Origin of the sequence: Microlunatus soli, assembly GCF_900105385.1 — a bacterium.
In the GTDB taxonomy this organism is placed as follows: domain Bacteria; phylum Actinomycetota; class Actinomycetes; order Propionibacteriales; family Propionibacteriaceae; genus Microlunatus; species Microlunatus soli.
This window is the reverse complement of the sequence record NZ_LT629772.1, coordinates 5,275,020-5,332,690: the sequence shown is the minus strand read 5'-3', so window position 1 is coordinate 5,332,690 and position 57,671 is coordinate 5,275,020. Positions and strand designations below refer to the sequence as shown.

General features: G+C 66.7%; 44 protein-coding genes, 1 pseudogene and 1 riboswitch (2 of these 46 cut by a window edge). Of the genes and pseudogenes, 27 read left to right on the top strand and 18 right to left on the bottom strand.

The annotated features are described in order from the left end of the window. Positions 1-818, bottom strand: the 5' portion of a protein-coding gene (locus tag BLU38_RS24420; RefSeq protein ID WP_197679846.1) for an ABC transporter substrate-binding protein. The gene continues 757 nt to the left of window position 1, outside the view; only the first 818 of its 1,575 coding nucleotides appear in the window; its start codon is at positions 816-818; the stop codon falls past the left edge of the window. A 108-nt stretch (positions 819-926) separates the two neighbouring features. After that, positions 927-1,080, bottom strand: a riboswitch (cobalamin riboswitch). A 36-nt stretch (positions 1,081-1,116) separates the two neighbouring features. Between BLU38_RS24420 and BLU38_RS24415 the strand changes: the two genes are divergently transcribed. The 3 genes from BLU38_RS24415 (at position 1,117) to BLU38_RS24405 (ending at position 4,812) form a co-directional block, all read left to right on the top strand. Then, positions 1,117-1,854: a DUF2470 domain-containing protein gene (locus BLU38_RS24415; protein WP_157683687.1), complete on the top strand. Its 738-nt coding sequence runs from the start codon at positions 1,117-1,119 to the stop codon at positions 1,852-1,854. Between the two features lie 308 nt (positions 1,855-2,162). Continuing rightward, on the top strand, positions 2,163-3,023 hold the full coding sequence (locus tag BLU38_RS24410; RefSeq protein WP_157683686.1) for an ABC transporter substrate-binding protein: 861 nt from the start codon (positions 2,163-2,165) through the stop codon (positions 3,021-3,023). A 4-nt stretch (positions 3,024-3,027) separates the two neighbouring features. Continuing rightward, entirely contained in the window at positions 3,028-4,812 is a 1,785-nt protein-coding gene (locus BLU38_RS24405) for a siderophore-interacting protein (RefSeq protein WP_091528362.1), read from the top strand. Positions 4,813-4,903: 91 nt separating this feature from the next. On the opposite strand, the gene BLU38_RS24400 is transcribed toward BLU38_RS24405, so the two are convergent. From BLU38_RS24400 to BLU38_RS24360, 9 genes are all read right to left on the bottom strand, one after another. Then, positions 4,904-5,626 carry an amidohydrolase family protein gene (locus BLU38_RS24400; protein WP_157683685.1) on the bottom strand — a complete coding sequence of 241 codons (723 nt, stop codon included), beginning with the start codon at positions 5,624-5,626 and terminating at the stop codon, positions 4,904-4,906. Between the two features lie 54 nt (positions 5,627-5,680). After that, on the bottom strand, positions 5,681-6,691 hold the full coding sequence (locus BLU38_RS24395) for an ABC transporter permease (RefSeq protein WP_091528357.1): 1,011 nt from the start codon (positions 6,689-6,691) through the stop codon (positions 5,681-5,683). Then, positions 6,691-9,282, bottom strand: coding sequence for an ATP-binding cassette domain-containing protein (locus BLU38_RS24390; RefSeq protein ID WP_091528354.1), 2,592 nt, complete (start codon positions 9,280-9,282; stop codon positions 6,691-6,693). The genes BLU38_RS24395 and BLU38_RS24390 overlap by 1 nt, the downstream gene beginning before the upstream one ends. Continuing rightward, on the bottom strand, positions 9,282-10,406 hold the full coding sequence (locus BLU38_RS24385; protein WP_157683684.1) for a sugar ABC transporter substrate-binding protein: 1,125 nt from the start codon (positions 10,404-10,406) through the stop codon (positions 9,282-9,284). The genes BLU38_RS24390 and BLU38_RS24385 overlap by 1 nt, the downstream gene beginning before the upstream one ends. A 33-nt stretch (positions 10,407-10,439) precedes the next feature. Further along, positions 10,440-11,420: a sugar-binding transcriptional regulator gene (locus BLU38_RS24380; RefSeq protein ID WP_091528349.1), complete on the bottom strand. Its 981-nt coding sequence runs from the start codon at positions 11,418-11,420 to the stop codon at positions 10,440-10,442. Positions 11,421-11,551: 131 nt separating this feature from the next. Beyond that, complete coding sequence (locus tag BLU38_RS24375) at positions 11,552-12,445, bottom strand: carbohydrate ABC transporter permease (protein WP_197679845.1); 894 nt, start codon at positions 12,443-12,445, stop codon at positions 11,552-11,554. Beyond that, positions 12,442-13,389: a carbohydrate ABC transporter permease gene (locus BLU38_RS24370; RefSeq protein WP_091528346.1), complete on the bottom strand. Its 948-nt coding sequence runs from the start codon at positions 13,387-13,389 to the stop codon at positions 12,442-12,444. Before BLU38_RS24370 ends, BLU38_RS24375 begins: the two co-directional genes overlap by 4 nt. Beyond that, positions 13,386-14,771: an ABC transporter substrate-binding protein gene (locus BLU38_RS24365; protein WP_157683683.1), complete on the bottom strand. Its 1,386-nt coding sequence runs from the start codon at positions 14,769-14,771 to the stop codon at positions 13,386-13,388. The genes BLU38_RS24370 and BLU38_RS24365 overlap by 4 nt, the downstream gene beginning before the upstream one ends. Before the next feature lie 104 nt (positions 14,772-14,875). Then, a complete protein-coding gene (locus BLU38_RS24360) occupies positions 14,876-16,435 on the bottom strand; it encodes an alpha-L-arabinofuranosidase C-terminal domain-containing protein (RefSeq protein ID WP_091528342.1) in 1,560 nt (519 codons plus the stop codon). A gap of 209 nt (positions 16,436-16,644) precedes the next feature. Here BLU38_RS24360 and BLU38_RS24355 point away from each other — a divergent pair, with 209 nt between their 5' ends. The 5 genes from BLU38_RS24355 to BLU38_RS24335 all read left to right on the top strand — a co-directional run bounded on the left by BLU38_RS24355 (position 16,645) and on the right by BLU38_RS24335 (position 20,830). After that, the gene (locus tag BLU38_RS24355) at positions 16,645-17,739 is read left to right on the top strand and encodes a LacI family DNA-binding transcriptional regulator (protein ID WP_091528339.1); all 1,095 of its coding nucleotides are present in this window, start codon (positions 16,645-16,647) and stop codon (positions 17,737-17,739) included. A 230-nt stretch (positions 17,740-17,969) separates the two neighbouring features. Beyond that, positions 17,970-18,431 carry a methylglyoxal synthase gene (locus BLU38_RS24350; protein WP_091528337.1) on the top strand — a complete coding sequence of 154 codons (462 nt, stop codon included), beginning with the start codon at positions 17,970-17,972 and terminating at the stop codon, positions 18,429-18,431. A gap of 75 nt (positions 18,432-18,506) precedes the next feature. Further along, positions 18,507-18,878, top strand: coding sequence for a YciI family protein (locus tag BLU38_RS24345; protein ID WP_091533072.1), 372 nt, complete (start codon positions 18,507-18,509; stop codon positions 18,876-18,878). An 8-nt stretch (positions 18,879-18,886) separates the two neighbouring features. Continuing rightward, positions 18,887-20,098 carry an RNA polymerase sigma factor gene (locus BLU38_RS24340; protein ID WP_091528335.1) on the top strand — a complete coding sequence of 404 codons (1,212 nt, stop codon included), beginning with the start codon at positions 18,887-18,889 and terminating at the stop codon, positions 20,096-20,098. A 156-nt stretch (positions 20,099-20,254) separates the two neighbouring features. Beyond that, on the top strand, positions 20,255-20,830 hold the full coding sequence (locus BLU38_RS24335; RefSeq protein ID WP_091528332.1) for a GNAT family N-acetyltransferase: 576 nt from the start codon (positions 20,255-20,257) through the stop codon (positions 20,828-20,830). Here the strand turns inward: BLU38_RS24335 and BLU38_RS31050 are convergent. Beyond that, positions 20,808-21,032 (bottom strand): hypothetical protein, encoded by a 225-nt coding sequence (locus BLU38_RS31050; protein WP_157683682.1) that lies wholly within the window; start codon positions 21,030-21,032, stop codon positions 20,808-20,810. The two genes, BLU38_RS24335 and BLU38_RS31050, sit on opposite strands and share 23 nt — an antisense overlap. Positions 21,033-21,633: 601 nt before the next feature. On the opposite strand from BLU38_RS31050, the gene BLU38_RS24320 reads away from it, so the two are divergent. The 9 genes from BLU38_RS24320 to BLU38_RS24280 are packed head-to-tail and all read left to right on the top strand — an operon-like array spanning position 21,634 to position 32,400. After that, a complete protein-coding gene (locus BLU38_RS24320) occupies positions 21,634-22,530 on the top strand; it encodes a carbohydrate ABC transporter permease (RefSeq protein WP_091528325.1) in 897 nt (298 codons plus the stop codon). Next, positions 22,527-23,360, top strand: coding sequence for a carbohydrate ABC transporter permease (locus tag BLU38_RS24315; protein ID WP_091528323.1), 834 nt, complete (start codon positions 22,527-22,529; stop codon positions 23,358-23,360). The genes BLU38_RS24320 and BLU38_RS24315 overlap by 4 nt, the downstream gene beginning before the upstream one ends. Positions 23,361-23,385: 25 nt before the next feature. After that, positions 23,386-24,693, top strand: a complete 1,308-nt coding sequence (locus BLU38_RS24310; protein WP_091528321.1) for an ABC transporter substrate-binding protein — start codon at positions 23,386-23,388, stop codon at positions 24,691-24,693. A 20-nt stretch (positions 24,694-24,713) separates the two neighbouring features. Further along, positions 24,714-25,901 carry an ADP-ribosylglycohydrolase family protein gene (locus BLU38_RS24305; protein ID WP_231920016.1) on the top strand — a complete coding sequence of 396 codons (1,188 nt, stop codon included), beginning with the start codon at positions 24,714-24,716 and terminating at the stop codon, positions 25,899-25,901. Positions 25,902-25,906: 5 nt separating this feature from the next. Further along, positions 25,907-27,331: an ADP-ribosylglycohydrolase family protein gene (locus tag BLU38_RS24300; protein ID WP_091533070.1), complete on the top strand. Its 1,425-nt coding sequence runs from the start codon at positions 25,907-25,909 to the stop codon at positions 27,329-27,331. Then, positions 27,328-28,383 carry a LacI family DNA-binding transcriptional regulator gene (locus tag BLU38_RS24295; protein WP_091528316.1) on the top strand — a complete coding sequence of 352 codons (1,056 nt, stop codon included), beginning with the start codon at positions 27,328-27,330 and terminating at the stop codon, positions 28,381-28,383. Before BLU38_RS24300 ends, BLU38_RS24295 begins: the two co-directional genes overlap by 4 nt. Beyond that, a complete protein-coding gene (locus tag BLU38_RS24290; RefSeq protein ID WP_091528314.1) occupies positions 28,380-30,377 on the top strand; it encodes an SUMF1/EgtB/PvdO family nonheme iron enzyme in 1,998 nt (665 codons plus the stop codon). Before BLU38_RS24295 ends, BLU38_RS24290 begins: the two co-directional genes overlap by 4 nt. Next, positions 30,374-31,579: a CaiB/BaiF CoA transferase family protein gene (locus tag BLU38_RS24285; protein WP_091528311.1), complete on the top strand. Its 1,206-nt coding sequence runs from the start codon at positions 30,374-30,376 to the stop codon at positions 31,577-31,579. Before BLU38_RS24290 ends, BLU38_RS24285 begins: the two co-directional genes overlap by 4 nt. Next, the gene (locus tag BLU38_RS24280; RefSeq protein ID WP_091528308.1) at positions 31,576-32,400 is read left to right on the top strand and encodes an HpcH/HpaI aldolase/citrate lyase family protein; all 825 of its coding nucleotides are present in this window, start codon (positions 31,576-31,578) and stop codon (positions 32,398-32,400) included. Before BLU38_RS24285 ends, BLU38_RS24280 begins: the two co-directional genes overlap by 4 nt. Before the next feature lie 51 nt (positions 32,401-32,451). Here the strand turns inward: BLU38_RS24280 and BLU38_RS24275 are convergent, their stop codons facing one another. Next, entirely contained in the window at positions 32,452-33,282 is an 831-nt protein-coding gene (locus BLU38_RS24275) for a DUF4118 domain-containing protein (RefSeq protein ID WP_091528305.1), read from the bottom strand. Beyond that, positions 33,279-33,839, bottom strand: a complete 561-nt coding sequence (locus BLU38_RS24270; RefSeq protein WP_091528303.1) for a DUF6611 family protein — start codon at positions 33,837-33,839, stop codon at positions 33,279-33,281. Before BLU38_RS24270 ends, BLU38_RS24275 begins: the two co-directional genes overlap by 4 nt. Before the next feature lie 482 nt (positions 33,840-34,321). On the opposite strand from BLU38_RS24270, the gene BLU38_RS32430 reads away from it, so the two are divergent. The 6 genes and pseudogenes from BLU38_RS32430 to BLU38_RS24240 form a co-directional block, all read left to right on the top strand. After that, positions 34,322-34,411, top strand: a complete 90-nt coding sequence (locus BLU38_RS32430; RefSeq protein ID WP_157683681.1) for a potassium-transporting ATPase subunit F — start codon at positions 34,322-34,324, stop codon at positions 34,409-34,411. After that, positions 34,411-36,081, top strand: a complete 1,671-nt coding sequence (gene kdpA / locus BLU38_RS24260) for a potassium-transporting ATPase subunit KdpA (protein ID WP_091528297.1) — start codon at positions 34,411-34,413, stop codon at positions 36,079-36,081. The genes BLU38_RS32430 and kdpA overlap by 1 nt, the downstream gene beginning before the upstream one ends. Before the next feature lie 126 nt (positions 36,082-36,207). Beyond that, positions 36,208-38,259: a potassium-transporting ATPase subunit KdpB gene (gene kdpB, locus BLU38_RS24255; protein ID WP_407939718.1), complete on the top strand. Its 2,052-nt coding sequence runs from the start codon at positions 36,208-36,210 to the stop codon at positions 38,257-38,259. A gap of 60 nt (positions 38,260-38,319) precedes the next feature. Further along, on the top strand, positions 38,320-38,931 hold the full coding sequence (gene kdpC / locus BLU38_RS24250) for a potassium-transporting ATPase subunit KdpC (RefSeq protein ID WP_091528292.1): 612 nt from the start codon (positions 38,320-38,322) through the stop codon (positions 38,929-38,931). Positions 38,932-38,964: 33 nt separating this feature from the next. Continuing rightward, the gene (locus BLU38_RS24245; RefSeq protein ID WP_269458136.1) at positions 38,965-41,448 is read left to right on the top strand and encodes a sensor histidine kinase; all 2,484 of its coding nucleotides are present in this window, start codon (positions 38,965-38,967) and stop codon (positions 41,446-41,448) included. A gap of 101 nt (positions 41,449-41,549) precedes the next feature. Continuing rightward, positions 41,550-41,858, top strand: a pseudogene (locus BLU38_RS24240) (response regulator); the annotation flags it as partial. Here BLU38_RS24240 and BLU38_RS24235 read toward each other — a convergent pair. Next, entirely contained in the window at positions 41,843-42,643 is an 801-nt protein-coding gene (locus tag BLU38_RS24235; RefSeq protein ID WP_157683680.1) for a GAP family protein, read from the bottom strand. The pseudogene BLU38_RS24240 and the gene BLU38_RS24235 sit on opposite strands and share 16 nt — an antisense overlap. A gap of 235 nt (positions 42,644-42,878) precedes the next feature. Here BLU38_RS24235 and BLU38_RS24230 point away from each other — a divergent pair, with 235 nt between their 5' ends. Both BLU38_RS24230 and BLU38_RS32105 read left to right on the top strand, forming a co-directional pair. After that, a complete protein-coding gene (locus BLU38_RS24230) occupies positions 42,879-43,832 on the top strand; it encodes an HAD family hydrolase (RefSeq protein ID WP_091533066.1) in 954 nt (317 codons plus the stop codon). Positions 43,833-44,033: 201 nt separating this feature from the next. After that, positions 44,034-52,034, top strand: coding sequence for a DUF5979 domain-containing protein (locus BLU38_RS32105; RefSeq protein ID WP_172836211.1), 8,001 nt, complete (start codon positions 44,034-44,036; stop codon positions 52,032-52,034). Positions 52,035-52,087: 53 nt separating this feature from the next. Here BLU38_RS32105 and BLU38_RS24220 read toward each other — a convergent pair whose 3' ends face one another. Genes BLU38_RS24220 through BLU38_RS24205 form a run of 4 tightly spaced genes read right to left on the bottom strand, consistent with a single transcriptional unit; the run spans position 52,088 to position 56,089 of the window. Continuing rightward, entirely contained in the window at positions 52,088-53,887 is a 1,800-nt protein-coding gene (locus BLU38_RS24220; protein ID WP_197679844.1) for a SulP family inorganic anion transporter, read from the bottom strand. A 16-nt stretch (positions 53,888-53,903) separates the two neighbouring features. Beyond that, positions 53,904-55,301: a hypothetical protein gene (locus BLU38_RS24215; protein ID WP_197679843.1), complete on the bottom strand. Its 1,398-nt coding sequence runs from the start codon at positions 55,299-55,301 to the stop codon at positions 53,904-53,906. Positions 55,302-55,307: 6 nt separating this feature from the next. Then, complete coding sequence (locus tag BLU38_RS24210; RefSeq protein ID WP_197679842.1) at positions 55,308-55,646, bottom strand: SHOCT domain-containing protein; 339 nt, start codon at positions 55,644-55,646, stop codon at positions 55,308-55,310. Next, the gene (locus BLU38_RS24205; protein WP_157683679.1) at positions 55,643-56,089 is read right to left on the bottom strand and encodes a DUF6325 family protein; all 447 of its coding nucleotides are present in this window, start codon (positions 56,087-56,089) and stop codon (positions 55,643-55,645) included. The genes BLU38_RS24210 and BLU38_RS24205 overlap by 4 nt, the downstream gene beginning before the upstream one ends. A gap of 139 nt (positions 56,090-56,228) precedes the next feature. On the opposite strand from BLU38_RS24205, the gene BLU38_RS24200 reads away from it, so the two are divergent. Both BLU38_RS24200 and BLU38_RS24195 read left to right on the top strand, forming a co-directional pair. Beyond that, positions 56,229-56,735, top strand: a complete 507-nt coding sequence (locus BLU38_RS24200; RefSeq protein WP_091528281.1) for a hypothetical protein — start codon at positions 56,229-56,231, stop codon at positions 56,733-56,735. Positions 56,736-56,794: 59 nt separating this feature from the next. Further along, positions 56,795-57,671 carry the 5' portion of an AI-2E family transporter gene (locus tag BLU38_RS24195; protein ID WP_231920015.1) on the top strand. It continues 254 nt past the right edge of the window, so 877 of the gene's 1,131 nt are visible here — the first part of the coding sequence; the start codon lies at positions 56,795-56,797; the stop codon falls past the right edge of the window.

The following is a 57,671-nucleotide window of genomic DNA, read 5'->3' as shown; positions in this document are numbered from 1 at the left end:
AGCTCCTGAGCCGCCGACGGCGACAATGCATCGGCGAAGTCCGCCTGGCCACTCTGGACAGCGGCGGGACGCGAGGACTGATCGGTGCTCAGGATGCGTAGGGTCCGGATCCGCGGCTTGCCGTCCCAGTAGTCGTCGTTGGCCTCGGCCGTCAGCTCTCTGCCGGCGGCGAACGAGACGAACCGGAACGGCCCGGTCCCGATCGGATGATCGAAACGGCTGGTCCGATCACGGACGATCCTGGTCCCGTACGAGGTCAACATCGCGGGGAGATCGAAGGAGGGCGAGGTGAGCACCAGTTCGACCGTCCGCTCGCCGATGGCCCGGCACGCTCCCGGATCGATCGCCGCCAGGGTGCTCGCCGCCACGAACGACTTGGCCTGGTGTTGGCGTCCGAGGATCCGGCGCAGGGTGTACAGCACATCGGCGGAAGTGAAGGGACTGCCGTCGTGCCAACGCGCGTCGCGGAGCTTGAGCCGCCACCGAGAGCCGTCGGCATTCGGCTCGGCCGACTCGGCAAGCCGCGGTACCGGTGTCATCGTCGAGTCGACCTCGAACAGCCCGTCGTACAGGTGTTTGGCCCGGGCTTCGTCGATGAACATGGTCCCGACGCCGGGATCGATCACCTCACTGGCACCCGCACCCTCGTACAGGGCGGTGAACTCGGCAATGGTGGAATTCCCTGCACCCCGGGTGGCCCTGGTGGGGGTTCCGTTCGAGCAGCCGGGCAGCAGCACTCCCCCTGCCACAGCAGCCGTCCCGGCCAACAGACCTCGGCGGCCGATCGACCGTCCGTGATCCGCGGTGTCTGCGTCCACGTTTCTGTGTCTCCCCTCGCGACGGGGCACGCGACGGGGAGGAACCGGACGGCAGCGCATCCCGGAGGATGCGCTGAGTTCGGACCGGACCACCCGCGTAGTCGTGACCGTTGGGTACTTCACACGGCAGGTATCTGGCTTCGACCCGATCCGGGTCTCACAGTTGCGGGGCAGCTCCGGACTCTCACCGGCCTTCCCTGACGTGTTCGCACAGCGTAGCGAAGCGTCTTCCCTCGGGCACACCGCACTCCGCGTGTCCGGGGTTCCATAATCCGTGAGGTAAGGCTAACCTACCTTCGTGGTCAGTTCCGTGGGTAGCCGTCTGATTCAGCTGTCGTTCGCCGAACGCGCGCGCTCGGCCCTGTCCGCAAGCTCGACACTGGCCTGGGCTGCCGGAGACGAGGCCGGAACAGCGCTCTACTACCAGGAATGCGGCTCCCCGATCCTGTTGACCGACGACGAGGTGGCCGATGAGCTGCTGTTCGCCGGTTGCGGGCGGATCGAGATGGGTCTGCACCCCCGGCTCGGACTCGTCCGGCTGGTCGGTCAGTTCTGGCCGTTGGCCGACACCGAGGCGGTACCCAAGATCGAAGCGATCAGGCGGGATCACCAGGACTGTTCCCACTGCGTCAGTCGGCGGATCACCCGACTCATCGGGTTCCATGTGGTGACCGCGGCGATCCGGCTTCCGGGTGAGACGGAGTATCACCCGATCACCGTCGACGAGTATGCGATGGCCGGTCCGGATCCGATCATCGCCGCCGGCGCCGTGATCGCTGCGCACCTGAACGCCGATCACGCCGATGAGCTGCGGGCGGTCAGCGCCGGTTTGCTCGGCGTACCGCACGATGCGGTGGCCGGCGCCTCGATCGGCGCCATCGATTGCGGCGGCTTCGAGCTGGAGACGGTCGGCGGCTTCGGCGGGCAGATGGTGTTCATCCCGTTCCCGCACCCGCCGGCCGACGAACGCGAATTGCAGCGAGCGCTGCGGCTGGCACTGGACGACAGCGGTACCGGCTGGACGACCTGTCTGTGACGGAGGAGGTCGGCGACCGTGTCGCGTCGATCACCGCAACATCCCTTGCTCAGCAGGGAATTCTCACAGAGCGGGGCGAGATGCCCGACGGCAGACGACGAATCATGGGGGTTTGGTAGTGGTACGACGATGGCGCGCGGCGACGGTGGCGATCATGGTCGTCGCGATCGGGCTGATGACCGGCTGCAATTCCTCGACAACCGGAGCCTCGCGCTCGGCGTCGGGATCGGGATCGGCTGGCTCCGGAGATCGATCGGGTGACCGGCAGACCCGGTATCCGCTCACCTCAAGACGCCTACGGGAGCACGGTGCTGCAATCGGAACCGCGCCGGGTGGCGATCGCCGGTCAGGTCGGCGACACCGAGAATGTGCTGTCGCTCGATGTGATCCCGGTCCTGGCCCCGGACTTCCAGCTGCAGTGGCCGTGGATCGACGCCGATGACCGGTCGAAGATCGAGAAGCAGTATCAGGGCAGGTCCGACAGCGAACTCCCCTTGGAGCAGGTCGCCGCGAGTCGCCCGGACGTGATCATCGCCACCTCCGACACCGCCCTGAAGGAGCATTACGAGAAGCTGTCCCAGATCGCCCCGGTGGTCGCCTTCGAGAAGCAGCCGGCGAGCACCCAGTTCGACTGGCAACAATCGATCCGGTTGATCGGGACGGCACTCAATCGCACCGCCGAGGCCGAGGAACAGATCGCCTCGACCCGTGACCTGATCACCCAGGCCAAGGCCGACCATCCCGAATTCGCCGGCACATCGATCAGCTTCGCGATCAACTATGGCGCCGAATACGGCATCACGTTCTACAACGGCAAGGGATCGCCGGGCGAGACGCTGTTCGGCGAGCTCGACTTCGACCCGGCCGATCACGCCGACAAGTTCACCGGCGAACGGCCACAGGTCGGCACCGAACAACTCTCCCTGCTGGACAGCGATCTGCTGGTGGTGAACTTCAACGGCGGCGCGGCCGACCGGAGGAAGATGGAGACGAACAGGCTGTTCGCCAGCATTCCCGCCGTCCGCGACAAGCGTTACCTCGGTCTGCTGCCCGAGGGCGACACCTCGCCGCTGGCCTGGTCCCTGGCGCGGCCGACGCCGGCCAACCTGCAGTGGTCGATCAACAATCTCGTCCCCCAGCTCGGTCCGCTCGCGTCGAAGGTGAAGTGACTCCATGCCAGGTCGCACCCAGAAGTCGTTCCCGATCTTCATCCGCGAACTCGAGGTCCTCGAGTCGTTTCGGCTGACTCCGGCGATGCAGCGGGTCGTACTCGGCGGTGATCAGCTCGGAGCCTTCGAGAACAACGGATTCGCGATCACCCCCTTCCACACCGACAATGCCGATGACCACGTCAAATTGATCATCCCCGGTGCGCCGGTACCGACGCCGGTACAACAGGACGGGCACCTGGACTGGTCGGCCGAGGCGCTGGACCGTTCCCGGGACTACACACCACGTCGCTACGACCCGGCGACCGGACGACTGGAGCTGGACTTCGTCCGGCACCAGGGCGGACCGGCCGCCGAGTGGGCGGACACGGCGAGGCCAGGAGATCGGATCCTGGTCGCCGGGCCGCGGGGCACCACGGTGCTTCCCGATGACATCGACTGGTTCTTCCTGGTGGGCGATGAGACAGCCCTCCCGGCGATCGCGCGGCGGATCGAGGAGCTACCGGCCGGCACGCCGGTGACGGCCGTGGTGTCGGTCCCCTCGTCCGCCGATGAGCAGATCCTGGAGCATCGCACCGAACTGGAGATCAGCTGGATCCACCGGGACCGGACGCCGTCCCCGGATGCCGTGCTGGATGCGGTCCGGGCTGCTCGCTGGCTACCGGGTCGGGTCTATGCGTGGGCGGCCGGAGAAGCGTCGATGCTGCGACCGATCCGTCGCTGGTTCCGTGACGATCGCGGGATCGACCGCGATCACCTGGACGTCGCCGGCTACTGGCGGGCCGGCCAGGGACAGCACGAGTCGGCCAGGGCCCAGATGCGGTTGCGGGAACGGGTCGACCTGGCATTCCCCTACGCGGTGCGGGCGGCCGTCACCCTCGGCATCGCCGAGCTGGTCGCCGATCGGACCATCGACATCGATCAGCTCGCCGACCGGGTCGGTGTCCGCCCTCGCGGGCTGACCAAGATCATCCGGCTGCTGGCACACGAGGGTTACTTCACCCTTTCGGCAATCGGTGCGGTCGGCCTCACACCACTGGGCGCGATCCTCACCGAGGAGTTCGTTCATCTGCGACTGGACCGCGCCAGCGGCTATGCCCGGCTGGACGACGGTTGGCCGGGGTTGCTGCATGCACTGGGTACCGAAGGCTCAGGCTTCGAGCGGGCGACCGGTGCCTCGTTCTGGCAGACCCTCGGTGATGATCAACGACTCGGTGCGAGCTTCGACGCCGCTCTCTCCGATTGGTCGGACGCGTGGGCCGATCAGGTGGTCGACCAACTCAAGATCACCGATGGTGAACTGATCGACGTCGGTGGCGGCACCGGAACGCTGTTGGATCGACTGCTGCTCAGCGCGCCCCGGGCGCACGGGACCCTGGTCGAACTGCCGACCACCGCAGCCCGTGCCCGGCAACGATTCACCGACAGCGGCACGATCGACCGGGTCCGGATCGTCGAGCAGAGCTTTTTCGAGACAGTGCCCACCGGAGGCGGCCATTATCTGTTGGCCCAGGTACTGCACGATTGGCCGGACGCCGAGTGCGTCGCGGTGCTCCGTCGGGTCGCCGCAGCAGCCGGCGACGCCCCGGTGCACGTGATCGAACGACTGCCGTCAGCCGATGATCATGACCACGACCTGACCTTCGATCTGCAGCTGTACACCGTCTTCGGCGGCGGCGAACGGACGCGAACCGAGTACGAGACCCTGGCCGGCGCGGCCGGTTTGGACCTTGTCGCGAGCGCAGAGTTGGGCGACGAACTGCAGCTGTTGACCTTTGCTGGATCGTAGTCCTCCGGGATGCCGTGCGCACGCCCTCGGGCCACGCCGCGCGACGGGCTCGATATCCGTCTCGTGCGTCGTGAGAGGTCAGCCAGCCGACTCAGTCCATTCGCAGCAGGCGCAGCAGGTTGCCGCCCAGCACGAGTGCTCGGGCCGCATCGGAGTCGGCGACCTGCTGCATCTTCTGGAACTCCATCGTGTAGTTCACATACGGCGAATCTGTTCCCCAGATGACCTTCTCCGGTCCGAGCAGCCGGACCGACTCGCTGGCCTCGAAGATCGGCACCCGTGCAGTCTCCAGATACAGGTTGGGGATGTCCGCGGCAAGTCGGATCGCCTGACCGTGGGACCAGAACGTTCCGCTGTGGGCCATCAGAAACGGGATCTCCGGGTAGGCCGTGGCGGCCAAGGCGAATTCCGGCGGCGCGTTGCGCAGGTCGGAGGCGCCGTGCGCGATGATCAACAGTTCGCGTTCCCGGATCGCGTCCAGCACCGGTCCGACCAAACCGAGGTCGGAGAGGTGATAACCGTGCAAGGTCGGGTGCAGCTTGACGCCGCGGTATCCCTTGTCGGCACGTCGATGCACCTCGGCGACGGCCTCCTGCTGAGACCACGGGTTCACGGCGAGGAACGGGATCAGTCGATCTTCATGACCCTGCAGCGCATCGTCGACATCGTCGTTGGAGAACACCCCCTCGACGAACGGGAACACGCACGCGCGGTCGACGCCGGCGGCGTCCATCCGCGCGATCAGCTCATCACCCGTCTGACTCTCGCCATGCCGTACTCCGACGTGATTGTGCGCATCCACTGTGGTTGCCATACCTGTCCACCCTTCACTCATAGCGTTGCCCTGTTCATTCATCGACCATGCCGACTACCGCGTTGATCTGCGGCGCAGAAGTCCCAACGTCAGCGCGACCAAGATCAACATCCCGTTCAACACATACCGCCACTCCGCTCCCAGACCGAGCAGCACGAGACCGTTGCCGAGCATGGTCACGAAGATCGCACCGACGACGGTCCACAGCACCCGGACCCGGCCGCTCGGAGCAGCGATCGAGCCGAGGTAGACGGCGCTGAAGGCTTCGAGCAGGAACGGTTCGGCCGAGCCCGGCACCGCAAGTCCGGTTCGAGCGGTGAGCATGATCCCGGCCACACCGGCCAGCAGACCCGAAAGGACGAAACCGATAGCGAATGTGGCGCGCACCGGGGCCGCGGACAGGTCAGCGGCACGCGCGTTCGCGTTCACCAGTTCGGCACGACGGCTCCATACCGTTCTGCGGCTGAGGAACCAGATCACTGCGACAACGATGACCGCCACGACAACGAGCAGCCGGAACGGACCCCAGGAGTCCGATCCGAAGATCAGCATCGGCCGCACCAGTTCCAGCGGCGCGGTGAACAGCTGTTGCGGAGTGCCGTTGTCCGACAACACCAGGACGGCGGCAGTTACCAACAGATTCATGGCGAGGGTCGCGACGATGGCCGGCACGCCGAGGTAGCCGGCCAGCAGGCCGTTGATGATCCCGACGAGCAGGGCCGCAACCAGTGCTGCGAGGACTGCGGTCGTGAACGACGACCCGGAGAGCAGCAGGGACGCCGCGAGGTAGCCGGACAGGTCGGCGACAGCGACGATCGACAGGTCGATGCCCCGCATCCCCATCACCAGGGACAGGCCGGCAGCGATCACGATGAGCACCGTCGCGTCGACGGCGATCGCGGCAAGGTTGCCGCCGGTCAGGAACAGCGGTCGGGCGATCTCGATCATGATCAGCACGACCACCATTCCCAGCAGCACGGACAGGCTTGCCAACCGGGTACACCATCCCTGTCGTAGCTGAGCCAGCCGGTTGCGTGCGCCGCCGTCGACGCCGAGCTCGGTCATCAGAAGATCGCCACCTGTCCCAATCGTCGCCGGCGGAGCACCGCGACCAGCACGGCGAACAGCAGTGCGAGGCCCTGCGCACCGGTGAGAAGCTGGTCCGGAAGGCCGTTGGCGATCAACCCGACGCCGACAGCCGTCACGAAGAGTGCGCCGACAGCGGCCAAGGCCGGATCGAACAACAACCCTCTGGTCATCGATGCCCCGAGGAACGCCGCCGCGAGGGCAGACACCAGCAGCGTCAAGGAATTGTCGTTGGCCGTCGACCCACTGCTGTACGAAGCGATCATGACACCGGCGAGCCCGCTCAGCGCGCCACTGATCAGCAGCCCGGCCAGCGCCGTTCGTCGCACCGGGACCCCGCGCAATCCGGCGACTGCGGCGTCGTCGCCCACCGCACGGAGCCGGAGTCCGAGAACTGCCCTTCGCCAGATCAGGGTCACCACGGCAACCGCGGCTACGGCGGCCAGGACGATCACCGGAACGCTGTGAGCGAGCCACCCCTGGCCCAGGAGCAGGAAGCCGGAACTGCGCGGGATCGGGACCGTGAGTCCGCCGTTGACAGCCAGCGTGATCCCGACGAGCAGGAAGAGCATCCCGAGGGTCGCGACGAACGACGGCACCCGCAGCACCCCGGCGACCGTCCCGTTGATCAACCCGACAAGGGCACCGACCAGAACCCCCAGCACCACCGCGACGGCCGGAGGCACTCCTGCCACGACGGCGACCGCGGAGAGGTTCGCCGTAAGTTGCGCGGTCGCACCGATCGACAGGTCGAAGGCACCCGACCCCAAGGCAACGGCGAGCGCTACGGCGAGCAATGCCGGCGTAGCTGCCTGTGTCAGAACGTCCAGGATCGAACCGCCGGTCAGGAGATTCGGGGCCCCGATCACCAGCAATGCCAGCACGACCAGCATCGCCGCCGGCACAGACACCTGTCGGACCCGTGCACCGACCGGGGTCGAACGAGTCCCGTCCGATCCCGATCGACGATGCTGCGCCGGCTCCGTCACCGAGCGGCGATCATCGACGTCGCCGGTGAGCTCGCCCGACGATGGCGGCACCGGACCGGCGGCGAGCGCGGTGAGCTGCTCGACATCGACCTCGTCCGCGGCGACGTCGTCGGCGATCCGACCGTCACGGACGACCAGGATCCGGTCGCACAGTCCGACGAGTTCCTCGAAGTCGGTTGACGAGACGAGCACCGCGGCGCCACTCTCGGCCAGTCCGCCGAGATGTCGATAGATCTCGATGCGGGCACCGACATCGACGCCTGCCGTCGGCTCCGAGACCAGATACACCCGACCGCCGCGAGCCATCCACCGACCGACGATCGCCTTCTGTTGATTGCCGCCGGACAGGGTCGCGAAGTCCTGGTTGAGACCATGGGCGACCACCTGGAAACGGTCGACCACGCTGCGCGCGGTGTCGACCTCGGCCTTGGGCCGCATGATCCCCAGACGGCTGTGCGCCTCAAGACTGGCGGCGGCGATGTTGTCCCGCAGGCTCAGCCCGGCAAACACCGCTTCGGTCCGGCGTTCGGGCGGAACCATCGCGAACCCGTGACGGACGGCAGCTCGGGGCGAACCGCCCAGCGCCGGACGCCCATCGATCCGGACGTCGCCGGCCGCCGGGCGATCGCCGAAGAGGGCGCCGACGATCTCGCCGCTGCCGGACCCCACCAGGCCAGCCAGGCCCACGACCTCGCCGGCGCGGACGGTGAAGCTGACATCGGTCACCAGTGGGTCCGATCGTAGCGAATCCACTGTCAACAAGGGCTCCCCCAACGGCGCCGTCCGCTCGGGGAACAGCGTCTCGAGCCGGTCCCCGACCATGGCTGTGATCATGGCATCGGTGCTCAGCTCGTGGGCCGGCGAGGACAGCACGCGGCGTCCGTCACGCAGCACCGTGACCTGATCGGCGAGTGTGGTGATCTCCTTGAGCCGATGGGAGATGTACAGCACCGCGACGCCACGACGGGTCGCGGCCTTGATCAGCGCGAAGACCGGCTCGCTCTCCTTGGCGCCCAGGGCTGCGGTCGGCTCATCAAGGATCAGCACCTTCGGCGATGCTGCCAGCGCAGCAGCGATCGAGATCTGTACTCGCTGGGTCGGGGTGAGATCATCGACCAGATCGTCGGGGCCACATTCTGCGCCGATCTCCTCCAGCACCTCGACGACCGTGCGGCGCATCCGGGAGCGATCCAGCAGCACGCCTGCCGCGATCGGCTCCCGGCCGAGGAACATGTTCTCCTGCACCGTCAGATGCGCGGCCAACGGCTGGTCCTGGAAGACGATCTCCAGCCCGGCCGCGCGAGCGTCCTGCGGACCCCGCCATTGCCGGGGCCGGCCGTCGACCAGGATCTCGCCGTCGCGCAGCCGGTTGACCCCGATCAGAGCCTTGACCAGTGTCGACTTGCCTGCACCGTTCTGCCCGACGATTGCATGCACCTGACCACGGTGCAGGTCGAGATCGACACCGTGCAACACGGTGGTCTCGGCGAATGCGACCGTGACGTCGCGCAATGCGGCGACAACCGATCCATGATCGACAGCGGTCGACGCCAGTCCGCCGTCCTGCTGGGCGGTCGCCATCAGCGGCCCTCGTCGGAGGGCACTACAGGCTGCTGAACCACAACTTGTTGATCTTGTGGCCAACGCCGGCGGATGTCGTCGGGGTCAAGTCGGATCCTCTTCCAGATCGACGGCCCGTAGCGTTCCTCGGCGGCTGCGATCCCATTGTTGCGGGTCGCAACCCAGGCCGTGGTGAAGGTTGCCTTCGGCGGTTTCTCCCCACGCCGGGCGTCGAGGGCGGCGGTGGCGCCAAGGCTCCCGATCCGCTGAGCGTTCTGCACCACTGTCGCCACGAACGGGCTGTTACGCGCGTACAGCATCGAGAACGTGGTCCGATCGCCGTCGATCGATGCAACCTTGATCTCCGGACGATTCGCCTGCTGGATCGCCTGTACGGCGCCCGACGTCATCTGGTCATAGGCTCCCCAGACTCCGGATATCGAGCCCTGCTTCGGATGTGCGGTGAGCACGGCCTGCATCTGGCTCTGCACCTTCGCCGGACTGTGATCTGTCGGTTCCAGGTGCAGTCGCACCTGGGGATAGTCGGCGACGACTGCCTTCAGCACCCTCAGCCTGGTTTCCAGCAGCGGCGCGCCGGGGACCCAGAACGCATACAGGTCGCCCTGGTAGTCCATTGCTCCGAGGAGGGCCCGGGCAACCATTTCGGCCATCAACATCTCATCACCCCCGACGTCGGTCACCGCGCCCTTGATGGCCGAACCGATTCCCGCGGTCACGACAGTGATGCCACGTCGCTCGGCCTGCTGGACGATCGGCGCCAGCGACTCCGGGTCGCCCAGCTGGATGAAGATCGCATCGACGCCGGAATTGATCAGGTTGCGGATGTTGTTCTCGTGCGTCGTCTCGTCCCCACCGCCGTTGGTGGTGACGACCGACGCGCCGTGCTTCTTGAACACCGCTGCGGCACCGGCGATGATGTCGCGGTTGTAGTCGTTGGTGATCTCGCGCGAGGCAATGCCCACCTTCAGCTTGCCGCCGGACCGCGGTGCGGTCACCTTCCCGGATTCGGCAGCGGGTGGCGGGGCCGACGACGGACTCGAGATCGGACCGTTGAGCGAGCACCCGGCAACAACGAGACAGAGGCCGGCCAACGCCAGGGCGATCCACCGGTTGGGTCTGAACACACGAGCTCCTTGGCCTGTGATGGCGGTACGGGATCAGTTCTGTGGGGTGCCGGCGGCCAGCAGGCCCTCAGCCGTGGGGACATCGGTCACCACAGCATTGGCCAGTCCGCCAGTGAAAGCGGCACGCAACGGTTCGACTCGGGAGGCACCAGCCGCCGTTGCGATTCGCATCGGCGCTCGCGCCAGAGCCTCCAGCGTCACGCCGACGGTCCGCTCGGCCAGAGCGCCAGGAACGGGGCGGCCATCGGCGTCATAGAACCGGCCCGCGATGTCCCCGACAGCACCCCGTGCGCTCAGCTCGGCAAGATCCTCGTCACTGAGATAACCGTTGACATAGAGCGGCGTCGCCTCCGTGACCTCACCCACACCGAACAGACAGACATCGGAGCGGGCCGCGGCATCGATCGCCGCTCTGATGCCGCTGTCGGCGAGCAGCCGGCGGGTCGTGTCCGGGTCGTCGACGAACAACGGAGCCGGAATCAGATACTCCCGAGCACCCAAGACATCGGCGACATCGGACACCTCGCGGCTCGGATTGCGCCGGTTGCCCCGCGACGGCAGCGCCCCGGCCAGCTGCGCGACCGTCACCGTCGTCGGAACGCTGCCGGGCTTGCCCGACTCCTTGAGGAACCGGGCAAGGTGCGAGATCGGATCCCGCGGGTCGGACTGCCAGCCGAGTCCCAGCACCGAGTTCGACCCGAGCCGGCGCTCCAGCAGCTCGGCGCATCCTTGGCCGAGTTCGACACCGGGGTGTCCGGCCGGATTCGCCGACTCCAGGACGACGGCTTCTTCAAGCCCGTACAGCTGTTCGAGCCGCAGCTCGGTGTCCACCTGCCGCGCGACCGGCGAGACGATCTCGATCCGCACGACCCCGGCATCCCGGGCACGCTGCAGAAACCGCCCCGCGGTGGCACGGGAGACGCCGAGGTGCCGGGCAACCTCCGCCTGGGTGTATCCCTCGCGGTAATACAACACCGCGGCGCGAACCAGCGCTCGCTGCTCGCCACTTGCCATCGCATCCCCTGAGCATTTGCGCACTACCTGAGCAAAAGAACAGTCGGACAGTAGCAATCGGTCGAATCGGGGTCAAGACAGGGCGCGACCTCTGTGCCCCGGTCCGAGTGGTGACGGGAGACGGGATCGGGTCACTCGTTCACCGATCCTGAGGACAGGCCGCTCTCCCAGTAGCGCTGCAGCAGGATGAAGGCGATGATCGGCGGAACGATGGCCACCAGCGACCCGATGGTGACCAGGTTGAACAGCGGTTGAGCACCGCCGCCGGCGTTCGCGGTGGCATTGATCTGCGCCAGCCCGACCACGACGGTGTAGAGCTTCTCGGTGTTCAGCATGACCAACGGGACGAAGTAGTTGTTCCAGGCGGTCACGATGGCGAACAGCAGCACCGTCACGAAGGCCGGCATCAGGATGCGGAAGGCGATACTGACGAAGATCCGCAGTTCGCTCGCTCCGTCGATCCGAGCGCTCTCCACCACGCTACGGGAGATCGAGCTGTCGGCGTAGACCTTGATCAGGAAGAAGCCGAACGGGCTGAGCAGTGAGGGCAGGATGACGGCCGTCGGCGTGTCCACGATGCCCACCTGGGTGAACAGCGCATAGGTGGGGATCGCCAAGGCCGTCGTCGGGACCATGATCGAACCGAGGATCAGGACGTAGCACAGGTTCTTGCCCTTGAAGGTGAACAGCGAGAACGTGTAGCCGGCAATGGTGGCGAAGATCGCCGCCAGACCGGCGCTGACCGCCGAGTAGAGCAGGGTGTTCAGCATCCAGCGGATGAAGATGCCGTCCTTGTAGGCGAACAGGTCGTGCAGGTTGCGGCCAGGTTGGACGTCGTCGGCGAACCAGAAGCCGAAGGAATTGAACAGGCCGTCATTGGACTTCGTTGCCGACACCAGCAACCACAGCAGCGGTGTCGCGCAGTAGATGACGACGATGATCATGAACACCGTCGGCAGTACCGCGGACCGACGGCGGGCGGCCGGATCCTTGCCGGCGAGATAGGTCGGGACGGCGGCGGTCATGCGGTCCTCCTCCGGAGCCGGGTCGTGATCAACATGAAGACGATCGAGGCAACGGCGATCACCGCACCGAGCACGAACGAGATCGCCGAGGCGTACTCGACCCGCTGATCGACGAAGGCAAGGTTGTAGGCGTACAGATTGGGTGTCCAGTCCCGGCCGATCGCCGTCGGTGCCAGCGGGGTGAGCACATTCGGCTCGTTGAACAACTGGAACGAGCCGATCAGAGAGAACAGTGCGGTGAGGAACAGCGCCGGCAGCAGCTGGGGCACCTTGACGTACAACGCGGTCCGGATCGGTCCGGCTCCGTCGATGGCCGCCGCCTCGTAGAGGACCGGTGGGATCGCCTTCAAGGCGGCATAGAAGATGATCATGTTGTAGCCGACGAACTCCCAGACCGCGATGTTGGCGATCGAGTAGACGATCCCACCACGGGTGAGGAATCCCGGTGCCGGCCAGCCGATGGCCTGGGCCAGTTGAGCGAACGGACCGACATGCGCGCCGTACAGGTAGCCCCACATCACGGCGCCGACGACGGCGGGAACAGCGAACGGGATGAAGATCAGGATCCGGAAGAGCTTCGGGAACCTCAACAGGCCACTGTCCAACACCAGCGCGGCGACCATCGACAGCACCAGCATCACCGGGACCTGGACCAGCAGGTAGTGGATCATCCGGCCGACTCCACCCAGGAAGGCTGGATCGGTCAGGGCCTCGGCATAGTTGACCAGCCCGACGAACTCGGTGCCGGTCGCCAGCTTGGTGGTGAACAGACTCAGATAGCCGGCGAAGATCAACGGCACCACCAACATGGCGAGGAAGATCAACATGAACGGCGCGATGAACAGGTACGGTGTCGCGCCGCCGCGGCGGCGCCGTCGCCGGCCCGGTCGTGGCCGGTCTCCCACCCGCTGGGCGGTCCGGAAGGTCTGTTGCTGTGTCGTCATGATTCGACCGTGAATCCCTGCTTGTGTGCATAGGTCAAGACGTCGTCCTGCAGCGTGCGCAGTGCATCGACGAGATCGGTGCGCGCACTGATCGCGCCGCCGAGGACCTGGTTGAACTCGGTGTTCACAAAAGCCATGAACGGATTCCACTGGTACTCGTGCGGAACCGTGTCGGAGATCTTGGAAAACAGATCGAACACCTTCTGGCCGCCGTAGAAGTCCACCTCCTGCTGGGTGAAGGACGGGTCGGCGAGCAACGACTTCAACACCGGGAACAGCAGCTGTTTGCTGGCGAAGAGCCGCGCGCACTCGGGATCGTGATTGATGAATTCGGCGAAGCCTGCGGCTGCGGCCGGATACTTCGAGCCGGCCATCACGGCCGTCGTCGACCCTCCCCAGTTGCCGGCCACATCCTGGTCCGGCGCCCATTGCGGTAGTCGCGCGGCTCGCCACTTGCCGGCGCTGCTGGCCGCGGAGCCTTGCAGATAGGCGGGTCCCCAGGCGGCCGCGATATAGGTTGCATAGCGGCCGCTCGCCATCGCCTGGTACCAGTCGTTGTTGCTCCCGGGATCGGCGGAGATCAAACCCTCTTGCAGCAACGGCGTCCAGTAGTCTGCCCACTTTCGGGCGCCGGCGTCGTCGAGCTTCAGCCCGATCGTGGTCTGTGAGGCGATCGAGAACGGTTCCGATCCGGCCTGTTGCATCATCCCGAGCGCCGACATCGAATCGTTCGGCAGCAGGTTCGTCATCGAGACGCCCTTGGTCTGCGACCGCAGTCGCTCGGCCTGTTCGGCGAAGTCGTCCCAGGTCACCGGGACGGTCAGACCGTACTTGTCGAAGACATCTGATCGATACAGCATCCCCATCGGCCCGGAGTCCTGTGGAATCGCGTACACCCCATCATTGACGGCGACCTGATTCCAGGCGAAGTCGACGAAGTCGTCCTTGATCTCACGCGCCCCGTACGGGGTCAGGTCGAGCAGATCCCGGGTGATCATGAAGGACGGCAGGTAGGCGAATTCGATCTGCGCCGCGTCGGGCGCACCTCCCCCGCTGAGCGCAGTCCTGAGCTTCTGGTACTGGGCGGGGCCCTGCCCGGCGTTGACCAGCTCGACCTCGATCTGTGGATAGCGCTTCTGGAACAGTTCCACCTGGGTATCGATGCCCGGGGTCCACGCCCAGAAGGTGATCTTGGCCGGCTTCTGCAGCTCCTCCTCCATGTCCACCGGATCGGTGGGCTGGGGCGGATGATCACGGCGCCCATAGACGTCAGGGGTGCAACCGGCGGCGCCGGCGGCAGCCAATCCTGCCAGGCCACCGATCAACGCTCGGCGACTGAGCCGAGACCCGGCAGGCGCCGGTATCGGAGGAAGTGGACTCATACAGACTCCTTTGTTCTGCGTCGTTCTGGCCGACCTGAGCTCGCCGAAGGACCCTGAGCTCGCCGAAGGGCCCTGAGCTCGTCGAAGGGTTGGTCCGGTACGGCTCAGCCGTTCCGACTCCATCCCGTCAGCCCGAGCTGCCACGGCCCGTCGAGTCCGACCTCGTCGGTTTCGCCTGCCGGATACGGGAGCGGCAGATCGATCTGGCAGACGGTCACCGAGTGGGGCGCGAGCAGGACACGGCCATCGACGAAGTTGATCTTGTCGGTACGTGGCACGACCAGGTCGGGATGATCGATGTCGTTGTAGCTGTCGGTCGACGGGGCGTCCAGCACCGTCGCGGCGTGCACGCCGTCCAACCGATGCCCGGCGATCCTGACCTCGCATCCGACCGCGGCGTCCGGAGACTTGTTGATCAACACCAGACTGATCCGACGACCGCTCTCGTCGACGGTGGCCAGCTGATCGATGACGGGTACGCCGGCCGACGTCAGCTCCGGGCTCCCGGCAGCGCTGGTCAGCACGCGTTTGCCGAGCAGCTGGGCGTACATCCACAGCACGTGATAAGTGCTGCGCTTGACGATTCCGTCGGGATGGACGAACAGCGGGCCGCGGGTGTTGATCGTCGGCGCGATATTGGCCATCTTGACGACGTCGGATCTGCGCAGGCACGCATTCAAGAAGGACGCCGAGAAGATCGCGTCGGCCATCGTGTAGGTGCTGTTGTCGTCGTTGCGGTCGCGCGCGGCGATTGCTGCGGCGGACGTACCGTCGGGATGATGCCAGCCGCGCAGATTCCACTCGTCGAAGGCGATGCCGATCTGTCCGGCGTAACCCGCTGCGCCGATGATGTCGGCCGTCCGTTGGATATCGTCCTGGGGTTGCAGCGAGCGCGACATCGCCGTCAGGTAGTCGATCGGGGCATCCACCTGGGCGAGCCGATCCCAGTAGCCGTGGATGGAGACCATGTCCACATACGGACCGGCAGCCTGCAGCAGCGGAAGTGTCCAGTCCAGATCGGCCCGCGCTGCGGTCAGCAATCGGACCGACGGATCGACCCGGCGGATCATCTTGGCCGACTCGCGGACCAGATTCGCCCACTCGTCCGGCGTCTTGGCGCCGATCTCCCAGGATCCGTAGTTCTCGTTGCCGATGCTCCAGTACGGCACCGTCAGCGGGTCGACGTCGCCGTGTTCCTGGCGAAGATCGCTCCACCGGCCCGCTCCCGCGGCCAGATTGCAGTATTCGACCCAGTCGCTCATCTCCTCGGCCGTGCCGGTGCCCGCATTGGTACAGATGTACGGCGCTGCACCGATGGCGCGACACCACTCCACGAATTCCCGAGTCCCGAAGGAATTCGGGTCGGTCACTCGCCATGCCTTGTCGTAATGCGGACGCCGCTGTGGGCCGACACCGTTGAGCCAGTGGTAGTCCGAGACGAAGCAACCGCCCGGCCAGCGCACCACCGACGGGGCAAGATCACGAACCGCCTCGATCACATCCTGGCGGAACCCGCGATGATCACTCAGGGGTGAGCCGGGATCGAAGATGCCGCCATAGACCTGGCGGTGGAAGTGCTCGATGAAGTGTCCGAAAACATCGGCGGAATAGGCCGAGCTCTGTTGCGATGTTGCGATATCGACGACGGCGTGCCGATCACCCATGAGACCTCACTGACTGCGGACGGGACTGACTGACAGAACGTGGCTGGCTGTTCTGGCGGCCCGGCGGGGCCGGACCGGACGTTCGCACACGCTAGAACAGTTCGCTGCCTGTTCACAAGAACACTGCGCCGTCTTTCTCAGAACACACGGCATTTGTTCTCGTCTGTTCTGGCGGTAGAGTGACGCTCTCGGAACCTGGATGAGAGGCGATGAACGAGGTGCGATCGCTCGGGACAGAATCGTCGGACGAGCAGTCGGCAGCCGGCACCGCCAAGGGGCGCGCGGCCATCACACTGCGTGATGTCGCCACCGAGGCAGGAGTGCCGCTGTCGGCGGTCTCGCTGGTGCTGAACGGCAAGCCCGGGGTGTCCGAACAGCGCCGCAAGAAGATCCTGCAGGCCATCGAATCACTCGACTACGTGGCACGCCCCAAGGCGTCGGACCGCAAGCCGGCGACACCGCTGATCGGTCTGGTGATGGAGACGCTCTCGCCGGCAGCGGCCCAGGACGGCTTCATGGCTGAGGTGGTCTCCGGTGTGAGCGACGGACTGCGCGACCTCGGGATGCAGATGCTGCTGCACCTCTACCGTCCCGACGACGACCCGTTGTCCGATCTGCGATCACTGATGGGCCGCGATGTGGACGGCATGATCGTTGCCAACGGCGGCGACATCGACCAGGCCGCCGTCGAGCAGATCCTGGCCGCCGGGATTCCCGTTGTGCTGTTGGAGAACTACCTCGACATCGACACCGACATCCATGCCGTCGTCGCCGACAACTTCACCGCCGGCTATCGCTCCACCCGGCATCTGCTGGACCTGGGCCACCGCCGGATCGGGATGCTGGTCGGTTCCACCCGCTACATCAGCCTGATCGATCGGCGCCGCGGCTACCAGGCCGCGCTGCTCGAGGCCGGCATCGTTCCCGACCCCGACCTGATGCCGGCACAGCAGGCCGACAGCAGGAGCAAGGGCCATCAGCAGATGCAGCAGCTGTTGGCGCTGGCCGAACCGCCGAGCGCCGTCTACGCGGTCAGCGACAAGAGCGCAATGGGTGCCTACCAGGCGATCAGCCAAGCAGGCTTGAAGATCCCGGACGACATCTCGATCGTCGGCACCGACAACGTGGAGCAGAGCAGTCTGCTGTCCCCTCCCCTGACGACCTTCACGATCCCCAAGTTCGAGCTCGGCCGATCCGCAGCCCAGACGATGCACGCAGTGATCACGAACGGCCGTCCGGCCTCATCCCGCACCGTCCTGCACGGTCGAGTGATCGAACGGGAGTCCACCCGGCGCCGGCCATGATCGACGTCGTACCTTCAGCCTTTCTCGACGACTGGCCCTGACCGGCGCGCCGAACGATCACGTCCAACAGCTCCGAGGTGAGGCGGCCGATCTGTGACCGATGCCACGCTGGAGATCATCACCATCCGTCGTGCAACCCCTTCCGGATCGCCACACCCGGGCTATATTTGGTCCTCGACCTGCGCTTGCGACGGGGCTGGCAATCAACACACGCATGAAGGAGCCAGCCGATGTCCGAGATCGCGCAACGCCACATCGCCCTCGTGGCCCACGACAACAAGAAGACCGATCTGCTGCAGTGGGCCGAGTACAACCGTCGAACGCTGGCCCAGCATCAGCTGTATGCGACCGGCACGACCGGGACGATGCTGGAGTTCGAGCTCGGCCTGCCGGTGCACCGCTTCCTGTCCGGGCCGGTCGGCGGTGATCAGCAGATCGGGGCGCGGATCGCCGAAGGCGCACTGGACATCCTGATCTTCTTCTGGGATCCGTTGGAGGCGCAGCCGCACGATCCCGACGTCAAGGCGCTGCTCCGGATCGGCGCGGTTTGGAATCTCCCGATGGCCTGCAACGTCGCCACTGCCGACATGATCATCTCCTCCCCGCTGCTGACCAACGGCTACACCCACAGCCGGCCGGACCTGACACCGCGCGCCTGGGACCAGACCGACGCGATTTCTCCCGCGATCTGAGCAGGTTGTCGATTTCCGCCGTGCTGACACGTCATCGCCATGACAGATGCCACCAATGAGCGGAAGGATTGCAGCATGACCACCTATGTCGTTCTGTTGACCGGAGACGAGAACGCTTGGGAGCAGATGACGACCGAGCAACAGTCCTCGGTCTTCGCCAAGCACGAGGAGTTCGCGCGGCTGCTCGCTGCCCGTGGACATCGACTGACCGGCGGTCAAGAGCTGATGCCGTCACCGAACACCAAGAAGATCACGAAGGGTCCTGACGGCAGCGTGGCAGTGACCGACGGGCCGTACGCCGAGACCGTCGAGCAACTCGGTGCGTTCTATCTCGTCGAAACCGACGATCTTGACGACCTGCTCGAGGTCAGCGCGCTGCTCGCAGAGACCGACGGGGCGATCGAGGTGCGGGCGGCGGTCGACCACAGCGAGGACGCCGAGGGCTGACCCGGCTGATGATCGAACGGTTGCTGCGCGAGGAGTGGGGCAGATTGTTGGCCCTGCTCGTCGCGCGGTATCGCCGTCTCGACCTGGCCGAGGACGGGCTCGCCGATGCCTTCGAAGCGGCCGCGCGTACCTGGTCGAGTGGCGGCGAGCCCGACAATCCCGCCGCCTGGCTCCTCACGACGGCGCGCCGACGGATCACCGATCGGCTTCGTTCGGAGGCGGTGCTGGTGCGCCGCCTACCGCTGTTGGTGGTCGACGCCGAGCTTGCTGCCTCAGCGCAGCGAGTGATGGCCGACCCGGGCGACGAACTTCTGGACGAGCGACTGCGACTGGTGTTGCTGTGCGCGCACCCGCGGCTGACCCGTGAGGCCGCGGCCGCCCTGACCCTGAGACTGGTGCTCGGCGTGTCCACGGCCGATATCGCTCGTCTGTTCCTGCTGCCCCAGGCGACGATGGCCGCGCGATTGACCAGAGCCAGACGCAAACTGGCGGGGGCAGATTTCACTCTCCCTGCAGCCGCCGAGTTGTCGGGCAGGGTCGGAGTCGCTGCCGATGTTGCCTACCTCGCCTTCACCGCCGGCTACGCGCCCGGTTCCGGACCCGACGTGCTGCGGTCCGACAGCGCAGGAGAAGCGATCCGGCTGGTCCGGGTTCTTCGTTCACTCATCCCGGCCGCCGATACCGAACTCGACGCTCTACTGGCCCTGATGCTGCTCCAGCATTCGCGTCGAGCTGCTCGCGTCCGTGACGGGGAGCTTGTCCTGCTGGCCGATCAGGATCGCAATCTGTGGCGCTACGACGAGATCACCGAGGCTCTGGCCATCCTGGAACCGCTGACCGACGCTGCGCCAGGACGCCATCTGGTCCAGGCCCTGATCGCGGCAGAACACGCGATCGCACCCTCCGCCGCAGACACGGCGTGGGATCGGATCGTGCAGCGCTACGACGAACTGCTCGACCTCGCCGACTCGCCGATCGTGCGGCTCAACCGCGCGGTCGCAATCGCCGAGCTGGCCGGCCCGGACGCCGGACTGGTTGCCCTCCAGGACGCCGCACTCCCCCATCACCGGCTACCGGCAACCCGGGCCGAACTGCTCGCACGTGCGGGCAGGGCCGATGAAGCGCTGCAATCCTTCGATATCGCGATCACACTCTGCGGCAACGCCTCGGAGCGCTCACATCTGCTGCGCCGACGTGCGCGAGTGGCCGCTGCGCGTTGACCGATCAGCAGCCACAGGTAGCGACGTCGCAGTACTGCACCGGCCGATACCTCGGACACCCGGCGCCGCCGGCATCGCCCGACGATCCACCAGGACGGCGTCACTGCCGACCCGGCAGGGCAGCTGTTGTCGGTGGGTTGTGCTGAAGTGTTCGGCATGGGCTGGGAGACACATCCGTTGACGCCGGATCGGTTCGACGACTTTGCCGACATCGTCAATCGCAACCGACGGGACAACCACTGCTGGTGTCTGTCGCACCGACTGCGGGCCCGCGAGATCGAAGAACTCGGCGGCGGCAGTCGAGAGCAGGCGATGCGGCGCTTGTGCGAACGGGACCATCCGCCGGGGGTGGTGACCTACCGTGACGGGATGCCGGTCGGCTGGTGCAACATCGGGCCGCGCGCCGAGATCACCCGGCTGGCCAACTCACGATTGATCCGACCCGTGGACGATCTCCCGGTGTGGAGCATCGTCTGCGTGGTCGTCCGCTCGGGTCATCGGCGACAGGGCGTCACCGGCCACCTGCTGCAGGGTGCGGTCGACTACGCCGCCTCGCACGGCGCGCCCGCAGTGGAGGCACATCCGGTCGACCCGCCGGGTCGGATGGACGTGACGATGGCATTCGTCGGGACGAAGTCGATGTTCGACGCCGCAGGATTCACCGTGGTCGGCAGCACCGACGCCGTGGCCAGCAGAATGCCACGGCTGATCATGCGCCGGGATCTCCGCTGAACCGGCATTGCCGTTGATCATCCTTCGGGACCGGTCCTGCGCCCTGGACAAGGACGTTGGCCCGATGGAAGTCGCTGTGCAGCGGATGCTGACGTTGATGTCTGCTGCGGAGCCGATCCATCCAAGCGTCGAGGTCGGGGGCGGCCAGCAACGGCGATGACGTGCTGCCCGGATGTGGCACGGTCGGCCGTGCGGTGGACACGTTCAGTCCGGCGACAACCTCGTGCAGCCGAGCCAACAGATTCGCTGTCTGGCCAAACTGATGGTCGCCTTCGGGAGCGGCCCAGTCGCCTTCGACGAATGCCCACAGGCTGACCGGGCGCCTGCGATGACGAACCAGATAGCGGCCGCGGCAGGCATCGGCGCGATGAACTGAGGCGCCTGGTGGGCGGCTGCGCTGACGACCGCGTACAACCATTCCAACTCGGCGTCCTTCCGCCAGGTCGGCCCGACACGTACGACCTGGGCGCCGCAGCGGAAGGAAACTGATTCCTCTCCGCCGGCCAACCGCCGACGGTCAGACCTGATGTCGAGTTGCCGGTTCTCTGCTACGACCGGCTCAGACCGAGTGTGATCGGCACGCAGGAGTACGCCAGCTCCGGATCATATCCCGGCAGCGCGACCACGGCCGGCCGATGCGCATTCCCTGCATCTGAAGGAGTTGCACGAAGTTGATCTTGATCACGCACCACTCCTGCGCGAGATCGATTGGTCGCTCGCAGGTCTTGACAGGCATCTGACGCACGGGCATCATGATCGAACTGTAAACGTTTACGACTTGCGGCCAGGACGAGGGGGTCTGAATGGCGTTCGCGGTCTCCACTGCCCAGCGGCGGAGTCGTCGGCAGATGTGGCTGCTGTTGTTGCCGAGCTTGGTTCCGGTCGCACTGTTCAGCGTCTATCCGCTTCTGAACGGCATCTGGCTCGGGTTCACCGACGCCGAAGCCGGCTACAGCATCATCCCGCACTTCAACGGACTGGAGAACTACAAGCGCCTGCTCACCGACGTACCGTTCTGGAGTTCCTTCCGGATCGGGCTGGTGTGGGCGTTCAGTGTGACGATCCTGCAGTTCCTGCTGGCCCTCGGCCTGGCGCTGCTGCTCAACTCGGGCCTCCGGCTGCAGTGGCTGGTCCGACCGCTGGCCCTCATTCCCTGGGCGATGCCGTCGGTGATCGTCGGCGTGCTGTGGAAGTTGATCTATCACCCCGACGCCGGCATCCTCAACGAGTTCGCCCGGAAAGTCCATCTGATCAGCGACAACGTGAACTGGCTGGGCAGCTTCTCCACTGCCCTCCCGGCGGTGATCGTCGTCGGCGTCTGGGCCGGGATGCCGCAGACCACCATCGCCTTGCTCGCCGGTCTGCAGAATGTCGATCCGGCTCAGCAGGAGTCGGCAGCCATCGACGGGGCCGGCAGCTGGCAGCGGTTCCTGCACGTCACCCTGCCGGCGATCCGGCCGGTGGTCGTCGCGATCACCTCCCTGAACTTCGTCTGGAACTTCAACGAGTTCGGTCTGGTGTACGTCCTGACCGGCGGGAACCCGGGCGGCCGGACGATGCTGCCGATGCTGTACGCCTACAACACTGCCTTCCAGGGCGGCAACTTCGGCTATGCCTCGGCGCTGGGCAACGCGATGGTGCTCGTGGTCGTCGCGATCATGGCCGGCTACCTCTACCGGACCATGCGGGAGACCTCATGAGGCCCAGGATCCGGACCCGCGTCGGTCAGTACATCGCCCTCGCGGCGTACATCGTCTTCCTCGGCTTTCCCTTGTTCTGGTTGGTATCCACGGCCTTCAAGTCCGCACCGGAGTTCGCCAGACTGGATCCGACCTTGCTGCCCACTCAGCCCACCTTGAGCAACTTCAGCACCGCACTGCAGCAGGAGAAGTTGGGGCGTGCGTTGATCAACTCGTTCCTGGTCGCGATCTGCACTTCGGTGATCACGACGGTGATCGCCGTGCCGGCGGCGTACGCCATCGCCCGCTTCCGCAGCAAGGTCCGGACCGCGGCGATCGGCTGGATCCTGGTCAGCCAGCTGTTCCCGTTCGTGCTGATCGTGATCCCGGTCTTCATCGTGCTGAAGAATCTGGGCCTGCTCAACTCCCTGCCCGGCCTGGTGATCGTCTATGTGGTGTGGGCATTGCCGTTCACGCTGTGGATGCTGCAGGGCTACGTCGCCGCGATCCCGGGCGATCTCGAGGAGGCCGCTGCGATCGACGGTGCGACCAAGCTCCGCGTGCTGTCTGCGATCGTCTTTCCGTTACTCGTCCCCGGGCTGGTGGCGACCGGGATGTTCGCCTTCATCTCGGCCTGGAACGAATTCTTCTTCGCTCTGGTGATCATCACCAGTCCCGATCGGCAGACCGCACCGCTGCTGCTCGCCCGCTTCGTCGGCGCAGAAGGCCAGATCAGTCTCGGACCGCTGGCCGCAAGCGCCTTGATCACGACATTACCCGCGTTGATCGTCTTCGCCTTCGCACAACGCAAGCTCGTCTCCGGTCTGCTGGCCGGAGCGGTGAAGGGCTGACCGACAACCACTCGAGGAGGTTTCCATGTATCGACGTTTGGTGGCAGCAGTGAGCACACTGCTCGCCGCGAGTCTGACGCTGACCGGATGTGTGTCGGCGGGTGGTGGTGGAGATTCATCGCCGGCGGAGTCCAGAGCCCCCGGCGAGAAGATCACGTTGTCCTTCTCCAGCTCCGCGTTCCAACCGGGCACGATCAAGGAGACGACCAAGATCGTCGACGCCTGGAACGCCGCGCACCCTGACATCCAGGTGCAGTACCAGAAGGTCAGCCCGGATGATGCACACGACAAACTGGTGACCCAGTTCGCCGGCGGCTCGGCACCGGATGTGATCCAGAATGAGGCCGCGGACAACGCCGGCTTCAGCAGGCAGGGCTACCTGCTCGATCTCGGTTCGATGATCCCGGCAGACCTCAAGAGCGACATCCCCGATCCGATCTGGCAGTCGGTGACCGTTGACGGCAAGATCACCTCGGTCCCCTACATGACCCAGGTGTACGCGTTGTTCGTCAATGCCTCCAAGCTGGAGCAGGCCGGCATCGAGATCCCGACCGACGCCGGCGACGGCTGGACCTGGGACCAGCTCCGCAGCAACGCCAAGAAGCTGACGAAGGGCAAGACCGTCGGATTCGCCTGGGGTCTGAAGCAGCCGGCTCAGGGCATCATCTCGGAGTCCCTCAGCTACGACGGCACCTTCTTCAGCGGCGAGCCCGCCAAACCGACGATCAAGGTCGGCCCGAACGAGCTCAAGGTGCCACAGACGCTGCACACCATGCTGTTCCAGGACAAGTCGATGTCACCGAGCTCGATCACCTTGGGTGGCAGCGATGTCGTACCGGGCTTCGTCGGTGGCAAGTACGCGACCGTGCTCGCCGGCAACTACATCGCCTCGCAGCTCGAGACGGATGCGCCGAAGAGTCTGGACTGGAGGATCCTTCCGCTGCTGAAGGGAACCAATGATCATCAGGCGGCCAACCCGCAGACCTTCAGCATTGCCCGGCAGAGCAAGCATCCCAAGGAAGCGATGCAGTTCATCCAGTTCATGATGCAGTCTGACCACGTCGCTGCACTGTCCGAGGCGGACAGCCTGATCCCGGTGACCAAGTCGGCCGGGGCTGCGGTCTCGGAGAAGAAGGGTGACACCCACGGCTGGCCGGCGATCCTGAACAGCCAGGAATCGTTGGTGAACACCCCTGCCTATCAGGCCGACAACTTCACCGAGTGGAAGACGACCACGGCCAACCCGGCGTACCAGGAATACCTCGGGGGCAAGATCGACGAGGCAGGGCTGGCCAAGAAGCTGACCGATGGCTGGCAGCGAGCCAACCAATGAACCGAGGAATGAGACAGCCGGTGGACACACCGAACAGCGGCACGTCGGAGGAGCCGAACATCCTGCAGGACAAGGCGATCGGCGCCCTGATGGCCGCAGCCTGCGGAGATGCGATCGGTGGCGCGACGGAGGGTCGCAGCAGCGACGCGATCTTCGAACGCTACGGCGGCCATGTGACGGGGATCGTCGACTACTTCGCGCCCGATTGGCGGACCGCCAAGCCGATGTCGCCCTACTACAAGGGCGACGGCCACATCACCGATGACACTCTGATGACCAATCTGCTGGTTGCCGTCTACGCCAAGAAGCGGCGACACCTGACGGCGTTCGACGTCGCCGACGAGTTGGTACCGATGATGATGAACGACGTCACCTGGATCCCCGAACTGGAACGGGAGACCGTCCCGCTGCTTCGCGTGTTCCTGGCCGAGAAGTGGTTGGTGACGCGGCTGTACTACGGGCACGTGGACCCGCGCGAAGCCGGTGTCGGCAATATCGTCAACTGTGGTGCGGCGATGTACATGGCGCCGGTCGGGATCGCCAATGCCTGCGATCCCGTCGGCGCCTATGCCGAGGCCGCTGAGATCGCCGCTGCTCACCAGTCGAGTTACGGCCGCGAGGCGGCCGCCGTTTTTGCCGCCGCCGTCGCCGCAGCCTTCCGGCCCGAGGCGTCCGTCACCGAGGTGATCGACTCGGCGCTGGCGTTGGCGCAGGACGGCACCCGCGCCGCGATCGAGGCCTGCGTCGACGCTGCAGCCGGTGTCCGGACCGGGGACTGGGCGGCCGCGATCGGCGTCCTCCGCGATGCCGTGCGTCCGTTCGACAGCGTCGGCGAGGACTATCGGGCCCCGGCCCAGGACTCCCGCCGCCCGAGCCGGCTGCGATCGATCGAAGAGCTGCCGGTCGCGCTCGGGATGCTGGTCGTCACCGACGGTGATGTCCGCGGCACCATCCTCGGCGGCACCAACTACGGACGGGACTCCGATTCGATCGCCACCATGGGAGCCGCGGTGGCCGGTGCCCTCCGCGGCGAATCGGCCGTACCGCGGGAATGGGCCGACGCCGTCGCCGACGGATCGCGATTGGATCTCCGCGCGCGGGGTCTGATCATGGCCGACGTGGCACGCGAGATCCTCGACACCGATCGGGCCGGTTGGGAGAGCCGACAACGGTCGGTGACGGCGATCCTCGAGCGAACGGGACGGTGAGTCGGATGCGGGTGACCTGGGTCCAACCGGAGGATCTGATCCGTCACGAACTGTGGCAATCGGCCGCCGAGGGACGAGACGTGTCCCGGCAGGCCGCTGCCTGGGCGGCAGCCGGCGGAGCCGATGGCCCGCCGCGGGCCGGTGCCTCGCCGGAATGGGGGTCGGCCGAGCAGCGCGACCTGGCCGGCCGGCTGCTCCTCGAACTCGACGACCTGCCGAACGATTCGGATACCGAGCCGAGCGACTGGCAGGCGATCCTGGCAACGCTTCCTCGGCAGGGCGCCGCCCCAGCGCAGCACACCGAGCGAGCCGGCGATGATGTGACCCGGTCGCCGTCGGCACCGTCCGGCGATCGGCTGCTCGGCGCCTGGATCGGCCGCGCCGTCGGCTGCGTGCTGGGCAAGCCCGTGGAGAAGGTGCCGCGGGAAGGGATCGAGGCGATCCTCAGGTCGACCGGACGCTGGCCGCTGAACCGCTACTTCACCGCCGTCGGCCTGGATGACGAGGTCGCGTCCCGGTGGCCGTGGAACCGGGCCAGCCGGACCACGAGTCTGGAGGAGAATCTGGACGGCACTCCGGAGGACGACGATCTCAACTACACCCTGCTGGCGTTGAAGATCGTCGAGACCTACGGACGGGACTTCGGCGCCGAGGATGTCGCTCAGGCCTGGTTGCTGGATCTTCCCGCCGGACGGACCTTCACTGCCGAACGGGTGGCCTACCGCAACCTCCTGGAAGGCGTCACTCCCCCGCAGACTGCCCGGGTCCGCAACCCGTTCCGGGAGTGGATCGGCGCCCAGATCCGGACCGATCTCTACGGCTGGATCAATCCCGGCCGCCCGCTGGCCGCAGCCGAGATGGCCTACCGGGACGCCTCGGTCAGCCACACCCGCAACGGCCTGTACGGCGCGATGTTCGTCGCGGCCGCGGCGTCCGAGGCCGTGCTCGGCAGTGAGGTCGATACGATTCTCGACGTGGCGACTGCCGTCGTACCCCCAGCGAGCCGGTTGGCCAAGGCGATCCGGCTGGGCCGGGAGCTGGCCGAATCCGGTACCGCACCGACCGAGGCCTACGTCGTGCTGGAGCGCGAGTTCGAGGGTATGCACTGGGTGCACAGTGTGAACAACACGGCGCTGGTCGGCTACGCGCTGCAGGCCGGTGCCGGCGACTTCGACGCCTCCATCGGCCTGACCGTGACAGGTGGCTGGGACACCGACAGCAACGGTGCGACCGTCGGGGCCCTGCTGGGCGCCCGGAACGGTGCGCAGCAGATCGCCGACCACTGGACCGAGCCGTTGGCCGGCCGGATGTCCAGCAGCATTCCCGCCATGGAGCGGGTGAGCTTCAGCGACGCCGCGGCACGGACCGAGGCGTTGCTGCAGCGTGCCGAGATCGACGAGCAGGTTGCCGATCCGACGGGGACGCGTTGACCAGCAGCCGTCGACCGACCGTCAACGAGGTCGCCGAACGAGCCGGCGTCTCCATCGCGTCGGTATCGCGAGTGCTGAACGGCAAGGGCGCCCGCGCCGAGACCGAACGGCTCGTCCGGGAGGCCGCCGCCGCCCTCGGCTACATCCCTGATGCCACCGGTCGCTCGCTCAAACTGGGACGCGGCCTGCAGGTCGCGTTCGCCGTCGACGACGTCGCCAACCCTGTCTATACCGAGATGATGCGCGGAGTCGAGGACGGCCTCCGGGACGCGGGTCAGCAGCGATCGGGCGCAGCGGACGGGCCGCGGCTGGTGGTCGCCTCGGTCGGACACGAACTGGAGGACCTGATCGCGCTCATCAGCAGCCTGTCCCGAGGTTTCGCCGACGGTCTGGTGATCAGTCCACTGCGCACCTCGCCCGCATTGGTCACGGCACTGCTCGAGGCTCCGGTGCCGGTCGTCGTCGTCGGCAACCCCGGAGACAAGGTGCCGATCGACACCGTACGGACCGATTCCGGCCGTGGTGTGAAGCTGGCGTTCGGGCATCTGGCCGATGGCGGCCGGCAGCGGATCGCGTTCGTCAACGGCCCGTCCGAGACCGCACCCGGACGAGCCCGGCTGCACGGCTTCGAGTCGGCAGCCGAAGGACCGCAGGGCGGGCTGGCCGGCGCCGTTGTCGAAGCGTCGGCGTTCACGGTCGAAGCAGGAGAGGAAGCCTGGGCTCGGCTGGCGGCACTCCCGGCTCGCCGCCGGCCGGACGCCGTCGTCGCGGCCAACGACCTGCTGGCGTTCGGCGTCCTCCGGGCTGCCGTCAGTGCCGGTCGGCAGGTCCCTCGTGATCTTGCGGTGGTCGGTATCGACGACACCGAGTACGCGCGGATCTACAACCCCTCCCTGACCAGCGTCTCTCTCGGCGCCGTCCGCCGCGGGACACTCGCCGCCGGGTTGCTGCTCGATCGGATGCAGCAGCCGTCCCGCGCTCCCCGCACCAGGCGGGTCAATCCACGATTGGTGATCAGGGAGTCCAGCGCCCCGCGGAGTGTGCGCCGATGACCGAGCACTTCGAGCCGTTGCTGCCCCGCCCCCTCGATCGACCACGGCCGGTCCCGTTGCAGGCGACGGCCGATCTGACCGATCTCGATGCTGCCAAGATCATCGCCGCCCCTGACGATCCGGCTCAATGGCCGGCCTGGCGTGCGGCGTTGGAGCGCTGGCGCGAGGACGCCGTCGGCCGCCACGAGTACCGCGGGGATCTCTACCGGCGCCGCGATCTGGCGTGGGCAGCACAATGTTACGTGGTGAGTCAGGTGTGGCTGTGGGACGAACTGCTCTACGACGCCGACCGCGGTTGCTTCACCCCGGACCGACTGATCGACGACGCCCGGCAGCGATTCGGCGGATTCGACGGCATCGTGCTCTGGCACGCCTATCCGATCATCGGTCTGGACGATCGCAATCAGTGGGACTACTACCGATTGGTACCGGGCCTGGCCGACCTCGTCGAACGGCTACACCACCTCGGCGTGAAGGTGTTCCTGGACTACAACCCGTGGGATACCGGAACCCGACGAACGGGCGAGGACGCCGACGAACTCGCCTTGCTGATCAAGGATCTGGACGCTGATGGTGTCTTCCTGGACACGTTGAAGGAGGGCGGCGATCGGCTGCTGGACACGTTGCATGCCGCGCGTGACGGCGTCGCCGTCGAGGGCGAGTCGACCGTGCCGCTGGCCCGGGTCGAAGATCATCCGCTGTCCTGGGCCCAATGGTTCGCCGACTCCGAGGCACCCGGTGTGGTCCGATCACATTGGTACGAACGACGACACATGATGCACCACGTCCGACGCTGGCATCGTGATCACCACGAAGAGCTCCAGTCGGCCTGGCTGAACGGTATCGGGGTGATGGTCTGGGAGGTGGTGTTCGGTTCCTGGGTCGGCTGGAACGATCGGGATGCGCTGACCCTGCGCCGGATGTCGGCCGCCCAGCGAGCACTGCACGAACTGTTGGTCGAGGGCGACTGGACTCCGCTCGGCGGACTCGACGCCGACGCCGCCGAGCGTGGCCTGTACGGATCGATCTTCGGCACCGACGACCAGGCGCTGGTCGCCGTGATCAACAGATCGGACGTCGACACCCACGTCACGGTGGCGGCACCGATCGACGACGCCGACGGCTACGACCTGTGGCCGGGCAGTCGGACGTCGGTACAGGACGGTCGTGCGACGATCACCGTCCCGGCTCGAGGCATCGGCGGGCTCTGGGTGACCACGGGATCGGCCGACACCGGATGGCTCACCGCGTTGGACGCGGACCCTCCGAGGTCGACTGCATTCCCCTACCGGCTGGCGATGCGGACCGTGCCGGCGCCGTCGCGCGAGGCGCCGGACGGCGCCGGCCGCGTGATCATCTCTGCCGGGACCTTTCCGCTCACGGTTCGCTACCGCTGCCGGGAGACCGGCATGTACGAGCAGGCGCCGTTCGTGGACGAGTGGAAGCCGCTGGCCCCGCGACTGCATGATCTTCGCACCCTCGAACGGGTCGCTGTTCTCGATCATCCGGTGGCCGTCGCGACCTCCGAGGTGGACGAGCGGTCGTTCGCCCGGTTTGTCAGCAGCACTGGTCACCGACCGCCCGAAGATCATCATCGGCCGACCTGGCTCGACCGAACGGTCGAGGAATCCGATCCGCAGCGTCCGGTGACGGAGATCAGTCTGGACGACGCACGCGCCTACGCAGGCTGGATCGGCGGCCGACTCCCCACCGAGGACGAATGGCAGTTGGCGGCCGGACAACCCGGGTGGCGGCGCGGTGAGCCGCTGATCTGGAATCTGACCGAGAGCGAGCATCGCGACGGCCGAAGCCGCTACCTGATGCTCAAAGGCGGCTCGCACTACACCGCACCGGACTCGCCGTGGTATGTCGACGGCGGCCCGCAGGATCCGGACTTTGCCCTGAAGTACCTCGTCCCCGGACTCGGCCTGGATCGCTCACCCACCGTGGGATTCCGCCTGGCCTGGGACCTACCGAAGGAGCCGCAGCGATGACGGAACAGACCGGTGCGTTGGCCGACCTCACCGTGGTCGACGCGTCCACGCTGTTCGCAGGGCCGATGACCGCGATGCACCTCGGCGATCTCGGCGCCGACGTGATCAAGGTCGAACACCCCACCAGGTCCGATCCCGCGCGCAGCCACGGGCCGGAGAAGGACGGCCAGAATCTCTGGTCCAAGACGCTGGGCCGCAACAAACGGACCGTCCGGCTCGATCTGTCCAGTAGCGACGGAAGCGAGGCTTTCAAACGGCTGGCGGCACGCGCCGATGTGGTGATCGAGAACTTCCGGCCGGACACCCTGGAGCGGTGGGGGTTGTCCTACCGACAGCTCTCCTCGGACAATGCCGGGCTCGTGCTGGCTCGCGTCACCGGCTTCGGCCAACTCGGTCCGTATCGACGGCGACCAGGCTTCGGGACCCTGGCCGAGGCAATGAGCGGATTCGCGGCCGCCACCGGCGAACCGGACGGCCCGCCGATGCTGCCACCGTTCGGTCTGGCCGATGGCATCGCCTCGCTGGCAACAGCGTTCGCGATCATGTCCGCTCTGCATCAGCGGGAGCAGACGGGACACGGTCAGGTCGTCGACGTGGCGATCGTCGAGCCGATCATGGCCATGCTCGGACCGCAGATCACCCGCTGGGATCAGCTGCGCGATCTGCAACCACGATTGGGAAATCGGTCGGCCAACAACGCTCCGCGCAACACGTATCTGACCTCAGATGATCATTGGGTCGCGGTGTCGACGAGTTCGCAGAGCATTGCCGAACGTGTGCTGAAACTGGTCGGTCACCCCGAGGTGCTGGACGAGCCGTGGTTCGGCTCGGGTCACCAACGCGCCCAGCACGCCGACGAGCTCGACGAGGCGGTCGCCTCCTGGATCGGCCGACACACCCGAGCCGAAGTGCTGGACGCGTTCGAACGTGCCGAAGCCGCGGTCGCCCCGGTGTTCACGGCCGAGGACATCGTCGACGACCCCCACCTCCGGGCGCTGGGCACGATCCGCCGGGTCGACGATCCCGATCTCGGAGAGATCGCCATCCAGGCCCCGCCGTTCCGACTCTCCGACGGTGATTCCCCGACCCGCTTCACCGGACGAGACCCCGGCCACGACACCGTCGCGGTGCTCGCCGAGCTCGGCTACGACGATGATCAGATCGCACGGATGCTGGACAACGGATCGGCGGCCGGATCATGACCGCGACGGGCACCACATTCCTCTACGTGCCCGGCGACCGGCCGGACCGGATCGCCAAGGCACTGGCGTCGGAGGCCGATGAGGTGTTGATCGATCTCGAGGACGCCGTCGCACCCGATCACAAGGAGCTGGCCCGCGACAGCATGATCAAGTCTGTTGCCGCCGCCGAGGGGCGCGCCATCCAGGTGCGGATCAATCCGGAGGGGACCCCTTGGTACCAGTCCGATGTAGACGCCGTACGAACCCTCGACCCGACGATCGGCGTCCGGCTGCCGAAATGCGAGGACCCCGGACGGGTGGCGCAGACCATTGCCGAGCTGGAGTCGCGCCCTGCTCAGCTGTTGATCGAATCGGCACTCGGCGTCGAGGCTGCGTTCGACCTGGCACGCTGCCACCCGGCGGTCGTCGGAATCGGACTCGGCGAGGCCGATCTGCGCGCCGATCTGGGGGTCTGCACAGCGCAGGGCCTGCTGTATGCGCGGAGTCGCCTGGTCACCGCAGCGGCCGCGGCCGGCCTTCGTCCGCCGGTGATGTCGGTCTACACCGACGTTCGCGATCTTGACGGGCTCCGGAGGTCGACGCTGGAGGGGCGCGACCTGGGATTCCTCGGCCGGACGGCGATCCATCCTCGCCAACTCGCGGTGATCGCCGACGTCTTCCGTCCGGATCCCGCCGACATCGTTCGCGCCGAGGAGATCCTCGCCGCTGCCGCGGCCGGTCTCCGTCAGCAGGACGGTGCCGTCGCACTCCCTGACGGTCGGTTCGTCGATCGGGCCGTCCTTCGCCAGGCACGTCGGCTCCTCGATCTGCGCGAGCACTGACGACAGGAGACCTGCGCAGGATACGGCTACCAGGATCCGGTCGACTGCGGATCACGCACCCCTGTCCACCCGATGCCTGTCGAGCCCGATACCTGTCGAGCCCGGTGTCTGTCGAGCCTGGTGCCTGTCGAGGACGGCGCCGAGCTGGCAGGCCATCAACGCGGCAACCTGCAACTGCTCCTTGGTCGGCCGGCTCCATCGGGTTGCAGCGATCACGATCAGTCGACCGTAGGGGCGGCCGCCGCAGGTCACCTCGATGTCGATCGGCCGGTCGGTCGGCAGTCCGGTCCGCCGCAGGTTTGCGGGGTGCCCGTTGATCAACAGTGTCCCGTCGGCCTCGATCGTCGCGGCCGATGCGCCGGGAGGGGCAGGGCTTGCGGAGTAGCCGCAACTGTCGGCGTCCAGGATCTCACCGACCTGGTCCTGGACCAGTCTGATCCGGTCCGCCGGGCTCTGCTCGGCTCCCGCGGTCGCGGCGACGTCGACGGCTCCGGCCAGGTAACCACGGCTGCGAGCGGACCGCTGCCGAAACCCCTGCCCGATCCAGGCGAGCTCACTGACCATGGCGCCGACAACAACCAGCAGCGCGGCCGTCTGGATCAGCTGCGGATCGTCGATGGTCAGCCGATACAGCGGAGGGGCCCACAGCACGTCGAACGCCAAGCCCGCCGTCATGGCCGCCGCCAGTCCTGCCGACCGGCGACCGGCCGCGGCGACGGCTACCACGCAGACCACGAGCACCAGGGCCACATTGGTCGGATCCAGGGAGCCACGCAGCGGGATCAGGCAGCCCGCGACCACCGGTGGCCCGGCCAACGCCGCGACCCAGATCGCCGACGTTCCTGCCGGCCGACGGAGGTCGTCGGTGCCGTCCGGATTCATCGCAGGTCCTCCTTCGACGCTCCGATCGACTGCAGGAGCGCGGCAAGACGGGCGGCTTGATAGACCGTCGCCCACTGCCGGTCGAACCGAATCCGCGACATCCTGCCGCTGCGCCACGCGGTGTCGGCGGCGATCAGATCACCGATCAGTGCACCGGTCGCCGACGGCCCTGCCGATCCCGCTCTGTCACCACTGCCCGATCGGTCCGATGGCGGTGCCGATGATCTTGCCAACACCGAACGCTCGTCACAGACGAGCTCGAGCGTGCGTCGACGGACCGGGGCCGCGGTGGCCCTGACCATCATCGCGCCGCCACCGAACAGACCGAACGCCGTGATCACCGCGACGGTCGGATGAGCGATCGAATACAGGATCAGGCCGACCGCCGTGGCGAGCCAGCCGAAGATCGGCAACGCCGCTGTCGACGTGCAGAATCGCTGCCACGCCGATGTTCCCGGTGGATAGAGGAACGCTACCAGCAGCGTCGTGCTGGGACGGCCCCGTCGGACGATTCCCCAGCAGAAGTGGGCTCCGGTCGTCCAGTCCAGCGGACGCATCCGCGGCTGTCGATGTGTTGCGATCGGCGGTGCAGGCGCCCGGCGGCTATGCCGTACCGACGGTCGACCGACTTTGCTGGTGGTCACGTCTGCCAGTCAAGGACCACGCGGGCGCGGGTGAAAGCATCTTGACGCTTTCCGTACGGGCATCGCCAGCATCTTCACGCGGTCCATACGCCTGATCGAACCGCCCGCGGCGAGGGCCGACGGAGGCCGAGCGCTCACCGCCCGCGCGATCCGCCGGATTTGGCGTCAAGAACGCGTTCGGGATGACGGCAGCCCCGTATGGATCTCGTCAAGATCGTCGGTCAGCTGCACACCTGCGGTGTTTGATCGGGTCGGCGTTGATCAAGGACGCCCGGATCCCCAACGGGGAATCGTCGATCCGTGAAGGAGTTTGTCGTGCTCGATGTGGTGTACGTACTGGGCACTCTGGCCCTGTTCGTGCTGATCGGAGCTGTCGGTCGGGCGGTGGAGAAGCTGTGATCGTTTTTGAGGTCATCGCCGCACTCCTCGCCGTAGCCGCCGCCGTATACCTGGTGTACGCCCTCGTGAAACCGGAGCGTCTGTGATGGAGTGGCTGTCAGCGATCCTGTCCCTCGTGGCAGTCGGAATCCTGCTGGTCGTCGGCTACCGCACGCTCGGTGACTACATGGCGTGGGTATACGTGTCGGACAAGGATTGGCGTCCCGAGCGCGGCTTCTACCGGCTGATCGGTGTGGACCCGAAGGCCGAACAGACCTGGCGGAGCTACCTGCGTGCGGTGCTGGTCTTCTCCGCCGTCGGGCTGCTGATCGTCTACCTGTTGCAACGCACTCAGCAATGGCTGCCCTACTCCCTCGGGCTCGGGGCACCCAGCCCGTTCCTGTCGTTCAACACGGCCGCATCCTTCGTGGCCAACACCAACTGGCAGTCCTACTCGCCCGAACAGACGCTCGGCTACACCGTTCAGCTCGCCGGGCTGGCGGTGCAGAACTTCGTCTCCGCCGGGGTCGGCATGGCCGTGGCCATTGCGCTGATCCGCGGACTGGCTCGCCGCGGCTCGCCGACGATCGGCAACTTCTGGGTCGACCTGACCCGGGGCACGGTGCGCATCCTGCTACCGGTGGCGGTACTCGGCGCGATCGTGCTGATGGCCGGCGGGGTGATCGAGAACTTCAACGGCTTCGTCGACGTCCAGACCGTCGCCGGCGGCAGCCAGAGCGTGCCGGGCGGTCCGGTGGCGTCGCAGGAAGTGATCAAGCTGCTCGGCACCAACGGCGGCGGATTCTTCAACGCCAACTCCTCGCACCCGTTCGAGAACCCCTCGGGATGGACGAACGCCTTCGAGGTGCTGTTGATGTTGATCATCCCGTTCGCGCTGCCGCGTACCTTCGGCCGGATGGTCGGCGACAACCGGCAGGGCTACGCGATCGTCGCCGCGATGGGGATCCTCTTCGTGGCGTCCTTCTCGATCCTGACCTCGCTGCAACTCGCCGGACGTGGCACCGCACCGCAGCTGGCCGGAGCCGCGACCGAGGGCATCGAGCAACGGCTCGGGATCGTCGCGTCGGCACTGTTCTCCACCACCAGTACGGGCACGTCGACCGGTGCGGTGGATGCGATGCACGACTCCTACACCGCGCTCGGCGGGATGATGACGATGTTGAACATGATGATCGGCGAGGTCGCGCCCGGCGGCGTCGGATCCGGCATCTACGGGATCCTGATCAGCGCGATCATCGCCGTCTTCGTCGCCGGTCTGCTGGTCGGCCGTACGCCGGAGTTCCTGGGCAAGAAGATCGGGCCGCGGGAGATCAAGCTCGCCAGCCTGTACATCCTCGTCACACCGGCGCTGGTGTTGAGCGGGACGGCGCTGAGTTTCGCCGTACCCGGTGTCCGCCAGAGTGTGCAGGACACCTCGATCTCCAATCCGGGTGTGCACGGCATGTCGGAGGTGCTGTACGCCTTCACCTCGGCAGCGAACAACAACGGGTCGGCGTTCGCCGGAATCAGCGCGGACACACCGTGGATGAACACCGCACTCGGAGTGGCGATGCTGCTCGGTCGTTTCGTACCGATCGTCTTCGTGTTGGCATTGGCCGGAGCGATGGCCGCACAGACGCCGGTGCCGGCGACCCGCGGAACGCTGCCGACGCATCGACCGCAATTCGTCGGTCTGCTGATCGGCGTGATCGTCATCGTGACCGCCCTGACCTACTTTCCCGTTCTCACCCTCGGTCCGCTAGCGGAAGGACTGTGACGCACCATGTCCACCACACTTCAAGATCAACACACCACAACCGAACCGGCGGCGTCACCGTCGGCCGGATCGAAGACTCCGGCCGGCGCGCTGAGCTGGCAACAGATCCGGTCCGCGTTGCCGGGGATGGTGCGCAAGCTCGATCCACGCCAGATGTGGCGCAACCCGGTGATGTTCATCGTCTGGGTCGGCGCGGCCCTGATCACCGTGCTGGCGATCGCCGAACCCTTCCTCGGCGGTCCTTCCTCGTCCGGCGGATCTGCCGTCCCTGCTGCCTTCACCGGCATCATCGCCGGCTGGCTGTGGTTGACGGTCCTGTTCGCCAACCTGGCCGAATCGGTTGCCGAAGGACGCGGCAAGGCGCAGGCCGAGACCCTGCGACGTACCAAGACGACCACCGTCGCGCATCGGGTCCGCGAGTACGACCCGGTCGACGACGTGTCGGCCGAACGGGCCGCAACCGACGAGGTCGCCTCCTCCGACCTCGGCCTCGGTGATGTCGTGGTGATCACCGCCGGCGATCTGATTCCCGGCGACGGCGACATCATCTGGGGCATCGCCTCGGTCGACGAGTCCGCGATCACCGGCGAGTCCGCGCCGGTGATCCGCGAGTCCGGTGGCGACCGGAGCGCCGTCACCGGAGGCACCCGGGTGCTGTCGGACAGGATCGTGGTCAAGATCACCTCCAAACCGGGCGAGACGTTCGTCGATCGGATGATCTCCCTGGTCGAGGGGGCGGCACGGCAACGGACGCCGAACGAGATCGCGTTGAGTATTCTGCTTGCCTCGTTGACGATCATCTTCGTCCTCGTCGCTCTGACCCTGAACCCGATCGCCTCCTACGCTGCCGCACCGGTCAGCATCACAGTGCTGGTCGCGCTGCTGGTCTGCCTGATCCCGACGACGATCGGTGCGTTGTTGTCGGCGATCGGCATTGCCGGCATGGACCGACTCGTGCAGCACAACGTGCTGGCGATGTCCGGCCGCGCCGTCGAGGCTGCCGGCGACGTGACCACGCTGCTGCTGGACAAGACCGGCACCATCACCTATGGCAATCGGCGCGCCAGCGAGTTCGTCCCGATCGGCGATGCGGACCGCGTCGAGCTGGTCCGGGCCGCCGCGCTGTCCTCGCTGGCCGACCCCACCCCGGAGGGGACCTCGGTCGTCGAGCTGGCCCGTGACGAGGCGACCGACATCCCCGAGATCGCACCCGGCGAGATCGTCCCGTTCACCGCACAGACCCGGATGTCGGGTCTCGATCTCCCCGACGGCCGTCAGATCCGCAAGGGCGCCGGCTCTGCCGTGGTGTCCTGGTTGGAGTCCGCGGGGCAAGCGCCGGGCAGCGGTGTGCTGGCCGAGATCGACGACCGCACCGGGCAGATCAGCCGCTCCGGCGGTACCCCGCTGGTCGTCGCGGCCAGGGCCGCCGACGGGACCGGACGGGTACTGGGCGTCATCCATCTCAAGGACGTCGTCAAGGACGGTCTGCCGCAACGTTTCGCCGAACTGCGGTCGATGGGCATCCGTACCGTGATGATCACCGGCGACAATCCGTTGACTGCTGCAGCCATCGCCGAGGAGGCCGGCGTCGACGACTTCCTCGCCGAGGCCACGCCCGAGGACAAGCTCGCGCTGATCCGGCGCGAGCAGGACGGCGGAAACCTGGTCGCCATGACCGGTGACGGCACCAATGACGCGCCCGCGCTGGCCCAGGCCGACGTCGGCGTCGCGATGAACTCCGGTACCTCGGCTGCCAAGGAGGCCGGCAACATGGTCGACCTCGACTCCGACCCGACCAAGCTGATCGACGTCGTCCGGATCGGTAAGCAGTTGCTGATCACCCGCGGCGCGTTGACGACCTTCTCGATCGCCAACGACATCGCCAAGTACTTCGCGATCATCCCGGCGATGTTCACCGGTGTCTTCCCCGGACTGGCCGCCCTCAACATCATGCAGCTGCACTCCCCAGCCTCGGCCGTGCTGTCGGCAGTGATCTTCAACGCGTTGATCATCATCATCCTGATCCCACTGTCGTTGCGCGGAGTCCGCTACCGACCGGCCGACGCATCCACGATCCTGGGCCGCAACCTCCTGATCTACGGACTCGGCGGCATCATCGCCCCATTCGTCGGCATCAAGATCATCGACCTTCTGGTTGCGCTGCTGCCTGGCTTCTGAGCCAGCAGATGATCATGAACGTCGTCCATCAACACCTGTACAGCAACAAGGATCATTGACATGAACACGAACAACCGCGCGACCGGACGGACGATCACCGCCGCCATCCGAGCCATGGTGATCATCACCCTGATTCTCGGACCGGTCTACGCGCTGGCGATCACCGGCATCGGACAGCTGATCATGCCGGCCAAGGCCAACGGCTCGCTGATCCAGGACCGGGCCGGAACGGTCGTCGGATCCCGCCTGCTCGGCCAGTCCTTCACCGATGCGAAGGGCAATCCGCTGCCCCGCTATTTCCAACCCCGTCCTTCCGCGGCCGGTGATGATGGCTACGACGCCGCCGGTTCGAGCGGCTCGAACCAGGGCCCGGAGAACGACGACCTGGTGGCGGCGATCAAGCAACGCCGACAGCAGGTTGCCACGTTCAACCAGGTCCCCGCGGCCAGCGTTCCCGCCGACGCGCTGACCGCGTCCGCCTCCGGCTTGGACCCCGACATCAGTCCGGCCTACGCCGACCTGCAGATCGCCCGGGTCGCTGATGCCCGGCAGCTGCCGGTCGGGACGGTGCGCACCCTCGTCGAGGAGCACACGAGCGGGCGCGACCTGGGATTCCTCGGGCAGCCCACGGTCAACGTACTCGAGCTGAACCTCGCGCTCGATGAGGCCTGACCGTTCCGAACGTGACGGAAGGAGACGTCGACGGTGAAGGGCCGGTTGCGTGTTCTGCTCGGTGCTGCGCCCGGCGTCGGCAAGACCTACACGATGCTCGAGGAGGGCCGGCGACTTCGGGCCGAGGGCCGTGACGTCGTCGTCGCCTTCCTGGAGACCCACGGGCGGGCAGCGACGGCGGCGATGGCCGACGGCCTGGAGATCCTGGCACGCCGCTCGATCAGTCATCGCGGAGTCGAACTGACCGAACTCGACACCGCCGGCGTGATCGCCCGTCGGCCCGACATCGCGCTGATCGACGAGTTGGCCCACACCAACGCACCGGGCTCGGCGAACCCGAAGCGTTGGCAGGACGTCCAGGACGTCCTCGACGCCGGCATCGATGTGATCTCGACGCTGAACATCCAACACATCGAGTCGCTCAACGACGTCGTGGAGAAGATCACCGGGGTCCCGCAACGCGAGACCATCCCGGACGCGGTGCTGCGCACGGCCGATCAGACCGAGGTCGTCGATCTCGCTCCGCAGGCGCTGCGCGACCGACTGGCCGGCGGCAACGTCTACCCCGCCGAACGGATCGACGCGGCGCTGTCGAACTACTTCCGGATCGGCAACCTGACCGCGCTGCGCGAGCTCGCACTGCTCTGGCTGGCCGACGAGGTCGACCAGGCCCTGCAGCACTACCGGGCCGAACACGGCATCGACACAACCTGGGAGGCCCGCGAGCGAGTGGTCGTCACACTCACCGGCGGACCCGAAGGAGACACCCTGATCCGACGGGCGGCTCGGATCGCCGCCCGGTCATCGGGAGGCGAACTGCTCGCCGTTCATGTCACCAGCCATGACGGGCTGCGGGCCGGCAACCCCGGCACCCTGCTCAAACAGCGCGCACTGCTGGAAGAACTCGGCGGCAGCTATCACCAGGTCCTCGGCGAGGACATCCCGCGCGCGCTCGTCGACTTCGCCAAGGCGGTGAACGCCACCCAACTCGTCATCGGCGTCAGCAGGCGGAGCCGACTCGTCGCAGCCCTCACCGGGCCCGGCATCGGCGCCACCGTCACCCGCGAGGCCGGCAACATCGACGTCCACGTCGTCAATCACGCCGCGGCCGGCGGCCGGGTCCGGCTTCCCCGGATCGGCGGCGCGCTCTCGCTGCGCCGGCGGGTGGTCGGCCTGATCCTCGCGCTCTTCGGCGGACCGCTGCTGACCTGGTTCCCGGTCACCGTCCGCTCGACCGACACCATCACCAGTGACGTCCTCAGCTATCAACTCCTGGTCGTGGTCGTGGCGCTCATCGGCGGCATCTGGCCGGCAGCGTTTGCCGCGGTGATGTCCGGGCTGACGCTGGACTACTTCTTCGTCGAGCCCTACAACACGATCACCGTCGACGAGCCTGCACACCTGCTCGCCCTGACGCTGTACGTGATCATCGCCGGCCTGGTCAGCTTCGTCGTCGACCGGGCCGCGCGACAGACCCGTGCGGCCCGACGGTCCGCCGCCGAGGCCGATCTGCTGGCCACCACCGCCGGCAGCGTGCTCCGCGAACGGGACGCCCTGCATGCGCTGGTCGCCCGGACCCGCGAGGCGTTCAACCTGAACGGCGTCAAGCTCAGCGCCGACGCCATCGTGCTGGCGGCCGACGGCGACATGTCGGCAGAGCTCACCGAGAAGATCGGCGTCGGAACCCGCGCCACCCTGCAGCTCTACGGCCCGCCGATCGAGGCCGCCAACCGGCGCCTGCTGTCGGCGATCATCACCCAGATCGAGGCAGCGATCCAACATCGCGATCTCGCAGCCACCGCCCGCGAGGTCGCCCCGCTGGCCGCATCCGATCGGATCCGCAGTGCCCTGCTGACTGCCCTCAGCCATGATCTCCGGCGGCCACTCGCAGCAGCGACGGCAGCAGTCGGCGGCGTGCTACACACCGGGAACAGTCTCAGCGACAGTGATCGGACCGAGCTGCTGCAGACCGCCGACGAAAGCCTGACCACGCTCACCCGGTTGATCACCGACCTGCTCGACGTCTCCCGGGTCCAGGCCGGCGCACTTACCGTCACGTTGACCTCCGTGGACCCGGCCGACGCGATCCTCCCGGCCGTGGACGAACTCCGACTGACGCCGCGCGAGGCGGAGCTCGACCTGCAGCCCAACGCCGTCCGGGCCGACCCGGTCCTACTCCAACGGGTGATCGTGAACCTGTTGACCAACGCCATCCGGCACACGCCGCCCAACACCCCGATCCGGGTCAGCACCAGCGCCTTTGGCGACCGTGTCGAGATCCGGATCATCGATCACGGCCCCGGCATTCCGGCCGACCGGCGAGATGAGGTCTTCCTCCCGTTCCAGCGGCAGGGAGACACCGACAACACCACCGGCCTCGGCCTCGGACTCGCGCTGGCCAAGGGATTCACTGAGACGATGCACGGCAACCTCAGCATCGAAGACACTCCCGGCGGCGGCGTCACCATGGTCCTGTCGCTGCCCGCCGACGCCACCGACCGGACCCCTGCGCCATGAAGATCCTGATCGCCGCCGACGACGAGCAGTTCCTCTGAGCACCGCGCATCCCCTTGCGGCGAAGGGCGACACGGTGATCACCCGCCGACAAAGGTGTCGATCTCCTGATGCTCGACCTCGGCATGCCGCAGTTGGAGGGCATCGACGTCATCCAGGCGATCGGCGGCCGGTCCGCGATGCCGATTCTCGTGATCTCCGGACGGGCCGCCGATGTCGACAAGGTCGCAGCTCTCGACGCGGGCGCCGATGACTCCGTCGTCAACCCCTTCTCCGTACGAGAGTCAGCGCAGGCGGACCAGTCGGTTCCACGCAGATTACCGGGCTGTTCCGGGACGGCACCGTCAACAAGCTCATCGAGTTCGCCTGTCGCTCTCTGCGTCGGTGGTCCGGACGATCAGCCCAGGATCTGAGCGCATCCTCGGCCGGTGAACAGCAGGCCGAACACGAGCAGGACAATGATACCGATGATCTGGTTGTGCGCGACCAGCCAACGGGTCGCGGTGCGGAGGAGGCCGCGCCCGCGCTCACCGGCGAACAAGAACACGATCGTCGGAACAATGAAGTCGAGCAGACTGGCCAGCAGCAACAGCGAGAGCGCCAGCAATTGCCCTGCCAGTGAATTGTCTGCGGTCAAGATGATCCCGAGGCCCGATCCGAGGATCGCGATGTTCGGGTTGGCGATGGCGAGCACGAGTGCGGCAGCCAGCACGAATCCCGGTGTTGGGTCAGTGAGTTTCTGTACCCAGGCGGGCTGATCGTGGTGGGCCGAGTCCGCGACCTTCTGCGCCGGGTCCTGCCGCGCCAACGGAGGCAGTGGTGCAGCTACCGTCCGCACCAGCGATGCCGGATGGACGGCGGCATCGGCTGCTGCTCTCGCAGTCGGCGGAGCCACCTTGCGGTGGCGACCCCGGAGCCACGACACCACTCCACCGATGAGGAACAGCAACCCGACGACCAGGCTGATCCAGCCTCGGACGGCCGCCGGTTCGTCGGTGGACGACGCCCCGGCCGAATGTCCGATCGTGAGGACGATTGCCGAGAGCACGGCATAGACCACCAGGAAAGTGCCACCGAACAGCGCGACATTGCGGAACGCATGCGTGGACGCGAGCAGCAGCAGGCAGCCGATGATCGCTGCCGGGGTGATCACCAGGCCGAGCATTTCCGGCAACAACTGCCTCAAGAGCTCCGACATGGACAAACCGTGGCGCGTGCAGATGAAGTTCCGCTCACCCCTGGCAGGTGATCCTCTCCGCCTCGCACTCGCAAGGTCCCGGCCGAGAGCGTCCACGGTCGACGGATCGGACATCGATTGGTATCCGCTCACCCGGATCGGGTGAGCCGCCGCCCCGGGCCGATCCGAATAGTGGCTGAGACACCCCACACGCTCAGTGACGCCCCAGCCGGTGACCGAACGATCGAAGGTGGAGATGAGGGACAACGCGCTCGCCAACTGGCGGCCCGGGCCGGCCAAGGATGCCATTCTCGGCTACCTCGCCGGCATCGATGACATCCCCGTCGACGAACGCATCGCCTGCATCGACAACGACGGCACGATGTGGTGCGAACGTCCGAACTACGTGCAGTACGACTTCTTCCTCGACGCGCTCCAGCGGTCGGCCACGGCAGATGCGACGCTGGCCGACCGGCCCGAGTTCGCGGCTGTCCTCGATCAGGATGCTGCCAAGATCGGTGAACTCGGATTGGCCCGGATCGCCGGCGCGCTGGCCTCGCTGTACGACCGTCGGACGCCGGACGAGTTCGCGGCAGCGGTCGACGCCTTCGTCGGTGGCTACCGTCATCCGAAGTTCGGCCGCGCAGTCAGCGACCTCGTCTATCGGCCGATGCTGGAATTGATCGGGGTCCTCCGATCCCACGACTTCACTGTCGCGATCGTCACCGGTGGCGGCACCGAGTTCGTCCGCCGGATCGCCGGCGCGCTGTACGGAGTACCGCCCGAACTGGTGGTCGGGACGCTGATCGGCTACCGGTTCGATCGCGACGATCAGCAGTCGCCGCTGCTCCGCCGGTCGGTGTCGTTGCTCGGCTCGGCGAACGAAGGCGAGCCCAAGGTCGCGCACATCCAGACCCAGCTCGGACGGGCACCGATCGTTGCGGTCGGCAACTCCGGCGGTGACCGGGAGATGCTCGAGTGGGCGGCCGCGGGCCCGCGCCCCGGACTGGCGCTGTTGATCGACCACGATGACGCCGACCGGGAGTACGCCTACGCGGGCAGCGCGGCCACCTTCACCGACGCCGAGCCGATCACCGCAACCGCCAACCGGCTCGGTTGGACCACGGTGAGCATGGCGCGCGACTGGGAGTGCATCTTCGACGAACCGGACGGCCAGGCGCCCGACCAGGACGAACGACGGGATGACTGAACGGGCCGACCGGACTGGCCGACGGGGTGGACAGGACCGACGAAGCGATAACGGGCTACACAAGCCGGCCCGGCGACGAGCGGAGACCAGATGATCCACCGGCAGATACGGCGAACGGGCGGCGCGGCCGGCAGGTCACAGTGGGTTCGGCGCGGATGGCGTCGGGTCCGCAGGCCGATCGCCGGAGCGCTCGCGTTCGGAATGCTGGCAAGTGGGCTGGTCGCCCCACGGGCCCAGGCCGAGGACCCCGGTGAGCTGACGGTCGACAAGACCGCATCGGTCACCGACGTCGAACCGGGCGACACGTTCGAGTACTCGATCGTCGTCACCTGCACCAACATCGGCTCCGGCGGCTGCACCAGCGCCCAGCTGACCGACACCCTGCCCGAGGGGATCTCCCTCAATCCCGGACCGGAGGCGATCTCGGTCACCGGCGCGGACGGAACGGCGACCGGTACCGCTGACGGCTTCACCGTCGACTTCACCGACCCGTTGACCGATCCCGCCGGTGGGCAGGGAATGGCCGACGGGTCGACGGCGACGATCACCGTCCCGGTCGTGGTCGACGAGGACATCGACCCGGAGCTGGACGGCACCGACCTGATCAACACCGCGACAGCGGACGGCAGCAACACCGAGCCGGCCTCCGACACCGCGACCGTCGTGCCCAGCATCCCGATCACGCTGGCGGCCAGCACCGACAAGTCCTTCGACCCGGACAGCGGGATCGCCAATCCCGGCACCGCGACAACACTGTCGCTGTCCGGCGGCAACGATTCCAACGTTCCGGTCGACGAGATCACCCTCACCGACCCGACCGACCCGCCGGGAGCGTTCGAGTACCTCGGCCTGACCGACGCACCGGACGTGACGCTGCCGGCAGGCGCCGAACAGGTGCAGGTCGACGTCTATGTCGACGGCAACTGGATCAACGGACCGCCCGGCCCGCCGCCGGCCATCCTTCCCGACGGCGTCGATCCCGCTGACGTACAGGGCATCCGCATCCATCTCATCAGCACCGACGGTGCCGACATCGCGCCGGATGCGACCGGCACCGTCGACGTCCCCCTGGAGCAGCGCGACAATATCGATGACGCCGGCACCGGGCCACTGGCCAACGAGGTGTCCACCACCGTCACCAGGGACGGCGACGAATCCGATCCGACGACCGCAGACGCCGACTACACCGTCCAATCCGCCGACATCGATCTGGCCGCCTCGAAGAGCTTCGATCCCGACATCATCGCGGCCGGCAGTGACAGCACCGTCACCATCGGCGCCACCAACACCAGCGACCGGACCCTGGACACGCTGACCATCACCGAACCGGATCCGGACGGCGACAACAACATCTTCACCGACGGGCTGACCTTCAGCGGCTGGGGTGACGACATCCAATGGCCGGCCGGCGCAACCGGTGCCTCGGTCACCTACACCTACGCCGACGGCAGCTCCGAAACCCTCGACGCCGACGCCCCCAACACCCTGCCCGAGCCGGACGACAGCAAGACGGTGACCGGCTTCACGGTGGAATTCACCGGCGACATCACTGCCGGCGCGGAAGCCTCGATCCCGTTCGCCGTCACCGCCGACGAGGATCAGGACGCCGACGAAATCGATCACCCGAACACGATCAGTGCCGACTCGACCGCGTCAGGGGGCTATCACGGCCACGCGACCGCCGACGACACCCTGACCACCATCGTCCGACGTATCGCCATCGACACCGACAAGACGATCGTGCCGTCCGAGATCTACTCGATCCCGGGGCAGACCGCCTTGGTTGAGCTGTCCGGCCGGATCACCGACTTCCCCGACTCGACGACGACGGCGAATGACATCGTCGTCCAGGATCCGGCCGATCCGGATGACAGCGATTGGTACGACGCCTTCGCGCCGACCGGCGTCGTGGAGACGCCGATCCCGGCCAACGCCACGCTGACCGTCGAGTACTACAACGGCACCGAATGGGTCCCGGTCCCCGGGATGGAGGACGTCCCCGGCCCGGACACGTTCACCGGAGACTTCCCGCCGGAGGTCGTCGAGAACGCCCAGGGCATCCGGTTCGACTACCACTCCGACGATGGTTTCCCGCCGGGCACCGAGGTCAATCCCAACATCAACTTCACCCTGAAGGACTCCGCAGCCGGCCAGGACATCGACGTCGAGGACTGCGCCAACTCTCAGGCACTCTCCGCACAGTCCGACGTACCGGATGCGCAGTCCGATCCGGTCTGCCGCAGCATCCATATCCAGCCGCTGACCCCCGGCAACGGCGACATCATCGACAAGGACTGGGACGCCCCGAAGGCCGTCGGCGAGCGGACCCAGGAGGCTGCGGGGCTGACCATCCACTGGTCAACCAGCGGGGCAAACAACATCGACCAGATGATCATCTCCGACGTTCCCGATCCGAGCGCGGCGGGTCTCGATCAGAGTGTCTTCGACAGCTTCGACCTGGTCCGGATCGACCCGATCACGGCGGACATGGATCCGCACCTGACCTATGACCATGTCACCGGGGTCGAGCTCTACAGTCTAAGCCAGGACCAGTGGATCGAGGCTCCGAACGATCCCTGCCCGGCAGCCTGTGACGGCACCTTCCCCGGCTATGACCTCAGTGCCGAAAGCCAGGCCGACACCATCGCCTTTCGACTGACCTTCGAGGAGAGCCCGACCCGGATCGACCGGATCCCCGGCAACCCGGAGGCACCACCGGTCGGCAGCGGCGTCGCCCGCTCCTCCGGCAACGACCGCGACATCCACCCGGTCTTCCGGATCCGCGACGAGCTGCGGTCCGATCCGGACGACCCGGTGCTGGCCGAGGACGCCTACAACGTCGACGGCGAGACCGGCCAGGTCCGCAACGACGCCCAAGCCAGTGTGATCGTCGACGGCGACGACATCGTCGACCAGGACGCCTCCGACATCATCGCCATCACACCGGTCAACGTCACCGCCCAGATCACCAAAGACTGGTCCGGTGGACCGCTCGGCGTCCCCGAGCCCGGCACCGCCGACTTTCCCGACGAGTACCCGACCGGTCGGGTGCACCTGGCCGGGGAGAACACCACGCCACGCAAGGTCGACTCGCTGACCATCAGAGAGCTCGAGGCTGCGGAGCCGTTCGACGTGTTCAATCTTCAGGGTTTCGTCGACATCACCGAGCCGGGCTCGATCGGCGCGACCGACGTCACCGTGACACTGCACCTGGCGACCGGCGGGACCCGGGAGCTGACGCGCGATCAAGCGCTTTCTGCTACCGAGGCCGAGCTGTCCGATGTGGCCGGATTCGTCGTCACGTACTCGGGGCGGATCACATCCGAGGGCATTGCGAACATCACGTTCGACACCAGGCTCCGACCGACCCACCGATCGGACGGGACGCCGGTCACCGCTACCGACGACAGCCCGGTCAACAACCTCGCTGCCGCCCAAGTCAGTGATCTTGATGACTATCCCGGTGTCGAACCACGGACCAACACCGACGCAGACCCGGCCCAGATCGAACTGGAACCGCGCGGCGTCGGCCTGGCCGTCACCAAGGACATCAGCCCCGCATCGCAGACCGAGCCGGACGACTCCCCCGTCACCGTGACGCTGACCGGTCAGCCGTCCGGGCCGTCCCGTACGAACTGGATGCAGCTCACCGACGACGACCAGACCTTCTTCAACGCCTATGACTTCACCGGGTTCGGCGACTTCGCCTTCACCGCCCCGATCGACCGGGTCCGGGTGGATGCCTACACCGGCGGCACCTTCACCGCGGCCGGCGGCGACGTCGTCCGCACCGGTGGTCAATGGGTGAACGGGACCGCCGGCACCGCCCTGGCACTACCCGACGGCGTCACCGCCGACCAGGTCCAAGGATTGCGGTTCACCTTCACCAAGGCGGACGGCTCGATCTGGGAGAACCCGTCCAACCCGACCCAAACCGTGCTGTTGCAGGTGCAGCGGCGCGATGATCTGCGCAGCGGTGGTCCGGTGACCACCGACCTGGCAGGCAATGATCCGATGCCCGGCGAGGACGACCCGGGGGTGTCCAGCGACGACGTGCACGGTGAAAACCGGGCAGCCGACACCGTCAACGGCGAGCCGTTGACCGCGGAGGATGACGCCACCGACAGCATCCTCTACCAGCACTCGCAGAATTCGGTCGAGGTCAACAAGACCCCGACGGGTGCTCAGCCGCCGGCCGCCGACATTCCGTACACGCTGACCTTCACCAACAACGGGCAGACACCGATCACCAACCCGGTGATCACCGACCACATCCCGTCCGATGCCGACGGCCCGTTGCTGGTCAAGGATCCTGATCTTGCCGATGGCGACAGCGGCTACACCTACGCACTGCAAGGCGATGCCCCCGATCCGCCGAACGGTAGTGCGCTGCCGACCGACGCCGCCGGCACCGCCGACGAGGTCACCGTCGCCGAGGATCCGACGTTGCTGACCTTCACCTTCCCCGAGGGGACGGTGCTGGAAGTCGGACAGACCTACACCATCACCACGGCGTTGCAGTTCCGGACCGGTTTGCCGGGCAACACCGATGTCACCAACACCACCGGGATCACCGGTGATCGCCCCTGGGACGAGTGTGCCCAGAGCTTGGATGACGACAGCGGCGAGTGCCAGGCCAGTACGACGGTCTACCCGACTCGGGCCGGAGCGCTCCGGGGCGTGAAGATGGTCAAGGCCAACGACGACGAGCTCGGCGTGCTGAACACCCGCGACGACCCGGACGGCTGCCAACCCAACGACGACGGCTTCTACGTCAGCGGCTGCGTCCCGGTAACGAAGCCCGGCGGAACCGACACCTGGCGGTTCGAATTCACCAACACCGGTAACCTCCCGCAGGACAAGGTCTACGCGATCGATCGGCTGCCGACACCCGGCGACACCGGAGCGATCACCTCGCTGGAACGCGGCTCGCAGTGGACGCCGGAGCCCTTCCGACTCAGCTTCGCCGGTGCCACCAAGGGCACCGTCAGCCAGATCCGGGTGTCCTACGACACCGATCAGGACCTGTGCACCGAGGATCTGGACAGTCTGCAGGGCTGCCCGGACGGTGAGTGGACCGCGCTGACGACCGTCGATGATCCTCAGCCGGGTGACGGAATCGACCTGCCGGCCGATGCGACGGCGGTCAAGATCGAGACCGACTTCGTCGAGGACATGCTGCAGCCCACCGGCAGCGTCAGCTTCGACGCGCAGACCCGCGCCCCGGCACAATCGGAGACGGCAGGACAGGACACCATCGCCTGGAACACCGTTGCCGTCGCAGCCGAGACCAACGACGACGGAAACCTTGCCCTGGCACCGAAATCCGAGGGCAACAAGGTCGGAGCCGCCTTGGCGACCGGACCACTGGAGGTGGAGAAACGGATCGAGGGGCCGGCCGCTGATCATGCACCGGAGCAGTTCCAGCTGACGCTGCACTGCACCTCGTCCGGAGAAGATGTTGATCTTGGTGACAACGCCACGATCACGGTCACTCCGGGCCAGCCGACCCGGGTCGACGACCTGCCGTGGGGCTCGGAATGCACCCTCAGTGAGGACGACGCCGCCGGCGCCAGCGACTTCGACGCCACCACGGTGACGGTGGGCCGGGACGATCAGACCGTGCCGGTCGTGATCGCCACCAACACCTATGACGATGCATCGCTCTCGCTGACCAAGGGCCTCGGCGACACCGCGGTCGATCAGAACGGAGACCCGGTCGCCTACGGGCCGTTCAGCTTCGACGTCGACTGCACCTTCCTCGGCGATCCGGTCTACGCCGACGGCTACGGGCCGGGCAACCCGATGGTCGCCACCTTCGACGCCAGCGAGACGGTGACCTTCACCGAACTGCCGGCCGGTTCGGAATGTACGGCGACCGAGACCGACAACGGCGGCGCCTCGGGAACCGCCTGGTCGTTGAACGGTGACGACTACACCGACGGTGACATCGCCGAGCTCACCCTGGATCCCGACGGAGGCGGCGGAACGGTGACCAATGCTGTGGCCTTCCGCAACGACTTCCCGACCACCCAACTGCTGATCAAGAAGAACGTCACCGGCCCCGGCGCGGCCACCTACGGCGCCGGCCCGTTCACCGTTCACCTGCATTGCGAGAACCCGGCAGACGACGCCGTCGTCTACGACAACGACATCGAGCTCGGTGGCGATCAACCGCTCTCGGCGACGGTCGACGACCTGTACGACGGTGCGAGTTGTGAGGTCACCGAACCCGGCACCGGCGGCGCCAATTCCACCACCATCGATCCGGACGGACCGTTCACCGTCACCGGCGACGACCCCGAAGATCCGGTCACCGTGACAGTGGCCAACGACTTCCAGGTGGCGCCTGTCACCGTCACCAAGGTGATCAGCGGCAGCGGTGAGGATCTGGTCCCGGACGGTACCGAATTCACCGTCCAGTTGACTTGCACCCGCCAGGTCGACGGCGAGACCGTGCCGGTCCCGATCCCGGCCGATGGCGTCAAGACCCTGACAACACCCGATGATCTTGAAGCCGGCTATCGCGGCCTGCCGGTCGGCGCGACCTGCACACTGGCCGAGCTCGATGATGGCGACGCAACCGACACCACGATCACGCCGGACGGGCCGTTCACCATTGGCGACACCGACGGCGTCGAGATCACCGTCGACAACGAGTACCAGGCCGGCTCGGTCCAGATCCTCAAGCAGATCACCGGTGGCGGTGCCGATCAGCTGGCCGACGGCACTCAATTCAGCGTGCAGCTGACCTGTACGACGACGGTGAACGGCGAGACCGTTCCGGTGCCGCTGCCCGAGGACGGGGTCCAGGCCCTGACCACACCCGATGATCTTGAGGCCGATTACGCCGACATTCCGGTCGGCTCCGAATGCACCGCTGCCGAGACCGACCAGGCGGGCGCAACCACGACGACGATCGAACCGGACGGCCCGTTCACCGTGGGAACCCAGGACGAGCCGGTGACGGTGACCGCAACCAACGACTACTCGGTTGCTCCGGTGCGAGTGATCAAGAAGATCACCGGCGACGGCGCAGCTCAGGTCCCCGACGACACCGAGTTCAGCATCCAGCTGACCTGCAGCACCGACTTCGGCGGCAATGAGATGCCGGTGGACCTTCCGGAGGCCGGTGTCAAGACCCTGACCAAGGCCAACGGTCTGCAGGCCGCCTACACCGACATCCCGGTCGGAGCACAGTGTCAGGCCGAGGAACTCAGCAGCGGCAGTGCGACCAGCACCACGATCGATCCGGACGGGCCGTTCACCGTCGGAGTCGCCGATCCGGACAAGCCGCTCACCGTCACGGTCAGCAACGACTACCCCGTCGGCTCGGTGCAGGTGATCAAGAAGCTCACCGGAGACGGTGCTGCCCAGGTCGCCACGGACACCGAGTTCCGGATCCAGCTCACCTGCACCACCCGCTACGGCGGCGACCCGGTCCCGGTGCCACTCCCCGACGACGGCGTGACAACCCTGACCAAGGCAGACGGCCTGGAAGCCCTCTACAACGACATCCCGCTGGGAGCGGAGTGCCAGGCAGCCGAGATCGCTGACGGTGGCGCCACCTCCGCCAGCATCGAACCGGCCGGCACCTTCACCGTCGACTCTGCCGACCCGGAGACTCCGATCACGGTGACGGCGACCAACGACTTCGAGGTCGGGCCGGTCCAGGTGATCAAGGAGATCACCGGCGACGGTGCCGCCGACGTTCCGTCTGACCTGACCTTCACCGTGCAGCTCAGCTGCACCACCGAGGTGAACGGTCAGTCGGTGCCGGTGCAACTGCCCGACGACGGTGTGCAGACGCTGTCCAAGGCCCACGGACTGGAGGCCGACTACTCCGACATCCCGATCGGCGCGACGTGCCGCGCGACCGAAACCGACAACGGTGGAGCGGCGGATTCGACGATCAGTCCCGCGACCATGATCGTCGGTGCCGACGGTGACGCCGCGGCCTTCACCGTGGTCAACACATTCGACGCCGAGCAATCACCATCAGCGACCACAGGGACACCGGCAACTCCTCCGGAATCACCCGGTACCCCGCCGAATCCGCCCGAGTCGACCGCGACGGCGCCACCCGGCAGCACCCTACCGAACACCGGCGGCCCCCGACTCGGAGCATTGATCATCGGCGCGGCGCTGCTGATCGCCGGTGCCCTCGCCCTGGCCGCCGCGCGGCGACGCCGCCGTGGCTGACACCAGCAGCCGACCGATCAAGGGAACCGCGGCCCGCAGTGACGGTTCCGGGATCAGCTGCGGTGCCGGAAGCGGTCGAGCCCTCGGTGAAGGAACTCGCCGAACCAGCTGCGCTCAGCCTGATCATCGGCCAACGACTGATCGGCGGCGTCCGGCTCGTTACCGGCGATCCACTGCTCGGCGTCGTGCTGGGCCGCCACCGTGGAATGGGTCAGCCGATCGGTCATCGGATAGAGGTTGCGTTGCCCGATCAGGTGGCCGGCGCCGGTCGCGTCGAGCTGGCGACGAACATCGGTGGAGATGCCGCTGATCTTCAGCCGACAATCTGCCGCCTCGAGGCGGGATGCGTAGTTGATCATCACATTGATGAAGGTACTACCGAGATCTTCCTTACCCCGCAGCGTGATGATCACGACCGAGTATTGCGAATCCTCGTCGATCGCCGGAAGTTGATCCTCGAAGGTTCCGGCCGAGGCGAAGAAGAGGCTCCCGTACGGTCGGAGCACGACAACCTCGGTCTGGCCCAATCTCGTCGGGACGTCACTCTCGGTGACCGATCCGTCATCGGCGATCGTCCAGCGGCGGAGCGAGACCCGGTTCGCCTGACGGGCGACATGCAGAATGATCGAGATCGCGATGCCGGCCAGCACGGCGTACTGCAGCGGGATCAACAGCGTCAGCACGAAGGTCGCGGTCATCACGGTCGCCTGCAGGATGCCGGTGCGCCAGACCATCTGGATCTGGGTCGGCTTCAACGACCGGAGACCGACGACGATCAGTAACCCGGCCAACGCAGGCATGGCGACGTAGCCCACCACTCCGGAAAGGGTGAGGACGACGATGATCATGGTGAGTCCGGCGACGAGCTGGGCGATCCTGCTCCGGGCGCCGGCGTTGGTGATGATCGACGTCGCCGACATCGAACCGCCCACCGGCATGCCGCGCAGCAGTCCCGCGGCGATGTTGGCGATCCCCTGCCCGCGGAAGTCACCGGAGGCGTCCGGATAGTTGCCATCGGGATTGGCGACCGACTTGCTGATCGCGGCGCCTTGGACCAGCCCGACAAAGGCCAGCGCGACCGCCGGGACCAGCAAGGACGGGATCAGGCCGATGGCCGGCAGCTGCGGCTTCGGCAACGCACCCGGGACGGCGGTGATCTCGTTGAGCCGGTGTACGCCCAACGCTGGGATCGCGCCGACAGCGGAGCCGACGATGATCGCGATCACCATCCCCAGGGCGCCCAACCGAGTCCGGCCGAGGGTGATCACGACAACCATGGTCAACACGCCGACGGCGACATCGGCCCAGGCCCACTGCCCGACGTGCAGGATCGTGTTGACGGCTCGCAGGACACGGTTGATCCCGACGCTGTCGTAGCCGGTGAGGTTGTCCAGCTGACCCAGCACGATGTTGATCGCGACGGCATTCACAAAACCGGTCAGCACGGCGTTCGGAACCCAGCGGACGATCCAGCCGAGTCGGGCAATACCGAGAACGAGCATGATCACACCGGTGAGCACGGTGAGGGTGAAGAGTGCCCGGTGGGCGTCGGCATTGTCCCCCTGAACGGAAGGCACGTCGGACACCACAACGGCCATCGCGCCGGTGGCCTGGACGGTCATGAAGGTCGAGCTGGTGGTCAGGGCTCCGAAGATCGTTCCCATCATGTACGCGTACAGCCCGGACACCGGATTCACCCCAGCGAGCAGCCCCGCGGCCAGGCCGTCCGGGACACTTTCCACGCCGAGCACCAGGCCGGCGGGAACGTCCTTCTTCCAATGCCTCAAGGAGAATTGGCGCAGCCAGCCGCGGACAGTCGCGGCGGCGACCTGCGAACCCTCGGCAGCCGGCACCTCTGCTGGCTCCGGATCAGACGTCGCTCGACGCTACCGCGGCCGACCCGTTGCCGGTCGCAGACTCTGGCGTCGGATCGGGCCGCGGCGGCCTCTCGACCAGGCTCAGGATGATCAGCACACCGATCGCTATCAGTCCGGTGGCGACGATGGTGGAGACGGCCAGCGGCCGGTTGAGCAGGATGATCGCAGCGACCACGACGGCGATCACGATCCGGATCAGCAGTCGTTGGGCATAGATCCACTCACCGACCTTGCCGGTGCTGACACCGCGATCCTCCACACGGCGTCGGAGGTGATCGACGCCGCTCAGGTAGCCGCCTCGGATCCGTTGCGAGGAAGTGAACGGGCCACCGAACCAGCCCACCAGGGCGACCGCGATGCCGAGCACCAACCCAGCTATCGCAGTGTCCCGCATGGCATGGGTCGCGGTGGTGTACAGCAGGTCGGTGACGTTGCCGGGCGCCAGCGACGGCGGCAGACTGGCGGCCACCACCGTTCGTCCGACGAAGAATCCCAACAGCAGCACCAGCATCGCCAGCGCGAAGCCGACGCCGGTACCGACCAGTGCCCTGGTCCGCCGCCTCGCCACCACCACACCGGCGACCAGGAACAGCAGACACACCCACGGCAGCCAGGCACCCAGTGCGATCACGACGCGGTAGCCCGCCTGGACCGTGCCGATCTGGTCAGCCTGAGCGATCGGGATCGTCTTGTTCACCGAGGGAATCCGGGAAGCGACCGTGATCCCCCGATCGATCAGCGATCGTTTGACGCGGTCGATGATCGGGCCAAGTTGGATGCCGATCGTGCCGTCCTGCTGGGCCTTCAGGATGGCCTGCGGATCATCACGCACCGTCGCCATCAACTGGGTGTGGCTGATCCGCAACGCCTGCTGCCAGGTCTGAGCAAACGCGTCGGAGCGAACGAATTCCGTCACCCCACTGCGGATCAGGTTCTTCAGTCCGCTGGCCGCGGGCCCCTGCAGCGCGTCCAGAGCCGCATTGGCCCGCGGCCCGGTACCCAGGTCCTTGATGCCGTCGATCAGGTTGGCGGTCAATAGGTCGATGTCGACCTTCTGGTCGATCACCGTTACCGACTGATCGATGACGTAGTCCTGGACGACCAGGCTGTTGGCCAGCGGTGCGTAGGTGGCGACGAAACGGTCGGTGTCGACCAGCGTCGCCCTGGCCCAGACCGTCACCACGGACAACGGAGCCAGGACGCACCCGACGATGATCAGACACAGCGACAGTACGGCCCAACCACGACCCCGTCGGCTCAGCACGGGTGGCGCACTCGGTGCCAGCGACTCGGGCGTCGGCACCGATCGCTCGCGCAGGGTACGGTTCTCCGCCTCCAGCTGGGCGATCCGCTCCCGCAGCTGATGCGACGTCGGTGGTGTCTCGGTCACGACGGCTCAGCCCTGGAGGATCCGCGCCTTCTGGGCGGCGAACTCCTCGTCGGTGAGAACGCCTTGCTTCTGCAGGGCCGCCAGCCGTTCCAGCTGGGAGACGGTGTCGGTGGCGGCCGGCTGTTGAGGAGCAGCGGCCGGCTGCGCGGCCTGCACCGCGGCGGCCGTCTGCGCCTGCTGGCGTTGCGCCTCGTAGTCCTGCAGCTCCTGCTGGTCGGCCTGCCGTTGCTGCTGGCGGCGGGCCATTCCGCCGGAGACCGCACTGGCCGTACCGGCAACAACTGCAGTCCGCGCGGCCAGCCCGAGCAGTCCCGGCCGTCCGAATCGTCTGGCGAGCATGATCATTCACCGTCCTCAATGCTCGGAAGTGTTGCGAAGGCCCCGACCAGACTGTCCTCGGCAATCCGTTCGTGGGCGACGATCTGGCCCCCCGCGTCATGGACAGCGATCCTCATCCGGACCGCCCACATGTTCTCCCAGGCCACGACCATCGCGGTCGCTCCCGGTGGTAGGACATCGGAGACTTCCTCGGCGTCGGAGGCGGTGAGCAGGCCCTGGTGAGCGCCACTCACCGGCAGCAGCGCGAAGGCGTCCGTGTCGTCATCAATGTCGATGATCATGGTCTTGCCGTTGTTGTCCTTCTGCACGATCAGGGCGTCCAGCAGGCGCACGGCACCAGATCCGATGGCGTCGGCGATGGCGTCGGTCAGCGAGGACCCGATGTCGGACTCGGGAAAGACCACGATCGCCACGTCGACGGGCCCTACGGGGGCTGTCTGAACACTCATCGCGCACTCTCACGAAGCTCTGTCATGGCGGAGACTCTTGCAGTCGAAGTCCTCGAGATCCTCACCCTGTTCGGGTGAGGCCGAAAGCGTCACCAACCCGTGAGATCGAAGGAACGCAGTCGCTGAACAGGAAGGCATCGTGACCGTCGAAGGCACCGGACCGGCAGGCCAGCAGAAGCCCCGCACCATCCGCGCTGGGACCCTGTGGGCCGGTGGTCTCGCGACTGCTTTCGTTGCTGGCCTGGTTGCCGCCGTCGGTGTCGTGGTCAGCGAGAATGTGTTAACGATCAAGCTGATCCATGTCGGACTTCCCGGCAATCCACATGCCGCCAACTGGCTCGCCTACCCGGTGATCGGCTTTCTGCTGGCGATTGCCGCGACGGCGCTCCTCCATCTCCTGCTGGTGCTGGTCCCACAGCCGATCCGCTTCTTCAACTGGATCATCGCTCTGGTCGCCGTGCTGGCCGCGGCGTTGCCGTTCGCGAGCGGCATCTCGTCGCGAACCTTCGTCACCTCGGCCGTCGACCTGCTGGTGGTGCTGGCGATCTGGCTGTTGCTCACCGGTACCGGCGCCCGGGCTCTGCGACCTGTGCCGACACCCAGGCACTCACCTGACACGGGGGATTCGTCCGGACCGATGAGCTGACAACCTGGCGGGGCCGGGAGTCGTGCTGCAGGTTCCTGTCCGCAGACCAGGAGGTATACGTGTCTGAGACTCCATCGAATGGGCGCACGGCCGGACGTCCGGCCAAGCGACTCCTCCCGCGCGGGCTGATGGTGTTATTGGGCGTCGCTGCCGTCGTGATCATCGTCGCCGGCCTGCAGGGTGCCGCAGACATCCTCGGGGCAACCTTCCTCACTCTGGTCCTCACGATCGCGGTCCACCCGCTGCACACCCTGCTGGCGCGCACAGTCCCGTCCTGGCTGGCGACCATTGTCTGCCTGATCGTGGTGTACCTGGGATTGGTAGCCCTGGCGATGACACTGGTCGTCTCCGCGGCCCGATTCGGCAGCTTGCTCCCCGACTACGAGCAGCGTTTCGACGAGATCATCGGCGGCCTGACCGACCGACTGGCAGCTCTGGGTATCGCTGAGAAGCAGTTGCATGCCCTGACCTCGGGTCTGGATCTGTCGAAGCTCAGCAGCGTCGTTACGGCGGCCCTGTCGGGCGTTCTCGGCGTGGCATCCAATCTCGTCTTCATCATCACACTACTGCTGTTCATGACCATCGACGGCTCGACGTTCCCCCGCTACCTGCGGGCCGCGGGAAAGATCCGACCGACCATCGTCACGGCGCTGATCGACTTCTCCCGATCGACCCGGCGTTATCTGCTGGTCTCGACGGTCTTCGGACTGGTCGTTGCGGTCCTGGACACCACGGCGTTGGCGATCCTCGGAGTGCCGGAACCGATCCTCTGGGGTCTGCTGGCTCTGCTGACCAACTACATCCCCAACATCGGCTTCCTGATCGGCCTGCTGCCACCGGCGGTCCTCGCATTGCTCGACGGTGGCGTCGGATTGATGCTGATCGTGATCGTGGTGTACTGCGTGATCAATCTGATCATCCAGTCAGCGATCCAAC

Coding starts and splice junctions, on each gene's coding strand:
- BLU38_RS24405 (WP_091528362.1), top strand. CDS start 3,028: ATGCCAGGTCGCACCCAGAAGTCGTTCCCGATCTTCATCCGCGAACTC.
- BLU38_RS24400 (WP_157683685.1), bottom strand. CDS start 5,626: ATGGCAACCACAGTGGATGCGCACAATCACGTCGGAGTACGGCATGGC.
- BLU38_RS24395 (WP_091528357.1), bottom strand. CDS start 6,691: ATGACCGAGCTCGGCGTCGACGGCGGCGCACGCAACCGGCTGGCTCAG.
- BLU38_RS24390 (WP_091528354.1), bottom strand. CDS start 9,282: ATGGCGACCGCCCAGCAGGACGGCGGACTGGCGTCGACCGCTGTCGAT.
- BLU38_RS24380 (WP_091528349.1), bottom strand. CDS start 11,420: ATGGCAAGTGGCGAGCAGCGAGCGCTGGTTCGCGCCGCGGTGTTGTAT.
- BLU38_RS24375 (WP_197679845.1), bottom strand. CDS start 12,445: ATGACCGCCGCCGTCCCGACCTATCTCGCCGGCAAGGATCCGGCCGCC.
- BLU38_RS24370 (WP_091528346.1), bottom strand. CDS start 13,389: ATGACGACACAGCAACAGACCTTCCGGACCGCCCAGCGGGTGGGAGAC.
- BLU38_RS24365 (WP_157683683.1), bottom strand. CDS start 14,771: ATGAGTCCACTTCCTCCGATACCGGCGCCTGCCGGGTCTCGGCTCAGT.
- BLU38_RS24360 (WP_091528342.1), bottom strand. CDS start 16,435: ATGGGTGATCGGCACGCCGTCGTCGATATCGCAACATCGCAACAGAGC.
- BLU38_RS24355 (WP_091528339.1), top strand. CDS start 16,645: ATGAACGAGGTGCGATCGCTCGGGACAGAATCGTCGGACGAGCAGTCG.
- BLU38_RS24350 (WP_091528337.1), top strand. CDS start 17,970: ATGTCCGAGATCGCGCAACGCCACATCGCCCTCGTGGCCCACGACAAC.
- BLU38_RS24345 (WP_091533072.1), top strand. CDS start 18,507: ATGACCACCTATGTCGTTCTGTTGACCGGAGACGAGAACGCTTGGGAG.
- BLU38_RS24340 (WP_091528335.1), top strand. CDS start 18,887: ATGATCGAACGGTTGCTGCGCGAGGAGTGGGGCAGATTGTTGGCCCTG.
- BLU38_RS24335 (WP_091528332.1), top strand. CDS start 20,255: ATGGGCTGGGAGACACATCCGTTGACGCCGGATCGGTTCGACGACTTT.
- BLU38_RS24320 (WP_091528325.1), top strand. CDS start 21,634: ATGGCGTTCGCGGTCTCCACTGCCCAGCGGCGGAGTCGTCGGCAGATG.
- BLU38_RS24315 (WP_091528323.1), top strand. CDS start 22,527: ATGAGGCCCAGGATCCGGACCCGCGTCGGTCAGTACATCGCCCTCGCG.
- BLU38_RS24310 (WP_091528321.1), top strand. CDS start 23,386: ATGTATCGACGTTTGGTGGCAGCAGTGAGCACACTGCTCGCCGCGAGT.
- BLU38_RS24300 (WP_091533070.1), top strand. CDS start 25,907: ATGCGGGTGACCTGGGTCCAACCGGAGGATCTGATCCGTCACGAACTG.
- BLU38_RS24290 (WP_091528314.1), top strand. CDS start 28,380: ATGACCGAGCACTTCGAGCCGTTGCTGCCCCGCCCCCTCGATCGACCA.
- BLU38_RS24285 (WP_091528311.1), top strand. CDS start 30,374: ATGACGGAACAGACCGGTGCGTTGGCCGACCTCACCGTGGTCGACGCG.
- BLU38_RS24280 (WP_091528308.1), top strand. CDS start 31,576: ATGACCGCGACGGGCACCACATTCCTCTACGTGCCCGGCGACCGGCCG.
- BLU38_RS24275 (WP_091528305.1), bottom strand. CDS start 33,282: ATGAATCCGGACGGCACCGACGACCTCCGTCGGCCGGCAGGAACGTCG.
- BLU38_RS24270 (WP_091528303.1), bottom strand. CDS start 33,839: ATGCGTCCGCTGGACTGGACGACCGGAGCCCACTTCTGCTGGGGAATC.
- kdpA (WP_091528297.1), top strand. CDS start 34,411: ATGGAGTGGCTGTCAGCGATCCTGTCCCTCGTGGCAGTCGGAATCCTG.
- kdpB (WP_407939718.1), top strand. CDS start 36,208: ATGGTGCGCAAGCTCGATCCACGCCAGATGTGGCGCAACCCGGTGATG.
- kdpC (WP_091528292.1), top strand. CDS start 38,320: ATGAACACGAACAACCGCGCGACCGGACGGACGATCACCGCCGCCATC.
- BLU38_RS24235 (WP_157683680.1), bottom strand. CDS start 42,643: ATGTCGGAGCTCTTGAGGCAGTTGTTGCCGGAAATGCTCGGCCTGGTG.
- BLU38_RS24230 (WP_091533066.1), top strand. CDS start 42,879: ATGAGGGACAACGCGCTCGCCAACTGGCGGCCCGGGCCGGCCAAGGAT.
- BLU38_RS32105 (WP_172836211.1), top strand. CDS start 44,034: ATGCTGGCAAGTGGGCTGGTCGCCCCACGGGCCCAGGCCGAGGACCCC.
- BLU38_RS24210 (WP_197679842.1), bottom strand. CDS start 55,646: ATGATCATGCTCGCCAGACGATTCGGACGGCCGGGACTGCTCGGGCTG.
- BLU38_RS24205 (WP_157683679.1), bottom strand. CDS start 56,089: ATGAGTGTTCAGACAGCCCCCGTAGGGCCCGTCGACGTGGCGATCGTG.